This is a genomic window from Vibrio sp. YQ_11 (genome assembly GCF_043103065.1).
GTDB classification, from domain to species: Bacteria; Pseudomonadota; Gammaproteobacteria; order Enterobacterales; family Vibrionaceae; genus Vibrio; species Vibrio parahaemolyticus.
The window spans coordinates 288358-346028 of sequence record NZ_JBICJM010000048.1 but is presented as its reverse complement, the minus strand read 5'-3'; the positions used below and the strand labels follow the sequence as shown (position 1 = coordinate 346028).

The following is a 57671-nucleotide window of genomic DNA, read 5'->3' as shown; positions in this document are numbered from 1 at the left end:
GCTGTTTTTGGTGGGTTGCCAAACCGAGCTTTACACCAATGTAAGCCAAAAAGAAGGCAACGAAATGCTGTCGATCTTGTTATCGGAAGGCGTGGTGGCGACCAAAGAACCGGACAAAGACAACAAAGTAAAATTGATGGTCGATAGCTCGCAAATCGCGTTCGCCGTTGATGCATTAAAACGCAAAGGCTACCCACGAGAGCAGTTCTCGACGTTAAAAGAAGTGTTTCCAAAAGACGATTTAATCTCCTCGCCATTGGCGGAAAGAGCGCGTTTGGTTTACGCAAAATCGCAAGAGTTGTCATCAACGCTATCGCAAATTGATGGTGTGCTGGTGGCGCGAGTCCACGTGGTACTCGAAGATCAAGATCTTCGCCCAGGCGAGCGCCCGACTCCTGCTTCGGCATCGGTGTTTATTAAACATGCTGCCGATGTGGCATTGGACTCTTACGTGCCTCAAATCAAATTGTTGGTGAACAACAGTATTGAAGGGCTGAATTACGACCGCATTAGTGTCGTGATGGTGCCATCTTCGGAGGTGCGAGTGACGACTCAAAGCAACCAATTTAAAAGTATTTTGTCGGTGCAAGTTACCAAAGAAACGGCGAACCATCTCATCGGGATTTTAGTGTTTATGGTACTGCTACTGATTGGCTCGAATGTCGCGACGTTCACGTGGTGCCGCAGGAGCGCAAAGCGTGGTTAAACCTGAAACACCGATGGCTCAGGTGCTGCATCAGTTCAACTACTGCCCATGTCAGTACCTAGAGCAAAACTGGATCGTGCCAAAACAACCTTGGCTTCTTAATCTGGATGGCTGGCGAGATAACCCAAACTTCAACCTTTGGTGTTTAGAAGAGTGGGCGCTTGCGCCTGTTCCAGAAACGGCTTTTAACAAGCCACACCATAGCTTGGCTCTGCTTCCTCCTGATGCGCTCAGTACGTTAATGCTCACCATTGGCGGGGCGTTGCACAGTTTTGCGATGCGCCAAGTGGTACTTAAAAAGCCCAAGCAGTGTTTGAACAACGTGTTTGGTTTGGATGTCGCCCGTTTTCTTATTCAGCAAGGGCCGATGTTGTTGTCACAATGGCCGAAAGGTTGGCAAAAAGCGCTACCAGACATGATGAAAGAAGACGAAGTTGAACGTCACATGCTCAAACAGGGCTACGCATGGATGAAGTTCATCTTAGCGAGCTCTTCTCACGATATTTTGCTCCGTTGGCAGTTCAAGCTCGATCAATCACTTAGCCAAGTGAAAGAAAACACCTCTTGGCTCGTTGAAGAGCAGCGTGATCTCGCGTACCGACTCACCAAAAAAATCGCAAAACAGGTTATTCCCCAATGGTTTCATTTGTTGAAATAAAAACCGACAACTTGCAGTTAGCGCCAGGTTTAAAGGTGCTCAAAGCCAAGGATTACGTTAGTTATCTCGATTCGCAACATTTGGTTGAAGCGGCGAATTCGAAAGCCGACAGCATCATTGCTAAAGCGCAGCAAGCGTATGAAACCGAAAAGCAGCGCGGCTATCAAGATGGTTTGGAGCAGGCGAAAATAGAAAATGCGCAAGCGATGGTCGCTACTTTGGCTCGCTGCAATGAATATTACCTGCAAGTTGAGCACAAAATGACGAACGTCGTCTTAGACGCGGTGCGTAAAATCATCGACACATTTGATGACGTTGACACCACGATCAGCGTGGTCAGAGAAGCGCTGCAATTGGTGAGTAATCAAAAGCAAGTGATCTTACACGTTCATCCTGAGCAAGTGGTTGACGTGAGAGAGAAAGTTGCTGGCGTTTTGAGTGATTTTCCTGAAGTGGGTTATGTCGATGTGGTTGCCGATGCGCGCCTTAAAAACGGTGGCTGCATACTGGAAACCGAAGTCGGCATTATTGACGCTAGTATCGATGGACAGATTCAGGCGTTAAAGCAAGCGATGGTGAAACAACTCAGTGAGCGGAAAATGACGTCACCAGAGTAGAGCGTCACCGTCAAATCAATCGAACACAAAGCTCAGCACATTGCTGAGCTTTGTTGTTTTCAAACGTCTTAAAACGAAAAAAATCCGACCATCTTTAGCATATTAGTCGCGCCGAATGATGAAAAATAACAGCATCAAAACGGCCTGGGTCACTCTGTTTTCATGACTCGTCCGCCGAATTCGTAACAAGCACTATAGGATTATTCATTCAAATGGCTAATGGATTTATTACCGCTTTGATGACGGATTTTGCTCACCGTTGCCAAATAGAACAACTGGTTTTTGATGGCGACGATTGCTGTCATCTTTTGATTGACCAAGACACGGCAATCACTGTGCGTGCTGAGGATGATCGCCTGACGCTCATTGGCTTGATTTCTGGCGACAAACCAGAACATGACGTGATGCTGCAATACATGAAAGCGTCGCTCACTCAAGGCTCACCAGCCGTTTATTGGGACGAGGAAGTCGGTTTTGTTGGTTTTGTTCATCTAAGTCAGCAATGGCTGGATGCAGCGATTTTGGATGAATCTCTCGGCAATTTCATTGAATGGTTAAAAAGCACGACCAACTCAACAATCAGTGACGAGCCAAGTGCGCCAGTGATGGATGCTAACCAATTCTCTACATTAAGGGTGTAAATCATGATCAGTTTTGGAAATGTGAGTGCATTGCAAGCGGCGATGCCACAAGCTCGTAATGAGATTCTAAATGAAGGCAAACTCAGCATTGGTGGTAAGGAATATACGATCAATGCTGCTACTCAAGAGTTTACACGCGCAAACCCTACAAGTGGTGCAGTCGCGCGCTTCTTTGAAGCTACTGGGAAATTATTTCGTGAAGGCAGCACGCAGTCTGTGGCAAAAGCGATTACAAAAGCCGTGTTTGACAACGAACAGGGACAAGCTCAGCGTTTGCAAACATCGTCTTCTGTCGAGCATGGGCAGATGTTGTTTAAAGACGCGAACCTCAAAACGCCTTCAGATGTTCTGAATGCGTTTGCGAAGTTGGACAGCAAAATGGTGAAGTCTCACGCTGCTGAGCTGAGCCAACTTGCCGAACGAGCCATGACAGAAGTGATGCTAGAGACGGATTCTGGCAAGAAACTCAAAGCGCTGATTGGTGATGATGCCGTTAAGTCGCTCGCGGTGCGTGTGGTGAAAGATTACGGTGGTGGCGTGGCGGCTGCTCAGAAAAATCCAGAAGTACGCATCAACCAAATGCAAGCTGTCTTTGACATGGAGGTGATGCACCTAAAAGCAGCGCAGCGACATATTGAAGGGCTCGCAAGTACGGATTTAGACCAAGGTGTATATGCAGAAGGTCTTCCTGAAGACGCTTTCAATAAAGCTGGCGTGACGAACAATGTTGAACGCGCAGCGGCTTGGATCATCAACGCTTCAAACTCAAAAGGGAACGATGCGGAAAACATCACGTCATTATTGAAAGAGTACGCGACCAACGGTAAAGACTTGCTGAATATGGACAACCTAAAAGAGTTGCATGCTCGTTTGGTACCAAATGTAGAACGCGATTACCGTGGGCCAAATATCTCTGGCGGCACATTACCATCAAGCATTGGTGGGGAAGGCATGTTGAAGCAACACATTGAAGGCTTTTTGAAAGAGAATCCAGTTGCGGACAAAGACCTCGGTAAACATTTGTTTGCTGGTGTGATTGGTTATCACGGCTTTACCGATGGCAACGGACGCATGGGGCGCATGCTTTATGCCATCGCTGAACTGCGTAATGACTCGTTCAATCCTCTGGCGATGAATGCCGAAAACAGTCTTCACGGCATTAAATAACTCAGCGATTTTTTGTGGTGGTATTTGTATGTTGGTAAGAGCGGCGAGTGCCGCTCTTTTGTTGCCTCTGTTTATGCGATTCAATCATATCAACTTTTAAAACGGCTAATAGCGCTAAAATTCAGACGTTTAAATAAAGTCTAACTTGGAAGCTCACCTTAAAATGTCCCTCATCGTTATGGGCCTATTTCAATAAGCCGTCATCAAATTTAACAGGACACAACATGGATACCGGAAAGATCAATATTCTTCTCGCAGAGCTAGGGGATTCACTCAACCTTGAGCGCGTTACCGAGTTTGAGCATCAAATGTGGTCGCTCTGTTTCAGCGAGGATAACGCGATCGATGTGCAATTTGTGCAAGAGAAGAACGAGGTGCTTGTCTCAAAAAGTCTAGTGGTAGAGAAAGATATTCTCACCGCCGACAAGCTCCAAGTGCTGCTGGAATACAACTTTTTGTATCGCGAAACGGGCGGAGTGCAGTTTTGCATCAACCCAACCACCAAAGACATTCTGCTTCAAATCGCCATCACGGCAGACACCGAGATCAGCCAATTAGCCAACGTCATCAGTCAGTTGAATGAGTTGAGTGACACTTGGGTGCAACTGTTCCAAAACAACACGGTTGTCGATTTTAGCCAACAAACTGGCTCACACCCGTTTATTCAAGTTTAAGGTTTTTTACATGGTTAATATCAATACGTCACACATGCAGTCGTTGAGCCAGCTGACGTCACATTTGGCGACACAGAATCAAGCGGACGATAAAGAGATTCGAGCACACAATGGCAAAGACATTTTCGTAAAAGAAGGTGCGCCAAAAAACAAAAGCGTGAGCGCTCGTATTAGCCATCAGAACAAAGCGAAAGACATCGTGGTGAATCTGCTCACCAAGCAGGGCATTCCAAAAGATGTGGCGAAGCAAATGCTACAAAACGTGCTCAATGGCGAAAATAAACTGACGCTCGGCAATTTGAAAAATCTTGAAAGATTGTCGTCTGGCCCAAGTTCGCATTGGCCTACCGCACAAACTGACACCTCGTCTTCCAAAACCAGCAAAGCCTCATCCAGCGTGGCGCTGATCAACGAGCACAAAGACAACCTTCAAAAACTGGGGGATTTTGCATGCACAGACTTAAATACGTTTGGTCAAAAAGGGTCGCAGTTTTATGAAACAAAAGGTGCGCCAAGGCTAAAAGCTCTTTACGCGAACCAAGCACGAATCGCGCAAGATCAAAGAGCGACCATGTCTGCCAGCGCAGTTCAAGCTGCCGCTCAAAGAGGCAATGCTCCGCAGCTAAGTACATTACAGAACATTGCTAAGTATGTACAAAATGCCAAGGCAGGTTGCTGTACCACATTTGCTTTCGCTGCCGCTGCTGAAATGATTCAAGGCATGTCGGGAACACCAGAAAACCAGCCAAAAGTAGAAGTTGTGGCGTTTAAAAAAGGCCATTCTGGCACGCACCTTTATGTATTGGTGGGGAGACAAGAAGGCAGCGACATTAAAGACCCATCGACATGGAATAAAGACGTAAAAATCGTCGATCCTTGGGCGGCGTCAGCGTTTGGTGCAACCATGTTCGGTGACGCCCAACGCCCGCCAGTATCGAACATGTTCCCACCAACAGAAGTGATTTTCGATAGCCACAAACTTGGTTAATCGAGGCTTGTACGTTGATTTGACATCGAACTTGAAAATCGAACCAGAAAGAAAAGAGTAGCTGAGTGTTGCTCTTTTTTTATTTATAAAACAAATGGTTAAATTGAGGTTGTATCTGAGGCCATCATCACAAAGAAACGGTGAAAGTGACAAAAATAAAACCATTAGCGACATCGTCAAAATGGGAATCGGTGTTCAATAGAGTGACGGAAACAAGAGGAAAGATTATGAACACGATTCAACCACTGCTCGATGAGTTTTGTCGTTTAAATGAATTACCACCGCTCATTTTAGAAGATGGAAATCGTTGTCAGCTTCTCGTTGATGATCGATTCGTGCTGTACTTCACCGCCACAGAAGATGACGCCTTAATGCTCTCTGTTACGTTTGGTGGCTTAGAAAAATCGGGAGAGTTGCGCGTAAGAGGCTTAGAGCTATTAGCCCGCGCAAATTACCAAAGAGTAGGCAGTGGCAACTTGGCGTTATCGCTCGCCCCGAATGGTCGACAACTTGTCTTAGCGGGTCGCCAACCTACCGAGCATCTTAACTCAGCCAATCTGACAGTTTGGTTCCACGAAATCATCGAACAGACCGAACTTTGGCAAGCGCGTTTTGCCATGTTGGATCAAGATCTTTCAGCCACTTCAAATCATGAACAAAGTCATGTTCAACCACTGCGTGTGTAGGAGGGAGTTATGGTGAATACAACGCAAAAAATCAGTCAAAGCCCAGTACCCGATTTGGAACAGTTTCGTGCCATTGCCGCGCAAAAAGATGACCGAGTAATCAGCAAAAGAGGCGAAGTCAAAGAGCCATCTACGTTCCATAAAGGCCACAAGTTTGCTTCTGTTAGCGAAGGCGTATTAAGAAAAAAATACACCAAGTTCTTCCAAGAAAACATCAAAACGCACCTCGACTTGAAGCAGGCACTGCTTAAGGAAGAAAAACCGGAAACCGCACTTTTGGCTTATTCATTAGTCAGTCCGTCAGGCTACCGAGGAGAACCGTTAACCGAACGAAAAATTTTGGAAGTGGTGAGCCTACTTGATGAAGTAAAAGTCGACGGTGACACCTATCAGCAGCTCAAAAATACGTTTGATTCGATCAGCAAAGATCCGCGTATGCAAGTCAGTTTGGAAAACCAGTATCCGAGGAAAATGGACGGTTTCGGCGCGCAGTTATTGGAAATGGGAAAAGAGAAGCTGAAAGGCTCGGGTGTTAACGCTGCCATCAATTTGGCGTTACCCGGCGTAGGCTTGCTCGTCGCCACAGGGCGTGAACTTCATAAAGCGTCCGTCAATGGCGATGCCGAAGCGTATCATCATCAACTCGAACAAATCTCGCAATTGCCGGGAAGAGATCAGCGCTTATCGATGCCAATGCAACAAACGTTAGCCATTGGTCACGCGATGTTGTCGGCTGAGGGCACAGTTGGTGCCACACTTGGTATGGCGACAGGCGGTTTGGGTACGTTTGGTGTAAGCTCTGTGGCGACGGCAGGGGTTACGCCGATAGCAAAAGAAGCCATTGGAACTGCTTTAGCCACTGGCATTATCAGCGGCGGGGGCTTTGTTGCTGGCCAAGCTGGAGCGTATGGCTTAAATAACGAAGTGCAAGACCGACTCAAACAAGGACCAATGTCTGGTGTGCTGCCACGTTTGGAAATTTCAAACGTGAAGGGCGATTTCACGTTTAGCATGCAGGAGCCGGCGGCAGTTCGCGCACTGATGGCGTATCTTGGCCCTAAAGAAGATACATCAATGAGCTCACCTCAAGCGCCAAAAGAAGCGCAAGAGATGGAAGCCGCACGTTTAACACTCAAGCAAATGCTTGGCTCAAGCCCGAGTGAACATCTCGTTCCAGATGTCGATCCACTGCTTAAACTGAGCGATGAAGATATGCCAAGTCAGACAGAGTCTACGGCGAACGGTGCATTTAAAAAGCTGTTAAGTGAAGATTGGGATTGGTTGATGCCTGCTGTCCGAGCAATGGATAAAGGTGAAGCGAGCAAAATCAACGAGAAGTTGACGTACAAGCTGCCTTTGGACGCCGCAAACGGACGTGTGTATCTCGATAAGAGCCCGAACTTAAGTGATGCCCAGCTTGACGCATTAGATAAACTCGGCTCACCAAGCCGGTTACGACTAATGTACTTAGCCGAAGGCTGGATTTAAAAGAAAAGGGAGCATTCGCTCCCTTTTTGCTGATTACATCGCAGCTGGAACAATGCCAGTTTAGCGTTCATAAAACTGTCCATTTGTTTTGTTGGCAATATGTTCGGACAGAGCGTCTGTATTTTCTGAGCGAGCGAAAACAACATATGCGTTGCACCGCCTTCAGCCTGTCCGCGAGGTGTTTAGTGGTCAGTAGCCTCAAACACATTGCGCTCCTTTAGACCATTTTCTTTGGCAAACTCTAGGCTTGGTAGAGGTAATTCATTGGCTCATAATTCACCGTTGCGAGCTTTTGCGATACGTAGCTCCGCTATTGCTCCTAATGTACCAGTATATTAAGAATTAGGTACGATCTGAGTTGCATTGAGGTCAGAGCGACGCACTTTGCCTTTTGAATAAAACTATCTTTGAGTACCATCAGATTCCAATGACGCCAGCCAACGGAGCACTTCTGCCGTGGCTTCAATTAATTCGCTTGGGATGTATTGGTCAACGTTGCCGTCGGCATAAAGCGCACGCGCCAATGGCACTTTTTGCATTACTGGCACGCCTTCTTCTTGTGCAATTGCAATCATGCGTTTAGCCATCGCATCGGTTTCCATCAGAGTGATCACAGGTAAAGGTGTTTCGCCTTTTTTGTAGTACAGACCAACCGCGATGTGAGTCGGGTTTGTTACTAATACGTTGGAGCGCTTAACGTTTTCGCGTTGATTAGAAGCTTGAAGTTCTTGATGAAGCTGACGGCGTTTACTTTTGATTTCCGGGCTGCCTTCCATCTCTTTGTACTCACGTTTCACTTCGTCCTTGCTCATTTTGAGCTTCTTCGTGTGGTCAAACTTCTGGTAGGCAAAATCTGCCGCAGCGATCACGACAAAACCAACCGATGAAATGATCATCAATTGTTTAATCATGACTCCCGTTACCGCAGGGACGCATTCTAATCCACAAGTTGGAATTTGCATTAAGGTGTTGATGTTGCCCCGCAACGTAACCCAAATGATGCAGGAAAGCAGAGACACCTTGAGTATCGACTTGATGAACTCAATGACGCTTTTTAGCGAGAAGATGCGCTTTGCGCCCTCGACAGGGTTTATTTTCTTAATGTCGGGCTTGATGGATTCGCCACTAAAAAGAAAACCAAACTGTCCCATGTTAGAAAAAATCGCGATAAGCGCTGCGACCAAAATAATTGGCGCGAGGAGGTAGGCCATCTCTTTGGCGATAGCGATGGCAACATCGATCAATGCGTCTTGAAAGCCTTGATATGCGAGTTCGCTTGGCAGCAAAAGTAGGGCAGAGATGTGCGACATGTAGTAATCGGCAAAGGCGAACAGCACGGCGATGAGTGCCAGAATTAACGCCGAAGAGACGATCTCTTGGCTCTTTGCGACTTGTCCCTTTTTGCGGGCGTCGCGGAGCTTTTTGGCGGTGGGTTGTTCGGTTTTTTCACCACTCATAGAACATCCTAACCTTTATTTCCAAATCGTGTTGAGCTGATCGCCAAAGCGAGTGATGCCATAAAATAGTGCTTCAAAGTGATCCATCATTAATCCGAGATAGACGATCAATAACACACTCGCGATGGCACTTTTGATGGGCATCGCCAAGAAGAAAACGTTGAGTTGCGGCGCAAAGCGGCTGATCAGCGCAAGGCCAAATTCGGCTAAGAACATCGCGAGCACAAGTGGCGCCGACATTAAGACACCAAGCCACATTAACTGTTGAAACTGATCATAGAAAAAGCTTACCCACGCGTCCGTGACCATCGGAAAAAAGCCGAGTATTGGCCAAGTGGTGTAGCTTTTAAACAGAGCGTAGATAAATGCAACAAAGCCACCGCCCGAGAAGAACAAGGTGATCAACGTTTGGGTGAGTAATACCGCCGTTGGGGTGGATTGAGAACCCAGCGTTGGGTTGAACATGCTCGCCATCGCCGCGCCGCGTTGGTTATCCACCAAAAAGCCAGTGGCTTCAATCGCCCAAAAAGGAATGGCTGCGACAAAGCCAATCAGCATACCCAGCAAGACTTCTTTGCCTAGAATCACAATCAACCAAAGGCCGTCAGTTTCGGCGGGCAATGCTTGCTCGTTTACGACGGGAAAAATAAACAACGCAAGTGAGCAAAGTACGCCGTTACGGATCATTGCACCGCCAAGCATCTGTTTGCTCAAAATAGGCAGAAAGATAAAGCACGCCATGAGCCTTGGCAGCGTCAAGCTATAAAGAAAAAAAGCTTGGTGTAAATCGTCGTAACTCATCGTATTTGTGGAATTTTATCCAGAGCGAGTGAGGCAAAAGCGTGCAGTTCTGCACCTAGCCACTGCGTTGTGATGAACAGGGTGATGATCACGGCAATGAGCTTCACGACAAACCCTAACGTTTGCTCTTGTACCTGAGTCAGTGCTTGGATCAGCGACACTAAGGTGCCGACTAATGCTGCGACTAAAATTGGTGGTAGCGACAAGAACAGAACCAAAGTGAGTGCTTGCGTTGTGAAATGGATGATTTCTGCAGGATTCATTCTCTTTCCTTCATCAACCGTAACTCAGCACTAAGCCGTGCGTGAGTTTTGTCCAGCCATCAAGCAAAACGAAAAGCAGTAACTTGAAGGGCAGAGAAATGGTCATTGGTGACACCATCATCATCCCCATTGCGAGCAGAATATTGGAAACAATCAAATCGATAGCGATAAACGGCAAGTAGAGTAGGAAGCCGATTTCAAAAGCCCGCGTTAACTCGCTGACCGTAAATGCAGGCAGCAACAGCAATAAGCTGTCGGATTCCAAACGGTCCACGTATTTTTGCGGCCACAGTGTGCGTGCTGCGTCGGTAAAAAATATCGCTTCGGTTTCACGAATGTGCTTTTTCAAAAACTCGCGATACGGCTGTAAACCACTTTCAATCAGGCCCTCAACGCTGGCAGAGTCTTCCAAAGAAATGTCGTGCTGTTTTACGTAATCGTACGTTTCAAAGCCAACCGGTGCCATGATGAAAATCGACAAAATGATCGCCAAGCCATACAGCGCCATATTCGGCGGAATCTGTTGTACGCCAAGCGCATTTCGCAGCAGCGAAAACACGACCGCGAGTTTCACAAATGAGGTCGCCATCATGGCGATAAACGGGATCAATGCCAGCAGCGCAAGGCTGACAATGAGGTTTAGCTCATCAGGTAACTGAATCATGCCGGCTCCTGAGTGCCGCCGAATAATTCAAGCACACGTACACCTAAATGATCGTTGACGTTTACCAGTTCACATTCACCAATGATTTTACCATTCGCGCGCAGTGTCACGGGCTTGGACACCGGTTGGTTGAGCTCGAAAACGTACCCAGGTTGCAGTTGGTTGAGTTGTTCCAGCGTGACGGTTTGGTGGCCGATGTCGAACGTGAGTTCCACAGGCAGTTGCTGGTGGTCTGTGAGTGTTTCGGATGTGTTTACGTCATTCATGTTGGTTTCTTTCTCAATGATGTAGAGGGTGTTGTCTTCAAGTTGACAACGCCACAGATTCTTATTGGATACCTGAACAATCGCTTGTTGCTGGGCGATGTAGCATTGGTCAAAAAAGATCACGTCTCCAAGCTCTAACGAATGAAATTGATTTAAGTCCAGGTGTGTTTTGCCAAGGCTTAGCCAGACAGGAAGGGCAATATGCTGAGTCAGTTGCGACGAGCATGGCGGCAGCGCATCAACTAAAACGCTTTGACCTTCACTTACCCACAAACAAAGTGATGCGCTTGGTTTGTTTAGCGTCAGCATTAAGGTATTGCGCTGCGTTTCGCTTTGTTCCAGCGGTTGTAATTTGCTGAGGATCGGTAACTGACCAAATAGGCGTTTGAACGCATCAGCATGAGGTTCAATCTGCGTACTGAGCAGAGCTAGCTGCAACGAGTTTGGGAGAGATTCAAACGCTGTCGCATTTAAAGTTGAGTGAAGCCATTGCTGCAGTTGCGCGGAACAAAAATCGACTTGAATGGTTTGTCCACCAACTAGAGTGGTCAAGCGGTAGCCAGAAAATTCCGGTTTTTGCGATGCGGTTATTGAGATGCTGTGCTCGTCACGCCCTTGAAAGTGGCATTGTTTAGCGCAGAGCTGATTGGTCAGCGCAATGCTCTCGGCATCGACTGTTGGGATGGTTAATTTCATTGATCCGCCTCGGGTTGCCATTCTTCATAAACGCTACGTTGTTGGCGTGATTGTTGTTGATCTTGCTGTGTGTGACCGTGTTGCGACGTCTGCTCGCTGATCGATACGCGCAACGGCTGTTCAAAACCCATGCGGTTTAAACGTTCTGCCAGATCTTGCCTTGCTTGTTGATTGATGATGGAAAGCGCATGCTCTTGTCGAATCGTCACGCTATAACCTTGCGAATCTAACTTGATGTGGATTTCGCCACCTTTGAGTTGACCCTCGCTTAGAAACAATCGTACTTCTTTCTCATTCGATGCCGTTGGTAGCGCCACGTACACTTTATCCACCAATTGTTGAATCAGTTGGTTGACTTCACGAGTTGGTTGAGTAGGTTGTGGGGTCGAGATGCCTTTCAAAATCACATCGCCTTGAGTAATCGGTGTCGTGACTGGTTGATGCGTCGGCTTGTCATTGCTTTTTTCTGAATCCAACATGGCTTTATCTAGCAATGTGCGCTCAGCCTTGTTCGCTTTGGGATGTTCATCATTCGGGAGTGGTGTTTTCAAATTGTGCGAATTAAAGCCAAGTGATGAGTCACCCTCATGCTTGTTTACTTCAGTTTTAGTTGCAGTTTTGTGCACAGCTGAAGTGACAGGATGAGAGGCGAGTGACGCAGAAGCCGCAGACGCAACGGTTGTTGATGCTACTGTTGACGCTAAAGCGTCGGATACCGTTTCCACTGTGTTCGGCTTCGTTCCTGCAGTAGGAATGTGCTTAGTATCTTTCGGCGACTGTGTCGATTCGTGTGGCTCTGCTGTTTTAGCAGTCGCAAGTTCGGTTTTAGAATCATCATGATCTTCGACTAAGCGTTCAAATGCGTCTTGCTCGTCAGCGTTTTTCTCACGCTCACTCGTAGATACCGTTGGTAGTTTCTTATCACCGGTAGTAGGAATTCGAATGTCAGATTTCATGTGTGCCTCCATATCGCTTGGCGTTTTGTCTTGGGTGTTCATAGCGATAGGTGACGACGTATCTGATTCGTTGTTTTTATTCTCTGTGACGGCGTCACAACTTTGAGCAAAAGCAGATTTCTCAGCAGTCTTACGCTGGTTGCTACCTGTCGAATGCAGTGACGCAAGAGAGCGCTCGGAGTAATTTTCAGTAAACGGTTTTTTAGCTTCTAAAGCCGCTTGATTATTGGTTTCATTTGGCTGTGGTTTGGTTTGGTCTGGGTTTTCCTTGAGCGCACGCTCAAAACGCGATTGAAGCATAGCATGATCGTCAATCGGCATTGGAGATTGTGGTGAATGAGGCTGCGTACTTGGGGTATCCGTACTTGGTTTAATGCGCATGATGAACCTTTAGATAATATCGACAGTGCGAAACTCTTCTTGCTCGAGTTCTTCTTGGTACTGTTGTTGGCGCGATTGTTCCGCGATTTCTTGTTGTTGCAACTGAACGAATTTTTCTTTGGTTTTATGGGCTTGAAGGGCCTCTTGTTGTTTTTGTTTTAGCAGAGTGCGCTCTTGTTCTAACGTCACTTTTACTTCTGCTACGCGCTGCTTGAGCTCGGCTTCCCGTTCTCTAAGTAGGGCGATTTCTTGTCTTAGCGTTTCCAGCTCTTTAAGAAGCACGGTTTGCTGTTTGGCTTTCGCGAAGCGGCGTTCTTCTTCTTCCTGACGCCAAACGTGATAGTCCGCTACCGAGCGTTCTGCTTTTTGCAGCTCTGCCGCCACGTTGGCAACTCGGTATTCTTGGCGTTGAACGGCTTTATCGGCGCGGTCTGCACGAATTTTCTTAATTTCTAATAATCGTTCGATCATTGACCTGCGATGCCTTTCAGTTGAGCGATAGCACCTTCAAGGTTGCTTGGCTCATGGGTACCTTGACGTAAAAAGGCGCGAATATCGTCACTTTGCGCGATTGCCAGATCGGCTCGCGGGTCAGCGCCATGTTGGTACTCGCCGATTTTGATAAGCAGCTCGACTTCTTCATATTTCGCCAACATTTCACGCAGATGTGCGGCAGAGGCTTGATGATTCGGCTCGACAATCTGGTTCATCACTCGGCTTGCAGAGCGGAGCACATCGATGGCCGGGTAGTGGTTCATCGCTGCCAATTTCCGCGAAAGGATAATGTGCCCATCCAGAATGGAGCGCGTTTCATCTGCGACAGGCTCGGTCATGTCGTCACCTTCGACCAATACGGTGTAGAGGGCAGTGATAGAGCCTTTGTCCGATTGGCCTGCGCGCTCCATTAGTTTTGGCAGCGCGGCAAAAACAGAAGGCGGATAACCGCGTCGAGTTGGTGGCTCACCAGCGGCAAGGCCAATTTCACGTTGGGCGCGCGCAAAACGCGTGACGGAGTCCATCAGCAGCAAAACGCGCTTGCCTTGATCTCGGAAATATTCGGCGATAGAAGTCGCAACGAACGCCGCTTTTGCGCGCTCCATGGCTGGTCTGTCGGATGTCGCTACGACCAGAACTGAACGCGCCATGCCTTCTTCGCCGAGGTCGTGTTCGATGAACTCGCGTACTTCTCGTCCACGTTCGCCAATCAGAGCCAGAACGGTTACGTCCACGTCCGCAGAGCGAATCAGCTTCGCCAGTAAGGTACTTTTACCGCCGCCAGCCGCAGCGAAAATGCCCATACGTTGGCCTTCACCACAAGTGAGCAAACCATCGATGGAGCGAACGCCAAGCGAAATCGGTTGTTCGATCAATTTACGCTGCATCGGTGGCGGGGCATCGCGATAAACGGGATACCAAGCACTTGGCTCTTGGCTTTGTGCACCATCGAAAGGGCGGCCCAGTCCGTCGAGGATTTTTCCCAGCAAGTGATCGCCGACACCGACTTCGTGCATTTTCCCCATCGGGCTCACCTCGGTATTAGATGAAATGCCAAACATGTTGCCAAGTGGGGTAAGCAGCGCGTGATGTTGTTGAAATCCGACGACTTCAGCCAGCAACGATAAGGTTTGATCGGGATTGCGCAGCTCACACAACTCTCCAACGCGTACGCCCGGCACCACAGCCTTGATGATGGTGCCGGTTACTTGTGTAACGCGTCCGCGAATTTGGATCAAACGCGTTTGTTTGATCGCAGATTGCTGAATATCGGTGATGTATGAGAAATCGTTCAATGTAAAAAATATGCGCAATGATTGATGCTGGGAGAATAGAAAGGATGGGGTGGTATTTATAGTGAATATTGGTCGGGAGTTTTTAGAAAACTGAAAACGCCCTAAAAAAACACGTCTGATTTTGACAGCCTGATAAAAACGCACTTCATATAATTCGCTTGTATTGTACGAAAGGAGTGCAAGTGAATGAGCATTATCAATAGTCAGATAGCAACCAACACCAAGTTTGATGCGTCGGTCCGAAATGGATTGGAATCGTCTCGTGTAGATAGCGCCGTAAAAGGCAGTTATCGAGGTGAGACCGTGCGCGTGCACAACGCCACTCAATCGCTTTTTGACGCGATGGAAGAGCTCACATCACTTGGCTCCGAAAAAGCAGAAAAAGATCTCACCAAACGCAAAATAAAAGACGGTGGCGTTCGTGTTAACGAAGCGCATGAGCTGGTTTCTGATTACCTCAGAAAGGTACCTGATCTAGAGAAAAACCAAAAAATCAAAGATCTTGCGGCCAAAATGGCGGGTGGCAACATTTCGACCATCGCTCAGCTTCAAGCGTATTTGAACGGGTTTTCGGAAGAGAAAAGCCACCAATACTTAGCTCTAAAAGCGGTGAAGAAATACTTATCGGCCAATCCGGAAAGCAAGCACTTATTGGCGCTGATTGACCAAGCGATCTTGAAAATCGAGCAAAACCCGGATTCTTGGTCGCAAATCGACACCGAAATCCGTGTTTCTCATTTCGCTGATGAGTTTAGCAAAGAGCAAGAGTTCAGCTCTCTGCACCAATTGCGCGGCTTTTACCGCGATACGGTACACAGCTATCAAGGGCTTGGCTCTGCATATCAGGATGTTGTCGAGCGTTTTGGTGAGCAAGAAGTCTCAACTGCGGTGGATTTCATGCTGCAAGGCATGAGCGCCGACCTTAGCGTTCAAGGCAGCAACATTGACTCCGTCAAATTGCAGCTGCTGATGTCCGACATGCAAAAACTCAAAACGTTAAACACCTTGCAAGATCAGGTAGGGCGGCTATTTCAAATGTTCAAACCAGAAAGGATGAGTCATGGCTTATCAGGCTTCTGATTTGATGGCAGACGTAATTGCTCTGGTCGAGCAACGTTGGGTTAGCAGTGAAGAGATTTGGAAGATCGCAACATCAATGGAGTTGGTGGCAATAGAACAGAAAATCGATTTTTTTCGAGAGCTGCACAAGTTGATACGACACATCCCCGTTGATGTATTTGCTGACGACGAACAGAGACAAAACCTAATACAAGCCGCACAAAAGGCGCTAGACGAAGCCATTGATTTAGAAGAAGAGGAAGCGTGGGACGATGAGTTGGATTGATGCATCAGTCGATGAGTTTTGCCGAGGAATGGGCTTAGATGCGGTGGATTTTTCTACCGCAGGACGTGTGCAGCTGAGCTTTGAGCAAAGCGGCATATTGCACATAGAAAAACATCATGATCGACTTTTCCTTATGTTGGCGCGTGCGTTGTCGTGGCATCAGTCGAGCGAGCGTATTCAGCATGCGCTGCGTTTGTGCCATGCCGAACAGGGTTGGCCATTTGAAATGAAAACCGGTTTGCTCGACGACGAAACCTTGGTGTTTTCCGCCAAAATTGAAGGCGATGAAGTGACGCTGCCGACACTCGAACAAGCGTTCGCGCTTTTAGTGCGTCTTCACGATGAAGTGGCAAGTTGATGACTCGAGTTAGTACGTTAAATGTCGGCATTGAAGCCTTTACTCACGTTTCCCATGGTGAAGTCGAAACGGATTTCCCCAAACGATTTCAGTTACTGCCGGATGGGCAAGCCGTCGCGACTCATTTGGAAAAACTGTATGACCTAAGACCGTCCGATCAATATTTGTTGGCGTTAGCGAAGCCAAAACTGAACCATTGTGAACTGCTTCGTCCAGAAAAGTACCGTCAGCAATTCGACAATACTTTAGCTCGTGTTCAGCAACTCGCACAGGAATCAGGCTCAGCGAACCTTGCTAAAGCCGCCGAAACGCTACAAAGCACACAACTGGACCAGCGTTACCTCACCATGGCGCTCAATCTTCTTATTCAGGTTTAACCCACATGCTAAGCACCAAAGATATTGAGCTGCTGCTGGTTCACGCTGCGCTTCAAGTTCAATACCAACAACCCGATCAAGCCATCGCGATACTAGACGCCGTTTTAGAACTCGAACCAGAACGCGAAGATGCGTTACACACGCTCGCGGTCGCGTGTTTGCAAACTGGCCGTTACACCCGCGCTGTTGCGATATGTGAAGGCTTACTGAAGTCGCAATCGCAGTCTGTGCAAGCGGCGGGAATTTGGTTTTGCTTGAGCCAAGCGCGCTGGAAACAAAATGACGTCGAGGGCGCACGCCAAGCGCATCGACGCTATCTGCAATCTTTACATAGTGAATCTCATGAATAAGTTGATCGATATTCTAAACAAGGTAGGGCAACGCAAAGACATCATGCTCGCAGTGATGTTGCTGGCGATCGTCTTTATGATGATTTTGCCTTTGCCAACCGCACTAGTGGATGTGCTGATCGGCGCAAACATGAGTATTGCTGTCGTGCTGCTGATGTTGGCGATTTACATCACTACGCCACTGGAGTTTTCGGCGTTTCCGGCAGTATTGCTGATCACGACGCTATTTCGTTTGTCGCTGTCTATCACCACGACACGTTTGATCCTGCTTCAAGGCGATGCGGGTCAAATCGTTTACACCTTTGGTAACTTCGTCGTTGGCGGCAACCTTGTCGTTGGTATCGTGGTCTTCCTGATCATCACTATTGTACAGTTTATGGTGATCACCAAAGGTTCGGAGCGTGTTGCTGAAGTTAGTGCTCGATTCTCTCTTGACGCCATGCCGGGCAAACAGATGAGTATTGACGGTGACATGCGCGCTGGAGTTATCGATGTTCACGAGGCGCGTCATCGCCGTTCTCTGATCGAGAAAGAGAGTCAAATGTACGGCTCGATGGACGGCGCAATGAAGTTCGTAAAAGGCGACTCCATTGCGGGCTTGGTGATCATCATCGTGAACATCTTGGGTGGCGTCACCATTGGCGTCACGCAAAAAGGCATGAGCGCGTCAGAGGCGCTTGAGCTGTTTGCGATTTTGACCGTAGGCGATGGCTTGGTATCACAGATTCCTGCGCTATTTATCGCGATCACCGCTGGTATTATCGTTACGCGTGTTTCCCACGAAGACTCGGCCGACTTGGGCTCCGACATTGGCGGGCAAGTCACGGCTCAGCCTCGTGCACTGCTGATTGGTGGTGTGCTGCTGGTCTTGTTCGCTCTGATCCCTGGTTTTCCGAAGATTACATTCCTAGTGCTGGCTTTGGTGGTCGGTGGCGGCGGTTTTTACCTCTTCTATCAACAGAAAAAGCAAACAGAATCTGAAAGCAGCGATCTGCCGAGCTTTGTCGCGCAGGGAGCGGGTTCTCCTGCCGCAAAACCCAATAAACCAACGTCGTCTCGTGGTAGCAAAGGCAAATTGGGCGAGCAAGAAGAGTTCGCGATGACAGTGCCACTGCTTATCGATCTGGATTCAAGCTTACAAGAAAGCCTAGAAGCCGTCGCACTGAACGACGAACTCGCCAGAGTAAGACGCGCGTTGTATCTCGACCTTGGCGTACCGTTTCCGGGAATTCACCTGCGTTTTAACGACGGGATGAAAAACGGCGAATACTTGATTCAGTTGCAAGAAGTGCCCGTTGCACGTGGTCGTATTGAGAAAGACAAATTGCTGGTCACAGAAGGAAGCGACCAGATTGAGTTGCTTGGTGTGCCGTTTGAGCAAGATGACGACTTCCTCCCGGGAGTCTCGAGTCTTTGGGTCGCACAAAGCTATCAAGAGAAGTTGACTGCGAGCCATGTCGGCTTCCTTACACCAGACCGTATTTTGACGTTCCATCTATCACACGTATTGAAAGAGTACGCGCAAGATTTTATTGGGATTCAAGAAACTCGCTACCTACTTGAGCAAATGGAAGGCAGTTATTCTGAATTGGTGAAAGAGGCGCAGCGCATCGTCCCGCTACAAAAAATGACGGAGATTTTGCAGCGTTTGGTGTCTGAGGACATTTCGATTCGTAACCTTCGCGTCATTTTAGAGGCCATGGTCGAGTGGGGACAAAAGGAAAAAGATGTTGTTCAGTTGACGGAATACATTCGTTCAAGCTTAAAGCGTTACATCTGTTACAAGTATGCGAGCGGTCAGAACATGTTGCCGGCGTACCTTCTGGACCAGAGCCTTGAAGACACGATTCGCAGCGGTATTCGACAAACCTCGGCGGGCAGCTACTTAGCGCTTGACCCTTCGGTTACGCAGCAATTTGTTAGCGATGTAAAACAGACCGTAGGCGATTTAAGCCGTATGCCGAACAAGCCTGTTCTGGTGGTTTCAATGGATGTACGTCGTTATGTTCGAAAGCTGATTGAATCCGAATATTACGATTTGCCCGTTCTGTCTTTTCAAGAACTCACTCAGCAGATCAACATTCAGCCACTTGGACGGGTAGGGATGTAATGAACGCAGCACTTGTACAATCGTTTGAACAAACGGGGATCGAAGTGACGCCGTACTTTTGGCAAAAAAGTGCGATTCAACTTGGTTATCGCATTGAAGTTGATGGCATGGAGCTGGTATTTCGTGTCGAACAAGGGGAAATCATTATTGTACTCCTCAAACGTGTGAGTCCGAATTTGGGGTTAAGTAACCCCTTTTCTTGCCTATTTCTTTTGGCTGAGCACGCCATCCCTCTTTTTCCTTCTGATTGGGTTATCCGCGGTAACGTTGATGTGTTGCGTGGTAGCAACATGAGTAGCCAACGCCTGGCTCAATTCTACTTACGCGCCTGTGGCGCTAGCCACGATCAACAAGCCGACTGGTATTTTTTGCGGCTTGCAGACTATCGCCCACTGAAAAAGAGAAAAATGTAAAAACTCTCGACTGTTACTGACAGCGCCAATGAGAAGACACGCTTTAAGATAGGAATCAATATGAAGCAACCCTTTACCCAAGCTATTGAAAATGCAGAGTTAGCCATTCGAAATGCGGATGAAAGAAATGACATTTTTAGTGAGTTATTAGAAGGACTCGGTGTTGGCCCCGTAGCCGGCGAAGTTCTGCTTGGTGGTTTAAACGCCTCGCCGAAGTTAATGCAACACGCCGAGCAAGAACTCATCGAAGAAGTTCAGCGCCGCAGGCAGCAACAGCATCAGTTGCAAGGCGTGCAGGGTAAAAGACGAAAGCGACCAACCATGATGCGCGGTATGGTGATCTAGAGGTTTGGATATGACGAATATGACAACAACGGGCTCAGCAACCGGAGCGGCAACCGCCGCCGCAAGCAGTACGCCACTGCCAACGTTTGGACAAAGCCTAACAGAGCAATTGACCCCAATTTTAGGTGATGCGGAAACTCAGCAGCTTGCTTCACTGATCGCACATTTACCAACCATTAAAGGTCAAACTGACGAACAGAGCATCGCACTTTACGTCGATACGCTGACTCAACTGAAAGAGAAAAACAGTGCATTTTCGGGTGCTGCGCTCAGCGAAAGCGCATCTATTTGGATGAGGTCGCTACAAGGCGCGAGTTCAAACGGTGAAGTGGACGCCGCCGAGCTTACGACGCAGATGAACAATGCATTGGCAAGTCAGTTCCAAACTTGGTTTGCCGACCAGCTTACGGACAAAGTGGATTCGTCATTGCCGACTCAGTTTGTGAGTCAATTTCAGCTTGGAAACGAAAGTACGCAAGCGCAGCAGATTGCAAAGTTAAGCGCTGAAGAGCTGAAATCAGCGACTGGGGATATTGCCTCATTTGTTGATGATTTGGCGCGTCAAATGAGTTCTAGCGTGGTTCGTGAGAGCGCATCTTCGTTCCTTCGCAATGCGTTTGCTCATTTGCCATCGGTGAACCTGGCCCAGCTCAAAGCATCTGATTTTCTGTTAACCGAAGCGAATTTTGTTACGAACGTCTCGACGCAATTGCAGAACGCTTTTAACCAGATTGGTATCACTTTAACTAAAGATGACGCGGACCAATTAGCGAAAAGAATCACGTGGACGCCAGGCATTTCTAAACAGCAGCTTAGTGAAGCGTTAAGCGAAATGGCGACGCAAGTGAAAGGTCAGTTTACTGCGGCTTACGGTGAAACCGCTGGGACTGAAAATTTACGAAAAGCGTTAGATGCCATCATCAAAAGCTCGGATTCTTTGACGCTTTCAAGCTTGTTTGCGAATTTTGCTGTAAGTCTGATTCACACCGAAATCGATGCTTTTTACAACGATAAAGCGATTGTCGATATCCAAAAAACGCAAATCTCTGCGGATCAGGTTGAGCTGATAAAAAACAATACAGAAAGAGACATCCGTTTCCAGTTTGAAAAAATGCTGAAGGGTGAGTCGACAGGCGCCTCGTTTATCGAACGTTACGAAACATTACGCAAGAACTTAGGTGCGTTGAAAGATCGTCTACTCAATATCACCGAGCAAGAGAAAAAGGATCTTGAGGTTCGCGCAGAGCACTCTTTGACGGCTCGCGATTTGTTGGCTGTTGTTGAGTCCAGTATTGGTGATCGTTTTGATGAGCAAGTGCTGTTTGCATTAAACGAGCGTCGCGTGAATCGCTTAGAAAAACGCGATCAGCAAAAGGTAGAGTTAGAAGAGCTTACCACGAGGCTAAAAATATTTGGTCAAGTTCAGTCTTTTATGAGCACTAAATTAAGTGAAGAAGTTGATTCTGGTATTTCGTTAGTAGGCGGAACTGTTTCGTCAGGAGGCGAAACATGGCATACGGGACATTATCGTCCACAAGATGTCAGGTTTACGTATAAAGATTTTGGTTATGATGATCAAAGTTCTTTTGAGAATGGTAAAGAATTTAAATACTTAGAGGCCCACTTAAGCCCTAATATTGATCCAAAATCGGGTGAAAAATTTTTCACACACAAACAATTCATAGTAGACGAAGGTATTGCGGTTACAAACGACTCTTATTGGAAAGATGACGACCTTGATCGTTTAGGAAACTTTGCTACTTCAGTATCAGATAAGTCGAAGCTTCTCAATGATGATGTCCAGTTAAAAACCACCGAGCTAAACGACACCAGCTCGCAATACAACTCGACCGTTGAAGCGATGAACAAGTTTGTTCAGAAGTACCACAGTATTTTACAAGAAATCCTACGAGCCATTTAAGGATAACCAACCATGACTAAAACAAACGCGACCGATCCATCTCAAATGCAAGCAGAAGAGCTGCTGTCTTTTCTGGAAGAGGGAGGCACGCTGAAAATGTTGCACGATGTATCGGCAGATACCATCGAACACATTTACGCGGTCGGCTACAACTTCTTCCAATCAGGAAAGATTGAACAAGCCGCCAAAGTTTTCCAACTGCTTAGCATGCTGGATCATTATCAGGCGCGATTTTTCATTGGCCTTGGTGCTGCTCGTCAGGAACTGGGTGAGTATCTGCAGGCGATTGATGCCTACAGCTACGCAGCGCTCGTGGACATTAACGATCCACGCCCACCTTTTCACTCTGCAGAATGTCACCTGAAATTGGAACAACTGACGGAAGCAGAGAGTGGGTTTTACAGCGCGAAGGAGATGTCTGCCGGTAAATCACAATATGCAGACTTGCATCAACGTGCAGGCATCATGTTAGAAGCGGTGAGAAACAAAAGGAGTAATTAGACTATGAGTTCTATTGCACTTGACCGCACTCAGACGCAGGTTTACATCCCTGAGTCTGGCCAAACTACGTTAGAGAACGTACAGAAAACGGCGTCTACTGCGACGTCTTCTGTAACGGTTGAAAACGTAAAGAGTAGAGATGCTGAAACTCTGAACACAGGTAGAGTGAAAGTTCAGCTAGATGCCCCAAATGCTACCGTGAGCGATAAAGTGACAGACTTGACGCTAAAAGCCATGGCTCAACTGCAAAAGATCGTCGATACCATCGCCAAAGCGCTACATGCTGTTGCCGATCAGACGGGTTCGATCGCAGTTAAAATCATCGCAGGTTCTGCAGACGATTTTGAAGTGGAGCTTGCGGCGATTACAGACAAACTGAAAAGTGCTCAGAACGAGCTGAAAATTCAGGAAGTGAAAGTCGCAAAAGCCAAACATGAACAAGAAATGGCAGAGAACCAAGAGAAAATCAAGGAATCAGAAGCCGCTGCGAAAGAGGCTCAGAAATCGGGCTTAGCGGCGAAGATCTTTGGTTGGATCAGCGCGGTTGTCTCCATTGTGGTAGGTGCCATCATGGTTGCTACTGGCGTTGGCGCGGTAGCTGGCGCGCTTATGATCGCCGGTGGTGTCATGGGTGCAGTCAGCATGGCACTGCAAGAACCAGCCGTTCAAGACGCGCTAAAAGAAGCGGGTGTGAATGTCGATGTGTTGAACAAAGTGGTGATGGCATTAGAAATTGCTGTCGCTGTCATCGGTGCAATCGTGACCTTTGGTGGCGCGGCGGCTGGTGGTATCGCGAAACTTGCCGCGAAAAGTGCCAGCAAAATTGCGCAGAAAGTGACAGATATTGCCACTAAAGCTGCAGCCAATATGGCAAAAGTTGCGGACATGGGTTCTAAAGCTGCAACAACCACAGCCAAAGCGATTCGCTACGGCGCTGAAACGGTTGACCTTACGGTTAACATAGGTAAGGGCGCAACGGACAGCGTTCACGCTGCCAACAATGCGAACGTTACGGAAATACAAGCCGATATCACGGATCTCCGCGCCAAAATGACGTTGAGTCAGGCGGTCATCGACAAGCTAAAAGAAGAAATTGGCAAGTTGATGGAAGATTTCCAAGAGCTGATGAGCATCATCATGCAAATGATTCAAGCGAAAAGTGAAACCATGCAAACGGTGTTAAGCCGTCCTGCAACGGTTTAAGGAGCGGAAGTATGTTGGATAAAATTGGTGGAACGGGTCGCGGTGAACTGTATGGTTTGGGCGACACTATCAAAACAACCAAAGCAGAAAAAACACCAGAAACCAAATTGGAAGCGGGTGCAGTAAAAAGCAACGGTGAGTCAAACGTTTCTGGTGCAGGTCGCTATCAATTAGATGGGCCGAAAGCTCCTGCGATCAGTAATCAAGCACAAGTGGTTGCGAACCTGATGGGTGAGCTTGCACCAACGATTGATCTACTGATGAGCACTACCGCGAAAGTGCTGAACGGTGAAGAAGTGATCAAATCACCTTCGGAAGCGGTTTCTCAATCGCTGTCTTTGTTGACGCTGCTTTACCAAGTGTCGAAGCTAAGCCGTGAACAGCAAGTGCTTCAACGTGAAATTGCGGTTGAAGCCAACGTTGCGAGTTTGCAAAGCCAAGCGGCAGAGCTGAACAACTCTGCTAGCGCGATGATCGCGATGGCGGTTGTATCTGGTGTGTTAGCGGGTGCTACAGCAATTATCGGTGCGCTTGGTTCGTTCAAAGCGGGTAAAGAAATTAAGACCGAGATGGCAAGCAACACCGTGCTGAAAACGCAAAAGGCGGGCTTCGATCAAGTTGAAGAGTTGATGAACAACGGTAACTTCTCAAAAACTCAACAAGATCAAGTAAAACGCGCACATTCGCTAGCGAAAGACAGCATTGCAGACACCACGGCTCAATTGACTAGCGGCGGTCGCAAGTTCGATAAACTGATGAGCTCAAACCAAGCGAAGAACGCGATTCTTCAAGCTCTTGGACAGATGGCAAACTCAGCATCGAACGTTGAACAAACTAAAGCGCAAGCTCGCAGCAAGGACGATGAAGTGCAAGCGACGCGTGCTCAAGCAGCGAAGCAAAAAGCAGATGAGAACATCGGCTTCCAAGAAGGGTTGCTTAAAGAGTTGCGTGAGCTGTTCCGTTCTATCTCTGATAGTCAGAACCAAGCGTGGCGCGCATCTATCCCGACAGTGTAATTGCGGTTTCATTTTAGTACTGACAAAGCGTTGTTTATACAACGCTTTTTTTGTGTTTAAAACGATAGAATAAAAAATACTCTTTATATATCAGATTATTATGTGGTTTTGTAAATCATTCTCTAATCGGGTGTGAGAAGTAAAGTTCAAGGATGAGAACTCAAACGTTATCAAATTGTTAACGCTTGCTATACTTAAACCGTCATAAACAAAGGAAAAGGACGTTCAATGTTTAAGTTTAAGCACATCGCGCTAGCTGCGTCACTTGCAGCGTTGACTGCCGGCTATTCTGTTGCCGCCGAAGAGACTTTCGTCACCATAGGTACGGGTGGTGTCACAGGTGTTTACTATCCCACGGGTGGGGCTATCTGTCGCTTGGTGAATAAATCTCGAGCAGAGCACGGCATTCGTTGTTCGGTCGAAAGTACGGGCGGTTCGATATACAACATCAACACCATTCGCGCAGGCGAGTTAGATTTGGGTATTGCGCAATCAGATTGGCAATATCACGCGTATAACGGCACCAGTCAGTTTGCTGAAAATGGTCCGTTTAAAGAGCTGCGCGCGGTATTTTCTGTTCACCCAGAACCGTTTACGGTGGTTGCTCGTCAAGATTCAAATATCAAAACGTTTGATGATTTAAAGGGTAAAAGAGTCAACATTGGTAATCCTGGCTCTGGTCAGCGAGGCACTATGGAAGTGTTGATGAAGGAATATGGTTGGAGCAACGATGATTTCAAACTGGTTTCGGAATTGAAAGCGGCAGAACAATCGAAAGCGCTTTGTGATAATAAAATCGACGCAATGGTTTACACCGTTGGTCACCCAAGTGGTGCGATTAAAGAAGCAACCACATCGTGCGACAGTAACATCGTGACAGTCGCTGGCCCAAAAGTGGATAAGCTTATCGCCGACAACAGTTTTTACCGTGTTGCTACCGTGCCTGGCGGCATGTATCGCGGCTCGGATAACGATGTGATGACATTCGGTGTTGGTGCGACGTTTGTTTCATCTACTGCCGTACCTGAAGAGGTGGTGTATAACGTCGTGAAGGCTGTGTTTGAAAACTTCGATGATTTCCGTCGTCTTCATCCTGCGTTTGCGAATTTGAAGAAAGAAGAAATGGTAAAAGATGGTTTGTCTGCGCCACTTCATCCCGGTGCACTTAAATACTACAAAGAAGTTGGATTGATTAAGTAAGTGGTACTCCGTCTTAAAACGGTTTTCTAAACTCACTTTTTCACGTTATTTACTAAACTTCTTTTTAGAAACCTTTATCGAGAGCCGCAAAAGCGCCATTAAGTTGATGGCGCTTTTCTGTTTGGGTTAGGCGTAAACGTCAATAAAAAAGTAAATGGTGATGATAATCGAAGAGAGAGCGACAAAGCCTTTAACGTGGCTCGGATTAAGCTGGCGAGACACACGCGCGGCGAGGTAGCCGCCAACTAATGTCCCGACCATTACCACGCTGCCTTTACTCCAATCGATAGAGCCGTTCGCAACAAAAATGGCGATTGCGATGAGAGACACACACGTTGAAACCAGAAGTTTAAGCCCATTCATCAAGTTGATGTCTTGATGGCCCGCCACAACGAGGTAACTCAGAACAATCACACCTAATCCGGCATTAAAAAATCCGCCGTATGCAGAAACACCGACCAACAACAAACACAATGCGATTAAGCCTAACACGCCAGCGTGTTTATGTTCTCTGGTGATGGATTTGATGATCATTGTTAACCGCGAACCTGTAAGAAACAGCACCGTAGCAAACAAAAGTAGCCAAGGAATGGCTTCCAAAAACAGTGACTCTGGCGTATTGAGAAGAAGATACGCGCCAACCGCGCCACCGACTAAGCTGAACGAAACGGTGAATAGCAGTTCTTGTTTGTTTTTCAAAATTTCTTCACGAAAACCCACGGCACCGCTTATGTATCCCGCGCACGCGGCGTATGTGTTGGTGGCGTTAGCCATGATGGGCGGCACGCCAACCGCCATTAGGGCGGGGAAGGTGATAAAACTCCCACCTCCTGCTATCGAATTCATGATTCCACCTACCACGCCTGCAGCAAACAACAGAGCCAATTCCAGCAGCATAAACAATCCTTGTTATGTTCTTATTGGTTATTAGAGTCTTAGATTTTGAGAACGCATGTTCTAACGTTTTTATGAGATTTACTTTACATGCTCCAAAACGAAATTGTTTAGTTCCGTTGCGGTTTTGATAACGTGAACCTCTTTCTAGCGAAATTTTTTTCTTCGCCGTGATATTAATTCATCGTAGCTATATCAAAGAAAGATCGAAGAAAGAAAAAGCCACCGCGAGGGTGGCTTTTAGGGGCTATCAAGAAGGAGGAATCGACGATTATTGCTCAACTTTTACAGGTTGCGCTTTAAGCTTTTGAAACAGCTTCACAAACAGCGGGCTACCCAGCACTAATACTGCCAGCACAGTAAACGTCAACGTAATCGGACGCTCCCACAAGAAGCTCAACTCACCGTCAGAAATCATCAACGCTCGGCGCAAGTTTTCTTCCATCAAGCCGCCGAGGATGAAGCCAAGCAGCAATGGTGCGAGCGGGAAGTTTGCCAGTCTAAGTGCAATAGCAGCCATCGCCACAAGTAGCATCACAAACACATCCATCGTATTGAACGAGACTAAGTACACACCTGTAATTGAGAAGAACAAAATCATAGGTAGAAGCACTGTTCTTGGAACGGCCAGTAGTTTCGAGATGTAAGGAATCAACGGTAAGTTAAGGATCACAAGCACGATGTTACCAAAGTACATTGAGATGATGACTGACCAGAAGACATCCGGGTGTTCAACAAACAGGCGAGGGCCAGGTTGAATGCCGTAGGCGATTAACGCACCAAGCATAATAGCGGTGGTGCCTGAGCCTGGAATACCCAGCGTTAACAATGGAACGAATGAGCCACTTGATGCGGCGTTGTTCGCTGATTCTGGCGCAACTAGACCACGAATGCTGCCTTTTCCGAACTCTTCTTTTTTCTCTTTTGGAGCCAAGTTGCGCTCTAAGCCGTAACTTAGGAATGCCGCGATTGTTGCGCCTGCGCCCGGAAGTACGCCAGTAAAGAAACCTAGGATAGAAGAGCGGATCGATACCGGAGCGACTTCTTTAATTTCCTCTTTGGTGACTTTCATCGAGCCGATGTTGCTCAATTTGTCTTGCTCTTCATCACGAGTATCGTTTGAAGGTTTGAGAATCCCCATTAAGGTTTCGCCCAAAGCAAACGTCGCCATTGCAAGAAGAAGGAAGCTAAAGCCGTCCATCAAATCGGTTAAACCAAAGGTGAAACGCTCGACACCAACGCCTTTATCGATACCGACTGTCGACAGCATCAAGCCAAGAATGGTCATCATCCACGCTTTAATGACCTGACCTTTACCAGCAAAAGCCGCAACGGCAGACAAGCCGAGCAACATCAACGCAAAGTAATCAGAAGATTGAAAGCTTAATGACACGTTAGCCAAGGCTGGCGCAGCCACGAGCAGCATGATGGCCGAAAGTGTGCCGCCAGTAAAAGATGAGTAAGCGGCTAATGCTAGCGCTTTACCCGCTTGACCTTTTTGCGCCATTGGGTAACCGTCAAACGCGGTTACGACCGTTGAAGAACAACCCGGTGCGTTGATCAAAATTGAAGAAGTTGAACCACCAAATACGGCGCCGTAGTAAACACCCGCCATCAAGATGAGGCCCGATGAAGGCTCTAAACCATAAGTAATCGGGATCATCAACGCGATGGCCGAAATTGGGCCAAGACCCGGCAGCATGCCGATAAATGTACCGACGAAGCAGCCAACAATCACCATCATGATGTTCATTGGCATCACCGCGGTGGATAAACCTTGTAGAATTCCATCTAACATAATTCAGTCCTTTCTTTGGCTACCAGATGGTGAAAATCAAACCCGGTTCGAGATAGATATCCAAACCTTGAGTGAGCAATAAATAAAAGGCGATCACGAATGGGAAAGAGGCGCCAAACAAAACGGGTTTGCGTCTTTCTCCAAGCAGATAGAAACCCGCAAGCAAAAAGAAACCTGTCGCGAGTACAAAGCCCAAGTAGGTTAGGCCCAAGCCGTAAAAGGCCATCAGCACTAAGAACGAGATCAGTAACTTCCAGTTGAAGGTTAAAACGGCGCCGCTCTTTTTGTCTGGTTGGCCAGTCACAAGAAGCAAGAGAGAAAGCCCGATGCCGATATAAGTCAGAATGGTTGGCAAGGTGCGCGCAGTAAACGGTTCATACTCATCGCCCGGAAACAGTGCGATTTGAGACGTTTGATAACCGTAGCAAAGGCAGAAGAGCAGGAAAATCATGGCGCCAACACGGTCGCGACAGAGTAGATATTCTTTGGTAAAAACGTTGGTTGAACGAGACATATTCAACTCCTAACAAGAATAAAAAAGACCGTATATGAACGTTAATGTGCAAAGTAATCCATTAACAAGTAAGCATTTCGCTGCTAGTCGATATGCTTAACAATCAATAAACAAAGGAGTGTGTATGCCGAGTGTCGACAATGTCCATATACGGTGAAACTTAGAGTGCAAATGCCGTTGGGGCGAATAGCAACTCAGGTTTTACGCTAAGTTGCTATCGGAGGGAGCCCCGGAATAACGGTTATTTCAGGAAGCCTAGCTCACGCATCAGGTCACCCATTTGCTTCTCTTGATCTTCAAGGAACGCGAAGAACGCTTTGTCCGCTTTGTAGTTGTCTATCCAACCATTGCGGTCACGAACGACTTGCCACTCGTCTGTGTTGTACATCTTAGTGAATGCGGCATTCCATTCGTCGATTTTCTTTTGGCTAACGCCCGGTGCAGCAAAGAATCCACGCCAGTTCGCAAATACCGTTTCGTTGCCGTATTCCGTTAAAGTTGGAATGTTCGGCGCGGCTTCTAAGCGTTTTGGCGCGGTGATAGCAAGTACTTTCACTTGGCCAGATTTGGACATTTCCAGTACTTCACCTAAACCTGTTGAAAGCAATTGAGTTTCGCCAGAAAGCAGGGCTGCCATTGCTTTGCCGCCCGCATCATAGCCAATGTAACGGACTTTACGCGCATCAAAGCCTTCGCCTTTAAATGCCGCCGCTATGACAAGGTGATCCATAGAGCCACGCGCTGAGCCACCAGCAATCTTCACTTTGCGAGGATCGGCTTCAAACGCTTTTACAGCATCTTCCCATGTGTTGTATGGCGAGTCCGCAGAGGCAACAATCGCGCCGTAGTCTGCAACTGTTGCAGCAACAGGCGTTAGGTCACGGAAGGATTGAGGAAAAATACCGCTAAGAGAACGCACAACGATTGGTGTTGAGTTCACCATGAGCGTGTCTTCTTGGCGATCTGCCGTTTCAATTAAGTGAGCGATGGCTTTACCACCGCCGCCACCTGATAGGTTTTGAAACGACACGTTTTCTACGATGTCTGATTTTACTAACACATCACCCGTACCACGGGCGGTCATATCCCAACCGCCGCCAGCGCCACCTGGGATCAAGAAGTGCATTTTTTCAATATCCGCAGCAAAAGCGTTGAATGAGAATGAAGCTGCGATGATTGAAGCGGCGAGCGTTGGTTTGATTACCTTTAACATGTTCACGTTCCTTATGTTGGCGACTCTATTTTTTGATGAGCCTTATTATTTTGCTCCGTCTTAATGCCGTGTAAGCGTTAAGGCTGAATTTTGTGTAAAGGTTAATTAACTGTTAAATGTCTGTCTTTAAAACGGAGATAAAGAGAATATTGAGCATTGCGGCTATTTTGTTCATAAAGTTCACGACGAGAAACAGGGGATAGGTCACGCGGATTTGCTTATCGGTAGGCCATAATAGGGCGACAACAAATGAATAAGGAAAGAGGAATGAAAGGAACATGTTTGTGCGGCGCAATTGAAGTTATCGCAGAACCCAAGAATGAAGTGAGTCTGTGTCACTGCTCAATGTGTCGAAAATGGTCGAGTGGGGCACTTCATGCTGTGCATTGTGGCCCAGAAGTCACATTTAAAGGTGCAGAGCCAAAACGTTATCAGTCTTCAGATTGGGCTGTACGAGGTTTTTGCGGCGAGTGTGGGACGAACTTGTTTTACCATCTCTTGCCAACCAACGAATACATCCTTTCTGCTGGCTTATTCGATAATCCTGATTTTAAGTTGACGCTAGAAATCTTTACTGATGAAAAGCCGGGTTACTACGAGCTCAATCCTCATTCTAAAAAGATGACAGCGCAGGAAGTCTACGACCAATTTGTGCCAAAAGAGTAGCGGTTCTCGATTTTTTGCTCGGCAATTATACGTCTTTCTTTAATTATCAATATATTAGAGTGTTTATAGTTGTCGACAATTGTTTCTTTCTATTACAAAAAACCTCTGTAACTCATTAAATCTTCCCAAATTCGTCCATTTCAAACTACGACCTTAGTCTAAATTGTCGACAATTTACTTGATTGTCGACACTTTGATCGTCTATTTTAAATCCAGGTTAAGAAATTGTAGACACTTTGATGTCAATTAAGTGAGTGCCTGAATATGAACTCTGAGTTGAAAGCTCGTTACAAAGTACTGGGTTCTGAGAAAGAACACACCAAGTCCGAAACGCTGACAGAAACATTGATCGAAGTGATCGTAAATGGTGATGTGGAACCGGGTAGCAAAATCTCGGAGCCTGAGCTAGCAAGGAAATACCAAGTCAGCCGTGGTCCGCTACGCGAAGCATTAATGCGTTTGGAAGGGCTTGGGTTGATTGAGCGTATTCCTCATGTTGGTGCAAGAGTCACGACCTTCTCTCCAGCCAAGCTGATTGAACTGTATTCGGTGCGCGAAGCTCTGGAAGGCATGGCAGCACGACTTGCAGCACGACACATTACGCAAGAAGAGTTATTAAGCTTGGAAATGCTGTTGTCGACACATTCAAAGCACATCGATCAAGTGGAAGGCGCCTCTTACTTCCATCAGCATGGTGATTTTGATTTTCACTATCGCATCATCCAAGCAAGCCGAAACAGCAAGCTGATTTCTCTGTTGTGTGACGAGCTTTACCACTTGCTGCGCATGTACCGCTATCAGTCACCGCGCGCGCAATCTCGTCCAAATGAAGCGCTGACTGAACATAAATTCATTCTGGAAGCCATTCGCAATCGCGATGAAGAACTTGCAGAAATGTTGATGAGACGACACATCTCAGGAAGTCGAAAGCTCATCCAATCGCAAATTATACATACAGAAAGTTTAGACAAAGACTAGAAGGAATTCGTCATGAGCTTAACACCGGGGGCGAAGTTCAGACTCGCCGTAGAACAAAATAATCCGCTGCAAATTGTCGGCACCATTAACCCGTACTGCGCCATGATGGCGAAGAACTTGGGGCATCAAGCGATTTACTTGTCTGGTGGCGGTATTGCTAACGCTTCATACGGATTGCCTGATCTAGGCATTACAACATTGAACGATGTACTGGTTGACGTTGACCGCATCACCAACGCGTGTGATTTGCCGCTCTTGGTTGACATCGACACCGGTTTTGGCGGCGCATTCAACATTGCTCGTACCATTAAGCAAATGGAAAAAGCGGGCGCGGCAGCGGTGCACATGGAAGACCAAGTTGCGCAAAAACGTTGTGGTCATCGTCCGAACAAAGCGATTGTGAGCCAGCAAGAGATGGTTGACCGCGTGAAAGCGGCGGTGGATGCGCGTAATGACGAAAGTTTCGTGATTATGGCACGCACAGATGCTCTTGCCGTAGAGGGCATGGACAGTGCGATTGAACGTGCCATTGCGTGTGTGGAAGCTGGCGCAGACATGATCTTCCCAGAAGCGATGAACAAGTTGGATCAGTACCTTCAGTTCTCAAATGCGCTAGAGCAAGCGACTGGAAGACACGTTCCGATTCTGGCCAACATTACTGAATTTGGCGCAACACCACTGTATGGCTGTGACGAATTAGCAAAAGCGAAAGTGGACATGGTGCTTTACCCATTAAGTGCGTTCCGTGCCATGAACAAGGCCGCTGAAACGGTTTACAAACACTTACTCGAAGTGGGTAATCAGGAAGCGCTGGTTGATTCGATGCAAACACGCAAAGAGCTGTATCAACACCTGAACTACCACGACTACGAAGACAAACTTGACCAGCTATTCTCTGAAGGGAAATAGCGGGGAAAAGAAAAGATAGACGGAAGCCCAAGAAAAGATAATCGGAATTTATCTAATCCAATAACGTGAAATTCGTCTGGCTAAAAACGCTCCAACAGAGGGCAAAGCCAGACAGAAAAGGAGTTCAAACAATGCCTCAAACTGTAGCAAAGAAAGCAGAGTTAGGTGGCGCTGGCCTGCGTGGTCAAAGCGCTGGAAGCACAGCTTTATGTACTGTCGGTAAAACGGGGACCGGTCTGACTTATCGCGGTTACGATATTACTGACCTTGCCAATAATGCTCAATTTGAAGAAGTTGCACATCTTCTGTTACGCGGTCACTTGCCGAACCAACAAGAACTTGATGCGTACAAGACACACCTACTGAGCCTTCGCGGTTTGCCGACCGAGCTAAAGCAAGCTTTAGAACTGATCCCAGCAAGCGCGCACCCAATGGACGTAATGCGTACGGGTTGTTCTGTATTGGGTAACTTAGAGCAGGAAATGAGCTTTGATGAGCAACTGCAAGCAACAGAGCGCATGTTAGCCTTGTTCCCAGCCATCATCTGTTACTGGTACCGTTTTAGTCACGATGGCGTTCGTATCGACACAGAAGATCAAACCGAAGACTGCATCGGCGGTTATTTCTTGCGATTACTTACAGATAAAGAGCCATCAGCGCTACACAAGCAAGTGATGCACTGTTCATTAATTCTTTACGCAGAGCATGAGTTTAACGCATCAACCTTCGCAGCACGCGTTTGTGCATCAACATTGTCCGACATTCATTCTTGTATCACGGCGGCAATCGGTACGCTTCGTGGCCCTCTTCACGGCGGTGCAAACGAAGCAGCGATGGAGATGATTGAAGACTGGCAGACGCCGGATGAAGCCGAAGCTAACATCATGCAAATGCTGGCGAATAAAGACAAGATCATGGGCTTTGGTCATGCGATTTATCGAGAAAGCGACCCTCGCAACGCACTGATCAAACGTTGGTCTGAAGAATTGTCGAAGCATGTGGGTGACACGCATTTATACGCAGTATCAGAGCGTGTGGAATCGGTCATGAAGCGTGAGAAAGGCTTGTTCTGTAATGCTGACTTCTTCCATGCATCGGCGTACCACTTCATGGACATTCCGACCAAACTGTTCACACCGATTTTCGTGATGAGCCGTTTAACTGGTTGGGCTGCACACGTGTACGAGCAACGCGCGAACAACCGCATTATTCGCCCAAGCGCAGATTACACAGGTCCAGATCATCAAGAGTGGGTGCCTATTGAGAATCGCTAGCGCGAAAGCCAGTCAAAGTCATTACATGCTTTGATTGGTTTATCTCCTCCTTCTTCTGTTTTCACTCTCTCTTGGCAGAAGAAGGAGGACTTCTCGTCACAAACATTACTAGAGCGACTACATCTCAAAAAGTTCTCCAATCAAGTTCTCCAAACTGCTTTGCTAGAGTAGCGTTTCTAGAGTGATGGGGAGAAGGCCAAGATGTACAGATTGAATGGAAGCAAACCATGAGCACAACTATTAATACCCAATTCCGTAAGTCGCTTCCGGGGACTCAACTTGATTACTTTGATGCCCGCGAAGCCGTAAACTCTATCTCTCCTGGAGCCTATGAAACGCTCCCTTACACCTCACGCGTTCTTGCCGAGCAGCTTGTACGCCGTTGCGATCCAAGCGTATTAACAGACAGCCTGAAGCAGCTCATCGAACGCAAACGTGATCTTGATTTTCCATGGTATCCAGCACGTGTTGTTTGTCATGACATTCTAGGTCAGACAGCGCTTGTTGACTTAGCCGGTTTACGTGATGCGATTGCCGATCAGGGCGGTGACCCGTCTAAAGTGAATCCAGTGGTTGAAACCCAGCTTATCGTTGACCACTCGCTTGCGGTAGAACACGCCGGTTTTGATCCCGAAGCATTCGAGAAAAACCGCGCGATAGAAGAGCGCCGCAACGAAGACCGATTCCACTTTATTGAATGGTGTAAAACGGCTTTTGAAAACGTCAGCGTAATTCCTGCAGGTAACGGCATCATGCACCAAATCAACCTGGAGAAAATGTCTCCGGTTGTACAGGCGAAGCAGGGCATTGCTTACCCAGATACCTGTGTCGGTACCGATAGTCATACACCTCATGTTGATGCACTTGGTGTTATCGCGATTGGTGTTGGTGGCCTAGAAGCTGAAACTGTGATGCTTGGCCGCCCGTCAATGATGCGTCTGCCAGACATCGTGGGTGTGAAACTGACTGGTAAACGTCAGCCGGGTATTACCGCAACGGATATTGTTTTGGCGATTACCGAGTTTTTACGTAATGAGCGTGTTGTCTCTTCTTATCTTGAATTCTTTGGTGAAGGTGCTCGCGACCTAACAATTGGTGACCGTGCAACCATCTCCAACATGACGCCAGAATACGGTGCAACAGCGGGTATGTTCTACATCGATGAGCAGACCATCAACTACCTGAAACTAACCGGTCGTGACGAACAGCAAGTTGACTTAGTTGAGAAATACGCAAAACAAACCGGACTTTGGGCAGACGATCTTGATACTGCGGTTTACGAGCGCGTACTTGAATTCGATTTGTCATCTGTCAGCCGTAACATGGCTGGTCCTTCAAACCCGCACCGCCGTTTGCCAACTTCTGAACTGGCGCAACGTGGCATTTCTGGTACATGGGAAGAGAAAGAGGGCGAGTTGCCAGATGGCGCGGTGATCATCGCTGCTATCACATCCTGTACGAACACCAGTAACCCAAGGAACGTGGTTGCTGCTGGCCTCGTCGCGAAGAAAGCCAATGAGCTCGGCCTTGTGCGTAAGCCTTGGGTGAAGTCATCATTTGCTCCGGGTTCTAAAGTTGCGCGTCTTTACCTGGAAGAAGCAGGCCTACTACCAGAGCTAGAGAAGCTTGGCTTTGGTATTGTCGGTTACGCATGTACGACTTGTAACGGTATGAGTGGCGCGTTGGATCCGAAAATCCAACAAGAGATCATTGACCGCGATCTTTACGCAACAGCCGTACTGTCTGGTAACCGTAACTTTGATGGTCGAATTCATCCTTACGCAAAGCAAGCTTTCTTGGCTTCACCACCATTGGTTGTCGCTTATGCGCTAGCGGGTACGATTCGTTTTGATATCGAGCGTGATGCACTTGGCACTGACCAAAACGGTAAACCAATTTACCTAAATGATTTGTGGCCAAGCGATGAAGAGATTGATGCCGTTGTAGGCAAACACGTTAAACCAGAGCAGTTTAACCAAGTTTATATCCAGATGTTTAAGCTCGATGATGCAGAGAAAAGCGCCAACCCGCTTTACGACTGGCGTCCGATGAGTACCTACATTCGCCGTCCTCCTTACTGGGAGGGAGCGCTTGCAGGTGAAAGAACCCTGTCTGGTATGCGTCCATTAGCGGTTCTTGGTGACAACATCACAACAGACCACTTATCACCATCCAACGCGATCATGGCGAGCAGTGCGGCGGGTGAATACCTTGCCAAAATGGGTGTACCGGAAGAGGACTTCAACTCTTACGCGACTCACCGTGGCGATCACTTAACGGCGCAACGTGCGACCTTTGCTAACCCGAAACTATTTAACGAAATGGTGAAAGAGAACGGTGAAGTGGTTCAGGGTTCTCTGGCGCGAATCGAGCCAGAAGGTCAGGTTGTACGCATGTGGGAAGCGATTGAAACCTACATGAACCGCAAACAGCCACTGATCGTAGTCGCTGGTGCTGATTATGGTCAGGGTTCATCTCGTGACTGGGCAGCAAAAGGCGTTCGATTAGCTGGTGTAGAAGCTATCGTTGCAGAAGGCTTTGAGCGTATTCACCGTACCAACTTGGTTGGCATGGGCGTGTTACCACTGCAATTTAAGCCGGGTGTTAACCGCAATACATTAGAACTGGATGGTACAGAACTGTATGACGTGGTTGGTGAAATCAAGCCGGGTGCAGATCTAGCCTTGGTTATTACACGTAGCAACGGTGAGAAAGTCGACGTTCCGGTTACTTGTCGCTTAGATACCGCTGACGAAGTGCACGTGTATAACGCAGGTGGCGTACTGCAGCGTTTCGCACAAGATTTCTTGGCGCAATAAGGAGTAATTATGGAAAACAATACTCCGAATCAAATGAGCCAAATCAAAGTGCCTGCGACGTACATGCGTGGCGGCACGAGTAAAGGTGTCTTTTTCAACCTTGAAGATTTGCCAACAGAGGCGCAAGTCGCAGGTGAAGCGCGTGACAAACTGTTGTTGCGAGTTATCGGCAGCCCGGATCCTTACGCTAAACAAATCGACGGAATGGGCGGCGCCACTTCTAGCACCAGTAAAACGGTAATTGTTTCGCGCAGCAGCCGAGACGACCACGATGTCGACTACCTGTTCGGACAAGTGTCGATAGATAAGCCATTCGTCGATTGGAGTGGGAACTGCGGGAACTTGTCTGCCGCAATTGGGCCTTTTGCGATTCATGCTGGTCTGATCCCGCAAGATCGTATTCCAGAAAATGGCATTGTGACTGTGCGTGTTTGGCAGGTGAACATCAGCAAAACTATCTTGGTTCACGTGCCGATTGTGAACGGATTCGTGCAAGAGACCGGAGAGTTTGAACTTGATGGTGTGACATTTCCAGCCGCTGAGATTCAGGTCGATTTCGTCGATCCGGCAGCTGGGGAAGGCAGCATGTTCCCAACTGGCAACTTGGTCGATGATTTGGTGGTGCCTGATGTGGGTACGTTTAACGCTACCTTCATCAACGCGGGTATTCCAACCATCTTTATTGATGCTGAATCGATAGGATATCAGGGCTCGGAGCTGCAAGATCAAATTAACAACGACGACGCAGCGTTGGCGATGTTTGAATCCATCCGTGCGCATGGTGCGTTGAAGATGGGGTTGATTTCTGAACTTGAAGAAGCTCAGACACGCCAGCACACACCAAAGGTCGCGTTTGTATCCAAGCCGAAAAGTTACCAGTCCTCAAGTGGTAAAGAGGTCAATGAGTCGGAAATTGATGTGCTGGTACGTGCGTTGTCGATGGGCAAACTTCACCATGCAATGATGGGAACAGCAGCCGTTGCGATTGCTTCGGCGGCGTGTGTACCGGGAACATTAGTCAATCTGGCTGCTGGTGGAGGCGAAAAAGAGTCAGTGACTTTTGGTCATCCGTCAGGGACGTTAAAAGTCGGTGCAAAAGCGAAGCAAACCGAACAAGGCTGGGTGGTACAAAAAGCCATCATGAGCCGAAGTGCGAGAATACTAATGGAGGGATTTGTGCGTGTACCCTCTGATGTCTTTGAGTGAAAAGAACGGTCTTTGAATAGAACGAGAGCAATGTCAGGACATACTGGAGGAAGCAATATGTCTTCATACGAAAAAGAATATTTATGGGCGAAAAACGAACCGGAGAGTTTTTGGCGCGCTCAAGCGGAGAATATCGACTGGTTTGAATCTCCTAAAACCATCTTGAAATCTGATGAGAACGGCATCGAACGTTGGTTCCCAGATGGGGTGATGAATACGTCTTGGTTGGCACTGGATTACCATTGCGAACAAGGACGTGGTGATAATACTGCGCTAATTTATGACTCACCAGTAACGGGAAATAAAAAGACTTACACTTACCGAGAGCTACGCGATCAAGTTGCGAAAATTGCCGGTATGCTTTCTGCCCAAGGCGTTGAAAAAGGCGACCGAGTTGTTGTTTACATGCCGATGATCCCAGAAGCGGCAATGGCAATGCTTGCTTGTGCGCGTTTGGGTGCGATTCACTCAGTTGTGTTTGGTGGTTTTGCGCCTAATGAGCTGGCGGTACGTATTGAAGATGCAGAGCCAAAAGTCATTATGACGGCATCGTGTGGCATTGAAATCAGCAAAATCATTCCGTACAAACCTTTGGTTGACAAAGCGATCATGGACAGTCGTTGGAAGCCAGAGAAAGTGTTTGTTTTCCAGCGTCCAGAATGTGAAGCCGAGCTAAACCAAGAGAGAGATCTGGACTGGCAGCAAGAGTACAGCCAAGCACTTCCACATGCTTGTGTACCAGTACTGGCGACAGATCCGCTATATATCCTTTACACCTCGGGTACGACAGGTAAACCAAAAGGCGTAGTGCGTGATAACGGTGGTCATGCCGTGGCACTGAAGTACTCAATGAGCGCAATCTACAACATCCCGCAAGGTGGTGTGTTCTGGGCGGCATCCGACGTGGGCTGGGTAGTGGGTCACTCGTATATTGTTTACGCGCCATTAATTCACGGTTGCACCACAATACTGTTTGAAGGTAAGCCAGTCAGAACACCAAATCCGGGCGCATTCTGGCGTGTTTGTGACGAGTATAAAGTGGATGCGTTGTTCTCTGCGCCTACCGCTTTCCGCGCGATTAAGAAAGAAGATCCAGAAGGCGAGTTCTTAAAGCAGTATGATCTGTCAAACCTGAAAACTATCTTTATGGCTGGTGAGCGTTTAGATCCTCCTACGCTGGAATGGGTACAAAGTAAAACGGACAAACCGGTTATCGATCACTGGTGGCAAACAGAGACAGGTTGGGCTATTGCGGGGAACCCAACGGGCATTGAAATGATGCCAGTAAAAGCGGGCTCTTCAACTAAGCCTATTCCGGGTTATCAAGTAGAAATCCTCGATGAGCTGGGTGAACCAGTAAAACCTAATCAACAAGGTTTCGTTGCGCTAAAACGTCCGTTACCGCCAAGCTGCTTACCAACCGTGTGGCGAAACCATGATCGTTTTGAGACAGGCTACCTAAGCCAATTCCCGGGTTACTATGTGTCTGGCGATGGCGGCTACCTTGATGAAGATGGTTACTTGTTCATCATGGGACGAATCGATGACGTGATTAACGTGGCTGGCCACCGTCTGTCTACTGGTGAAATGGAAGAAATTGTTGGTGGTCACCCAGCCATCGCAGAATGTGCAGTAGTTGGCATTCACGATGATCTTAAAGGGCAGCTACCACTTGGTTTCGTTGTGCTGAAAGATGGCGTGAAGGTTGATGAGTTAGCGCTAGAAGGTGAACTTGTGGGCAAGGTGAGAAATGAGATTGGCGCGGTTGCATGCTTCAAACACGCACTGGTTGTCGATCGCTTACCGAAAACACGCTCGGGTAAAATTCTGCGTCGAACCATCCGCCAAATTGCTGATGGTGAACAATACACCGTGCCATCGACGATTGATGATCCAACGAGCCTAAACGAAATAGAGCGAGTATTACGACGCTAACAATTTATCGTCGTACTCAAATGAAACCCTGATCCTCGAACTCCGTAGTTTGGTTCTGCCTCTGTATGCCGATTTGTACAGGGGCTTTTTTGCGTTGGTGCTCCAGAAAACAATCGTGAGTAGGCGCTTTTGTGGCTTGCCAAGCCTGCGTTTTCGCAACACACTATACGGACTCAAATTTTGGTAACCCTTAGTATGTCTGCATTTGTAATCAAAGCTGCGAGTTTTGATGATTTAGAAGTGCTCAACGATCTTATGTTCGATTTGCACGATGAGCACCATGTTCAATCCCCTGAATTGTTTAAAACTGCCGAAGAAATCGAGCAAGAGAAAAGCATTGCTCGTTACATCGATAATCCCGAGTGTTTGGTATATGTAGCGAAAGTCGGTGATGAAGTTATTGGTTTTGTCTCTGGTCACTTTTGTGAGTTAACTTCCGTTGTCAGCCAACCTGTGATGATGGGCAGTGTGGATGAGTTGTATGTGATGCCGGAATATCGAAAGCAAGGAACGGCTCAAGCTTTGCTCGATAAGATAGAGACTACCTTTATCGATTACGGCGCAACCCAGATGTTTGTTGAGGTTTGGAGTTTTAACCGCCAAGCACTCGCATTGTATGAAAAACAAGGGTTTGGGCATCATATTCACTGTTTGCGAAAGCCCTTAAATCCATCGTAATTAATACGTCTCGTTGACGGTAATTCAGTGACAGAAACCATGTGGCATTGAAATCATTCAGTTCATCAATAGACTTTTGCGTTTAAGTGGCTCGCAAGCTATGAATTTGCTACTCAACTTACATTGGTAACATTGAATTTGTCTGCTTGTTTTATGAGTAGCACGAGGATCGTGCTTAAAAAAAACAAGAGGATAATACTTTGAAACTATCAAAATCGTTACTTGCTTTGGCAGTCTTGCCAATGTTTGCAAGTGCTGATGATTTATCACAGACGCAAAACCACATCATTCAACCGAAAATCGTGGGCGGCATTACCGCCGATCCAACTGAATGGAAGTTCTACACACAAATTGTAAGTCGCTACAGCAATCGCTCCTATTGCGGTGCCAGTTACATTGGCAATGGCTATGTATTGACGGCGGCTCACTGTGTGGAGGGCGATTCACCGAGTCAAATCGCCGTGAAAATTGGTGGCGTCGTGTACAACGGCACCGATGGAGTAAGAGCGAATGTGAGTGAAATCCACATGCATCCGTCTTATCGCCGCGCCACGCTTTCTTATGATATTGCGGTTCTAAAGCTAGATTCTGTCCCTCAAGGTGTATCCGCAGTTGAAATTGCTGACGGCAGCTTGGCGCAGTACGCCAGTATTGGAGATTGGTTGACAGTTGCAGGTTTAGGTCGAACGTCAGAAGGCGGAAGTTCGCCAACAAGATTGCAAGAAGTCGATGTTCCACTCGTGTCGGATGCCACTTGTCGTCAGGCGGGTGGAAACTACACCACCGTTGGGGAAGTGGCATTCTGTGCAGGCATTCCGCAAGGTGGGATAGATTCATGTCAGGGTGACAGCGGTGGCCCGATCGTTATTAATCGCGGCGGTGCGATTACCCAACTTGGTGTGGTTAGCTGGGGAATAGGGTGTGCACGTCCGGGTATGTACGGCGTGTACAGTGATATTGCTGCATTGCGCAGTTTTGTGGATGGCGTCATCGGCACTTCAACGCCTCCGAAAGATAACGTTTCTGTTGTTTACACTGCTAATCAAACGTTGCCAGCGTTTAATGTTGGCGAACTCAAGCAGCATGGATTTGTGATTAGTAATTCGGGAAATACTGCATTCACTGTCGAAAATGTACGCATTGGCGGCTCAGGAGTGACTGATGCAGCACTGATTGCCAACGATCAATGTTCTCAAACAACGTTAGCTGCCAATACGAGCTGTCGTGTGGATGTGGAGTTCGGCGCATCACAAGCAGGTGAAGCTAGAGTGACGTTGAACTTTGGCGTTGATAAAACCAGTACGTTATATCAAGCGGTTGTGTCTGCAACAGCCAAATCGGTAACGTCGCCACCAACAGGAAGCTGTGCAAACGAATGGCAAGCCTCATCTGTTTACAATAAAGGCGATACGGTCACGTGGAATGGAAAAGTGTGGCAAGCGCAATGGTGGACTCAAGGCGATAATCCAGCAGAATCGGGTTCCTGGGGCGTTTGGCAAGCAGTGAGCGATGCAAACTGTACGTCACATCAAGATCAGGTCATCCCGCCGACTGAGTCGCCAGTTGTGTCTGTTCCTTCAATTAACATCTATCAAGCTGGAGCTCAATACCTCGCTGGCGATGTTGTGACTAATCAGGGCTCGTCTTATCAATGTTTACCGTGGCCAAATAGTCTTTGGTGTGGTTCGACGCCAAGCGCTTATGAGCCGGGCGTAGGTTCTGCATGGACTCATGCGTGGATAAAGCTATAAAGTCATACTAATCATAAATGGGGTTTATTGTTTTCGAATAATAAGCCCATTTTTGTTGTTTTAAATATGAGAACCCACAAAATACCTATGACTTTATCCTGACAGTTTGCTTATATAACTGGCAGAATTGCGATCAATATTTCACGTTTTGTCTGATTTTTGTCAGATTTACATTAAGAATTTTCTCCGATGACTTTTTTGACTTGTGCATCATATGCATAACTCGTTACTTAATTTATGTCGAAAAATATTGGTAATACTGCCATCATGCATTGGTCATTATTCTCTTCATTAAAGGTTTATCTTGTGCTGAGACAGTTGTTTTTTCTCACTCTCTTTTTTGCTTTGCTTTCTACGTCTTCAGTGACAATGGCAAAATCGGTATCCGGTGCGTCATTGAATGGAATTAAAGGCGCGCTCTGTGTTGTTCGAGCCGACGACAAGCTTGTACTGGTTCATGAAATTCTCACCAACAAAATCTCCTTGCCGGGAGGTACTATTATTGAAGGTGAATCTCCAGAAATTGCCGCGCAACGAGAAACGTGGGAAGAAACGGGGCTTGCAGTAACTGTCGGTAATGAGTTGGGTAGAACCTCAACTGCGATCTTGTTCGACTGCGTATCTGATTCTGAAGTTATCGCCTTTTCTATGAATAACTCATTGGGTGGAAACGAGCTGCCTTCTTGGTTTGCGCCTCATTACGGTGTGGAAGTGGCTTCTGCCATGCTGCTTAACCCAAGTGAACTTACGGCATCTCAATATCGCTATCCGGCTCAATGGCCAGAAGTTGTTAACCTTTTTGCTAATGCAACAAACCAGCCGGTTTCTTACGTTACACAGCTAATTGAGTCTGCACCTACATTTCGTCAGGTCGAGCTCTCTTGGGTGATGGAACTGCAAGGTTGGATTGGTGAGCTTTCAGACAACAGTTACAAAGCCGCGTACGACTTTGCAAGCGTAGTGATGGAGCTGACGACGCCGACTATTTTGCTGTTTTTATTCCCGTTCGTCATGATGCGCTTTGATAGTCGCTTTGTGTACCGACTGTTCTTCGCCATTACCGCGACATCTTTAATGGTTTTGGTGGCACAGCAGGGATTTTCTCTACCAAGGCCGCATGTGTACGTGCCTATGGCGGAACTTCCAAACAGTTACGGCTTTAGTTTTCCAAGCTTGCCTATTGCGGTTTGGTTCTGTGTGTTGACATTTTTGTTCCAAAGAACGCACAGCTTTGGATTTAACAGCACCACAGTGTTGATGGCCGCTATCACGCTAATAGTCATGCTGTGCAAGTTCTTCCTAGGTTCTGCGTTTATTCTTGATATGTTACTGGGCGCCTTGTTGGGCATCTTGGTTGCTTGGCACGTATTACGTTTGGAAACGAATCCAGAGGTCAATGTTGATCAACTCCTCAGCTCAAAAGGAGTGTGGTTTACGTTGACTGCTGTGACAGCCGTTATTTCGGTGATTTGGCCGTTACCTGTGTTTGGCAACTGGTTAGCGATGTTGATCACGGCTTCTGCACTCGTGCTTACGTTTAAGGAGTCTCAGGTGAGATTAAACAGTAAGCAGATGATTTTTGTCACTTTGGCGTTGATATTGACTCAGCAGGTGTATTTGTTTGCAGCGACGAGCGTCTCTTCCAGCGGTTTTTGGTCATTGGTGTTTATGACGTTCCACTATCCGATATTGATGCTGTTGTTCATCTTTATGGCTAGAAGATTGACTCATCAAAATCAGTACCAAGAAGAGCTCAATCTGTCAGAATAATAAGTTCTTCGGTATCAAGTAAAAAGCCTCGCAATTCGCGAGGCTTTTTGTGTTTTAGGTGCTTAATTCTGTAAAGCTACTTTTATAAAGCGAGATCTAAGCGTTAAGAACAAATTTCTCAATTGCTTTCGCTACGCCGTGGTCGTCGTTACTTTCAGTGATGTAATCTGCGATTTTCTTGGTTTCTTCCATCGCATTTGCCATCGCGATACCAAGACCTGCGTACTTCAGCATGTGGTGGTCATTTTCAGCATCACCCATACAGATCACTTCTTCTGGTTGAATTCCTAAGAACTCAGCAATCGCCGCAACTCCGATGCCTTTGTTACTCGCTGGGTTAAGAAACTCTAGGAAGAATGGGGCACTTTGAACAACAGTAAACTCTTCACGCATTTCAGGCGGAAGCCCAGCGATGACCTCAGTGAGTTTACTTGGCTCGGCAACCATCATTGCTTTGATGATTGGATGATCATCTTCTAGCGATTCAAAATTCATCTCTGTCACATCTAAGCCATTAATGTTGGCTTCGATGTCAGTGTATGGGTTGTTCTCATTAGTGATCAAGCCGTGCACTTGGCTGAATGCGTGCACATAAGCGCCTAATTCTTTCGCTTTACGAGCGACTAATTTAGCAGCTTTACCATCAATGATTTGCTGGTGGATAATTTCGTTTGTACCTACGTTTTTAACCATAGAACCATTGTAGAAAAGGACAAAATCTTTATCGGAATGAATATTCAGCTCATCCAATTTTGCCTGCATGCCTTCAAGTGGGCGGCCAGAAGCCAAAACGACAGTAACGCCAGCTTCACGAGCTTTCGCGATAGCGTGTTTGTTTTCTTCTGAAATCGCTTTGTCACTGTTTAATAACGTGCCGTCCATGTCTAGGGCGATCAGTTTGTACATCTTTACTTACCTTAAAATAATGGGAACCTGAGTATGAAACTACAAAATGGGCTATTTTAACAATTAATTTTTGGTTTGAATTGACCTAGACACGCCTCTCCATTAAGGTCTTCGCCTCGAAGTTTTATGAGTTAAGTGAGTTCTGCGTTGTATAAGCTAAATGAGATGTTTGAAACCATCCAAGGGGAAGGGATCTTTACTGGTGTTCCTGCCGTTTTCGTTCGCTTGCAAGAGTGCCCAGTCGGGTGCAGTTGGTGTGATACAAAACAAACGTGGGATGCCGAAGAAAAAGATCAGCGTCCTATCGGTGATATTTTGGTGAAGACGGAAGATTCTCCGACTTGGTGCACGGCATCGGCTGAAGACATCGTAGAACAATACAAACAGCAAGGCTTCAATGCGAAGCATATTGTTATCACTGGTGGTGAACCGTGCATTTACGATTTGCGTCCGTTGAGCAAAGCGTTTGAAGATATGGGCTGTCAGTGCCAGATTGAAACCAGTGGGACATCAGAAGTCGTCACGTCTGAAAAAACGTGGGTGACAGTGTCACCAAAAGTGGCGATGAAAGGTAAATTGCCCGTACTGAAAAGTGCTTTAGAGCGTGCTAATGAAATCAAGCACCCAGTCGGTACGCAAAAAGACATCGATCATCTTGATGAACTACTTGCAAACGCTGATATAAAGACAGAAACGGTGATCGCTTTACAACCAATCAGCCAGAAGCCTCGCGCAACTCAGTTGTGTATCGAAACGTGCATCTCGCGCAATTGGCGTCTATCTATTCAAACTCATAAATACCTAAGTATTGCTTAAGCTCGGAGAGTAAAATGAAAAAAGCTGTTGTTGTTTTCAGTGGCGGGCAAGACTCGACAACCTGTCTCGTGCAAGCCCTTAAAGAGTTTGATGAAGTGCATGCAATCACTTTTGATTATGGCCAACGTCATAAACTGGAGATCGAAGTTGCGCAAAAGATCGCCAAAGACCTTGGTGTAAAAGCGCATAAAGTGATGGATGTCGGTTTACTGAATGAACTTGCTATCAGCTCTCTGACGCGTGATGACATCCCTGTTTCTCACGAATTACAAGAGAATGGCTTGCCGAATTCGTTTGTGCCTGGCCGTAATATTTTGTTCTTAACTCTTGCTGGCATTTATGCTTACCAAATCGGTGCCGATACGGTGATTACGGGCGTGTGTGAAACGGACTTTAGTGGCTACCCAGATTGCCGAGATGATTTTGTGAAATCAATGAACACGGCGTTGGTGAAAGGTATGGATCGAGCTTTGACGATCAAAACACCGCTGATGTGGCTCAATAAGGCAGAAACATGGGCGTTAGCGGATCAATACAATGCGTTGCAACTGGTTCGTGAAAACACGCTAACTTGCTACAACGGCATCATCGGTGATGGTTGTGGCGATTGCCCATCGTGTGATTTACGCAAAGCCGGGCTCGATGATTACTTGAATAACAAAGATGCAGTTATGAAATCTTTGGTTCAAAAGCAGGAATCAGAAGGTCTGTAAACAGACCTTCACGAATTTGCAAATTCTGAACTCAGGTTAATTGGCTCATTGTACGCATCAACAACCGCGTTTTTGCCATTTCTCTTCGCCTGATACAAAGCTTGGTCTAATATCGAGTACAGCTCATCGAAGTTGGTGAGTGGCATTGATGTCGATAGATAGGCCAAGCTTGCCGTTACACGAAGGTCTTCATTTCTTTCCGTTTTGATTTGCTTTTCCGAAATGGTTTTATGCAAGCTTTGAACTCGGAAAGGTACATCAATTTCATCAACGTTTTTGAGTAAAAGAACAAATTCCTCTCCACCTAAACGCCCGATGTATTCACCTTTGTTGAGTTTTACGCGGATGCTTTGACAAACGTGTTTCAAAACCAAATCGCCTGTAGGGTGGCCGTAGGTATCATTGATGGCTTTAAAGTTATCTAAGTCAATTAAAGCCAGAACATATCGCATCTCTTGATGAGTTTTCGAGGTTTGACTTTTGATGGTTTCAATGATCGCGGTTCTGTTTAAGGCGCACGTTAAACTGTCTATCCGTGCTTTGTTTCGAGTTTGTCGCTGAGCCATTATTGCCAACACCAAAAGAAGTACTAAGCAGGCAACCACAAAATTGTACGCGCGTTTTTGATCTGCAAGCTTTTCAAACTCGCTCTGCTTTAAATTCCGCTCGTTCGCAAGTTTGATCAGTTGCAGTTCGTATTCGTATTCATTTTTGGTGAGGTCGAGAGCTTCCATTGCCTTGATGTTACTGGTGTCTCGGTTATCTAGTTCTAATGTAGCATACGCTTCATAGTGACTTAGCGCCGCTTTGTAATCCCCAAGTTTTTGGTAAGCATTGGACAGCAACAGTTGTGCTCTCGCTTGTAGCAATGGCCTTGAGTTTTCCATTGCTAGTGTGAACGCTTCTTTACCGTGCTCGATCGCCTTTTCTGGCGCGTCATTTTTCAGATAAGCAAAACCAGCGGCTAAATGCCCCTCGGTTTGTAAATGGTTGTTTTCGTATCGCTCGCCCAAACCGAGTGCTTTGTTAATGTATTTGACGGCTTGTTCAAGGTTGCCAATTTCAGCAATAGCGGAAGCAAGACCCAAATACGCCAAGCCTTGTCCATACGGATAGTGGAGCTCTTCCAAGATTTTCAATGAGTTCTGGTAGTGGTTAATGGCCTTATCGAAATCTTTCGATTTGTTATACATCCGAGCTAAGCTGTGTTCGACTTGCGCCACTTTGAGTGGGGCCTCCTCAAGTTGACGCGCAAGCAAGGATTGGATGAGGTATTGCTCCGATTGCTCAAACTGTCCTAATTCGGCCAGTAAATTGCCGACATCGTTATAAATACCAGATGGGTCGCTTTGATAAGACATATTGGCAAGCAGGCGGCGGTACAAGCTCAGAGCTTTTTCGTAGTCGCCGCGATAATTGTAGTTGTTCGCTACGACTCGCAACGCCAAGTCTGCAGGGAAGACTTCTGCGTGCTTATCGTCTAAATGGCTTTCGAGAGATGAGCAAAAGAAGTTTGCCTTGTGGTAACGGCCTTGCTGGTTTAGCGTGTAGCAAAGTTGGTAATTCATCAACGCTTTACCTTCCACGTCACCATTTTGTTTCATCTTTTGCCTTAACGAGCTGAAACTGGCAACAGAAGCGTCATAACTGCCATGTTTACGTTCGTTTAAAGCGAGAATGTACTCAGATTCTAACTTCGCGAAATCATTGTTTAAGATTTGGCTACTTCCGTAATAAGGCTGCTTGATGTTAGCCATATACTCATAAATCAACCCACTGACGTAAAGTCTTTCGCTGTCAGAGACGGAAGTATGATAACGGTCTTGAAGCATGCTAAGAGCAGAAGCCGCATCGTTGTGTAACGTTGTTTGATAGACAGCGTGCCATTGCGTAAAGTTTTGGGTGTGTTCAATCTCGGTAGAGTCACTTGCGTATATTTGACTGCAAAAAAGCAGTGACGCAAGCAAAGGAGACAGCGCGCGCATAAGGAAGTAGCCTTGTGTTTTTCTTATATAATCTTTTCAGTATGTTATACCCATTATCTTATAGGCGATGTGACCACGTGAAGTGAATAAACAATACTGAATGGAAAAACTATGAAGTGGGTCGATATTTGTGTTGAGAATTAGGGGAGGGAATAGAAACCCCGGCACAAGTGCCGAGGTCAACGCGATTAGTCTACGTATAGCTTCGCTAGATCTTGAGGCTCCATTTCTTTGCCTTCTAGCTGATCATTCCAGTTTGTACCAACAAGAACGCCGTCTTCAGCAAGAGTCAGAAGCCAATCTTCTACAAAGATATCTAGTGGAATTTCAAGAACAGTAAAATCTGCCCACTCTTCAACGTTATGCGCTTCAGCATCTTCTTTTGAAGACCAGAAAGGCATTACTTCGCTATTTTCGAACTCAGTTGAATCGCAAGACAACCAACCTTCTTCATTGCGTAGACCCCAAACGAGTTGGCTTTCTTTCGTTTCTGCTACGAAAAGATCAAGGTTTGCTTGGATATCTGATGTAAGTTTGCTCATTTCAAAACTCTCATTGTTATGACGCCGCTAGATTACCACTAAAGCGCCGATTCCTAAAGCATAATACGGCTTCAAGCCACTATGAAAAGAAAAGGAGCCGAAGCTCCTTTTGTCAAATCTGAGTGCGATGTGAGAGTGTAAAAGTTTAGATTAGCTTTCTGCTTGAGGAAGCGTCGTAAAGATCGTCCACTCTTTTTTAACTTTACCTTTGTAACCAACAACAGATGCGGTCACTCGGCGGTTAAGTGCGTGGCTTACCTGATCGGTGCCTTGCTCTGCTAGATGTGTGTCACCAAAACCAATGATGCGAACACGATTTGGTTCAATACCGTAACTTAGTAGCGCGTCACGCACGTTTTTCGCTCGTCGTTCAGAGAGATCTTGATTGTGTTTTGAACCACCTGTTTTACTCGCGTAACCTTGTAGTTCAATCGAGGTCGTTGGGTAATCCTTCAAGAAGTCAGACAACTCACGAATTTGACGACGAAATACCGGATTGATCTCATCAGAATCGTTGGCAAATAGCACACGAACCTGCATTTTCTCAGATGCTTTGATGTATTCGCCACAGCCATCATTGTCAACTTCAGAGCCAGCTGGCGTCCCCGGACATAGGTCGCGAGCGTTAATCACACCGTCGTTATCTTCGTCTTGTAAGTCAGCAATTTGCTCTGCGGTAGGGAATGCACGGTAATCGTACTCATCTTCAGCGATTGCTTGTTGCGTAACGGCGATAATGCTTAATGCCAATAGCAGTTTCATCGGTTTCATGATTAGTACTCCACCTTCTGGTTCCATTCTGTTGGTACATCAACACGCAAGGCATTCAACAGTTGACCCGTAGCATTCATCACTCGGTACTTCGCGTATTGTTCCGCGTATTTAGCGTCTAAATAGTTCTTTCTTGCTTCGAACAGTTCGTTTTCAGTGTTTAAAAGGTCAAGTAGAGTACGCTTACCAATGCGATATTGCTTTTCGTAAGCAATGACCGTTTCAGAAGCTGAGTCTACGTGGTCAGCTAAGAACTCTTTTTGTTGCAGAGTTAAATCTAACGCACTCCAAGACAAGCGAAGTCCTTCTTCGACATTTCGGTATGCACGCTCTCGTAGATCTTTCGCTTTGTTTAACTGATATGCAAAGCTTTCTGCGTTCGCAACATCACTACCACCGTTGAACAAGTTGTAACGCATTCGAAGCATTGCTGTCGTTTCATCGCTGCTGCCTTCAATACCGCCGGCATCGTTGCGCCATGTTTGTGCTGCTTCTACAGAAATGGTCGGGTAGTAAGTTCCTTTCGATTGTTTGTACTGGAACTTCGCAGAATCCACATCTGCAACCGAGATTTTGATGACAGGGTGAGATTCAAATGCCAAGTCAATCGCTTCATCGATTGTGTATGGGATGAAGTTTTGATCCGCGCGTGGGAAGATCAATCCTTGTGGCGATTGTCCGACAAGACGCGTAAACATCGTTTGGTTATCAAACAGGTTATTTTGAGCCGCAACTAAGTTACCGTGCGCTTTTGCTAAACGCGCCTCAACTTGAGTCAGGTCTGCGGTCGAGCCGATACCTGAGTTGACACGTTTTTTAATGTCTTCATAAATTTTCTTATGAACTTTCAGGTTGTTCTCTGAAAGAGAAAGAATTTCATACGCTTTAACGGAATCTAAGTACACCTTAGTCACTTCCAACGCAGTGTCTTGCGCATCCGCAAGTAGTTGGTATCGCACAGATTCTGCATCTGCAGCAGTACGGTCCATATCATTAAGAGTGGCAGAGCCATCCCAAATCAATTGCGTTAAAGTGATAGTGGCTTCTTTACGAGTCAGATCGGTTGAGTCTCGTCCTGATTCTGCAGGATTTATACCTTCGTAACCGATACCTGCGTCAAGATCGACGGAAGGGAGGTAAGCACCGCCAGATGCTTCATTCACATACTGCTTGCTAACGAATTCATTGAACGCGCTTTTAATATCGGGATTTGTTTTTAGCGTATTTTCTACGGCTTGCTCTAGTGTTTGCCCAAAAGCATGACTAGCGGCGAATACACCAATACAAAAGGCGTTGGCACGAGTCCACTTCACTGTGATTCTCCTAGATGGTTATGTAATTTCTCGAGGCGAGAGGGCTTATAAGTGGAATACCTATAAGGGCGTCAATAATTTAGCGCACAATACCACTAATAATCGACGATGTAACCAATCGCTTTGTTTAGAATGTGTTTCAAAAGTGATACGAAAATACGCCTAACTGGGGCTTAACTTCGAACTAATATCACCTTTATTTGGTTTTGTTACATTTTATAGTTGCTTATACAAAGATCTCAATCACCCACCAACTGAAAATCGACAATATGGAAAAATTGTGACTTATAAGTTGAAAATAGGCATCAAATTACTGTTATTGCAGTATATATTCGGGCAATATATAGCAAATTAGTATCATTAGTCAAAAAGTTGACAGTAATTTGGGGTGAAGTTTTATATGGATCGTACAGCGTTAGTTTCACTCGGCAATCAAGTCGTTGTAATAGGATTAGATGGGAAGCTGAGAGTACTAACGGAGGGACAACAGCCACTACCAGGAGAAGTGGTTGTGACATCAACAGATGTTGGCCCTCTGGATTTAAACGTGCAATTGACTCAAGAGCAGGGTTCTAAAGATGTCACTGATGATGTTTTACAAATTATTAGTGCAATCGAACAAGGACAAGACCCTTCTGCTGTAGATGAAGAGTTTGCGCCAGCAGCTGGTGAGAACGGCGGCTCTAGTCTGCAAACCAGTGCGACAATTGTTCGCGATGGTACTGAACTCTTGGCATCCACCAGTTTTGAAACCATTGGTATTGAGTCTCTAGGACTATCGCAAACACAAGTTCTAGCACTGAACGATCTATTCCGAAGTAATCTTCAAACGAGTGCTGACAGCACTGATAAACCTTTGGCAACAACGCCAGTTACTCTAGATGCGATTGAAGAGGATGGTGGTTCAATCATCATTACGACGGAAGAGTTACTGTCAAATGTTGATGATGAAGACAAAGACACATTATCTGTTGAGAACCTCATTATCGATAAAGGGAATGGCACTCTTGTCGACAATGGTGATGGAACGTGGACTTTCACTCCTCAAATCGATGACGACACAGAAGTCTCTTTCACTTTCGACATTATTGATGACGAAGACCAAGTGGTATCTGGTTCTGCAAATCTCGATATTCTGCCTATCAATGATGCGCCAAACGCAGAAAACGATGTAATTACGACAGAAGAAGACACCTCTGTTACGATTGATGTTTTAGTCAATGATAGTGATGTTGAAGGTGACGCACTCAGCATTCAATCAGCATCAGTTCCTTCAGAGCAAGGCTCAGTTGACATTGTCGACGGCAAACTGGTGTTCACGCCAGCTGAGAACTTCAATGGTGAAGCGACCATCACTTACATCGTAACTGATGGCGATTTGACGGACGAAGCGAAAGTAACTGTTACGGTTACGCCTGTAAATGACAGTCCTGTTGCCGTTGATGACACCACATCTATACAAGAAGACACCGCAGTTACCATTGATGTACTGACTAACGACACTGACGTGGATGGCGATAAGCTGAGTATTGAATCAGCCTCTGTTCCTAAAGAGCAGGGTACGGTTGAAGTGGTGGATGGCAAACTTGTTTTCACACCGGCAGAAAACTTCAATGGTGATGCTGAAATTACTTACACTGTAACGGACGGTGAATTGACCGACGAAGCGAAAGTAACTGTTACAGTAAATCCAGTGAACGATGCACCAACCATCAAGGTTGAAGCCGTAGAAAGCATCACTGAAGATGCAGTGAGCACTGATACGGTAGTCGCAACCTTAACGGTTCGCGATACTGACACGCCTGAAGACCAATTAACCGTATCTTTAGAAAATAACTCAAACGGCTACTTCGTGTTGGTTGGCAATGAAGTCAAGTTGACTCAAGCGGGTGTTGACGCGGTTAACAACGACGAACTCAACCTTAAAGGCCTGACTATTAGCGCGTCAGTATCGGATGGTGTTAATCCAACGGCGAGCGACAGTGATAGTTTGATTGTGAATCGTGTTAACGATGCACCGACTGTTGAAAATGCCATTGAAGATCAAGAGTTATCGGAAGATTTCGATGCATACACGATCGACTTGAATGAAGTATTCAAAGATTCTGATTCCTCGCTAGAATTCTCAGTTTCTGGCAATAACAGCATCCAAATCTCTATTGTGAGTGGCGTTGCTACCATCACTCCGACTGCGGATTGGAATGGCAAAGAGACAATTACGTTCTCAGCTAAAGACCCAAGCGGCGAGAGCGTTAGCCAAACGGTGAACTTCACGGTAACGCCTGTGGCAGACATTGAGGCAGACAAAACGACGGTTGTTGAAGATACGCCAACCATCATCAAGGTCTTAGGTAACGACACGTTTGAAGGCAAAGATAAAGTGGTGTCTCTGGACGCTGAGAATGGTCCTAAAAATGGTACCGTCATCGTAAACAACGATGGTACGGTGACCTACACACCAAATGATAACTACGTCGGTAAAGATACTTTCACCTACATCGTCACCTCTGGCGGTGTGTCTGAATCCACTACCGTTGAAGTCAATGTGACACCGGTCAACGATGCGCCAGTGGCGAAAGATGACATCGCTACGACACAAGAAGACACCGCAGTTACTATCGATGTTCTGCCAAACGATACTGATGTGGATGGCGATAAATTGTCGATCCAATCTGCGTCTGTTCCTGAAGCACAAGGTAAAGTCGAGATCGTTGATGGCAAACTGGTGTTCACACCGGCAGAAAACTTCAATGGCCACGCTGAAATCATCTACACCGTAACGGACGGTCAATTGACCGACGAAGCGAAAGTAACTGTTACAGTAAATCCAGTAAACGATGCGCCAACCATCAAGGTTGATGCAGTAGAGAGCATCACTGAAGATGCAGTGAGCACTGATACGGTAGTCGCAACCTTAACGGTTCGTGATACTGACACGCCTGAAGACCAATTAACCGTTTCTTTAGAAAATAACTCAAACGGCTACTTCGTGTTGGTTGGCAATGAGGTCAAGCTGACTCAAGCGGGTGTTGACGCGGTTAACAACGACGAACTCAACCTTAAAGACCTATCTATTAGCGCGTCAGTATCGGATGGTGTTAATCCAACAGCTAACGACAGTGACAGTTTGATTGTGAATCGTGTTAACGATGCACCGACTGTTGAAAATGCCATTGCAGATCAAGAGTTATCGGAAGACTTTGCGACCTACACGATTGATTTAAACGACGCATTTAAAGATAGCGACTCAGCGCTAAACTTCTCAGTGTCTGGCAATAGCAACGTGTTGGTTTCGATTGAAAATGGCATCGCGACCATTTCACCAACAGCAGACTGGAACGGCTCAGAAACCCTAACGTTTACTGCTACTGATCCAAGCGGTGAAAGCATTAGCCAAACGGTGGACTTTACGGTTGCGCCTGTGGCGGACATTGTGGCAGACAAAACGACGGTCGTGGAAGACACTCCAACCATCATTAAGGTTTTAGGTAACGATACGTTCGAAGGCGACGATAAAGTGGTGTCGCTAGATACCAATAACGGCCCGGCCAACGGTACGGTCTCGGTCAACCCTGATGGCAGCGTAACTTACACGCCAAACGACAACTACCACGGTACAGACAGCTTCACCTACATTGTCACGTCAGGCGGGGTATCGGAATCCAATACCGTTGAAGTCAATGTAACATCGGTTAACGATGCGCCTGTGGCGAAAAGTGACATCGCTATGACACAAGAAGACACCGCGGTTACGATTGATGTCCTGCCAAACGATACTGATGTGGATGGCGATAAGTTGTCGATCCAATCTGCGTCCGTACCTGAAGCACAAGGTAAAGTCGAGATTGTTGAAGGCAAACTGGTGTTCACTCCAGCAGAAAACTTCAATGGTGACGCCGAAATCACTTATACCGTAACGGACGGTGAATTGACCGACGAAGCGAAAGTAACTGTTACAGTAAATCCAGTGAACGATGCACCAACCATCAAGGTTGAAGCCGTAGAAAGTATCACTGAAGATGCAGTGAACACTGATACAGTAGTCGCAACCTTAACGGTTCGCGATACTGAAACGCCTGAAGACCAATTAGCCGTTTCTTTAGAAAATAACTCAAACGGTTACTTCGTGTTGGTTGGCAATGAAGTCAAGTTGACTCAAGCAGGCGTCGATGCAGTTAACAATGATGAACTTAACCTTAAAGATCTGACTGTCAGCGCGTCAGTGTCGGATGGTGTAAATCCAACGGCTAGTGACAGTGATAGTTTGATTGTGAATCGTGTTAACGATGCACCGACTGTTGAAAATGCCATTGCAGACCAAGTGTTATCGGAAGATTTCGATGCATACACGATCGACTTGAATGAAGTATTCAAAGATTCTGATTCCTCGCTAGAATTCTCAGTGTCTGGCAACAGCAACGTGTTGGTTTCGATTGAAAATGGCATCGTGACCATTAGCCCAACGGCAGACTGGAACGGCTCAGAAATCCTAACGTTTAAAGCTACCGATCCAAGCGGCGAAAGCATTAGCCAAACCGTAAACTTCACGGTTGCGCCTGTGGCGGACATCGTGGCAGACAAAGCGACGGTTGTGGAAGACACGCCGACCATCATCAAGGTCTTAGGTAACGATACGTTCGAAGGCGACGATAAAGTGGTATCGCTGGATACCAATAACGGTCCAGCTAACGGCACGGTCTCGGTCAACCCTGATGGCAGTGTAACTTACACGCCAAACGACAACTACCACGGTGCAGACAGCTTCACCTACATCGTCACTTCCGGTGGCGTTAGTGAGTCCACCACGGTGAACGTCGAAGTGACACCAGTGAATGATGCGCCAATGGCGAAAGATGACATCGCTACGACACAAGAAGACACTGCAGTTACTATTGATGTTCTGCCAAACGATTCTGATGTGGATGGCGATAAGTTGTCGATCCAATCTGCGTCTGCTCCTGAAGCACAAGGTAAAGTCGAGATCGTTGATGGCAAATTGGTGTTCACACCGGCAGAGAACTTCAATGGCGACGCCGAAATCACTTACACCGTGACTGATGGTGCACTGACTGACCAAGCAACGGTCAAAGTCACCGTGAATGCCGTGAACGACACGCCAATCATCAAGGTTGATGCCGTAGAAAGCATCACTGAAGATGCAGTGAACACTGATACAGTAGTCGCAACCTTAACGGTTCGCGATACTGACACGCCTGAAGACCAATTAGCCGTTTCTTTAGAAAATAACTCAAACGGTTACTTCGTGTTGGTTGGCAATGAAGTCAAGTTGACTCAAGCAGGCGTCGATGCAGTTAACAATGATGAACTTAACCTTAAAGATCTGACTGTCAGCGCGTCAGTGTCGGATGGTGTAAATCCAACGGCTAGCGATAGTGACAGTTTGGTTGTGAATCGTGTTAACGATGCACCGACTGTTGAAAATGCCATTGCAGACCAAGTGTTATCGGAAGATTTCGATGCATACACGATCGACTTGAATGAAGTATTCAAAGATAGTGACTCCGCGCTGAACTTCTCAGTTTCTGGCAACGACAGCATCCAAATCTCTATTGTGAGTGGCGTTGCTACCATCACTCCGACTGCGGATTGGAATGGCAAAGAGACAATTACGTTCACAGCTAAAGACCCAAGCGGTGAAAGCGTTAACCAAACGGTGGACTTTACGGTTGCACCAGTAGTCGACATCGAGGCTGATAGCGCGGATGTAGTCGAAGACACACCAACCATCATTAACGTCTTAGGTAACGACACGTTTGAAAGCACTGATAAAGTGGTGTCACTGGACGCTGAGAATGGTCCTAAAAATGGCACCGTCATCGTAAACAACGATGGTACGGTGACCTACACACCAGATGACAACTACGTCGGTGAAGATACTTTCACCTACATCGTCACGTCAGGCGGGGTATCGGAATCCACCACGGTGAGCGTTGATGTGACGCCAGAGAATGATGCACCAGTGGCAAAAGATGACACGGCGATTACTGACGAAGACACACCAGTGACGATTGATGTCCTGCCAAACGATACTGATGTGGATGGCGACAAGCTGAGTATTGAATCAGCCTCTGTTCCTAAAGAGCAGGGTACGGTTGAAGTGGTGAATGGCAAACTTGTTTTCACTCCGGCCGAGAACTTCCATGGCGACGCTGAGATCACTT

At 46.8% G+C, this 57671-nt stretch carries 52 protein-coding genes (2 of these 52 only partly in view); 35 read left to right on the top strand and 17 right to left on the bottom strand.

The window, feature by feature from the left end:
- From vscJ to vopQ, 9 genes are all read left to right on the top strand, one after another.
- Positions 1 to 706: the 3' portion of a SctJ family type III secretion inner membrane ring lipoprotein Vsc gene (gene vscJ, locus ACF8EG_RS19975; RefSeq protein WP_005500485.1), read on the top strand. The gene continues 41 nt to the left of window position 1, outside the view; 706 of the gene's 747 nt are visible here — the last part of the coding sequence; its start codon lies beyond the left edge, outside the window; its stop codon occupies positions 704 to 706.
- On the top strand, positions 699 to 1364 hold the full coding sequence (gene vscK, locus ACF8EG_RS19970; protein WP_025532555.1) for a SctK family type III secretion system sorting platform protein VscK: 666 nt from the start codon (positions 699 to 701) through the stop codon (positions 1362 to 1364). The genes vscJ and vscK overlap by 8 nt, the downstream gene beginning before the upstream one ends.
- Positions 1343 to 1981 carry a SctL family type III secretion system stator protein VscL gene (vscL, locus tag ACF8EG_RS19965; RefSeq protein WP_005464499.1) on the top strand — a complete coding sequence of 213 codons (639 nt, stop codon included), beginning with the start codon at positions 1343 to 1345 and terminating at the stop codon, positions 1979 to 1981. Before vscK ends, vscL begins: the two co-directional genes overlap by 22 nt.
- Before the next feature lie 212 nt (positions 1982 to 2193).
- Positions 2194 to 2622, top strand: a complete 429-nt coding sequence (locus ACF8EG_RS19960; RefSeq protein WP_021822432.1) for a CesT family type III secretion system chaperone — start codon at positions 2194 to 2196, stop codon at positions 2620 to 2622.
- Between the two features lie 3 nt (positions 2623 to 2625).
- The gene (gene vopS, locus ACF8EG_RS19955; RefSeq protein WP_020840565.1) at positions 2626 to 3789 is read left to right on the top strand and encodes a T3SS effector adenosine monophosphate-protein transferase VopS; all 1164 of its coding nucleotides are present in this window, start codon (positions 2626 to 2628) and stop codon (positions 3787 to 3789) included.
- A gap of 224 nt (positions 3790 to 4013) precedes the next feature.
- Positions 4014 to 4463, top strand: coding sequence for a type III secretion system chaperone (locus ACF8EG_RS19950; RefSeq protein WP_005464342.1), 450 nt, complete (start codon positions 4014 to 4016; stop codon positions 4461 to 4463).
- A gap of 10 nt (positions 4464 to 4473) precedes the next feature.
- On the top strand, positions 4474 to 5451 hold the full coding sequence (gene vopR / locus ACF8EG_RS19945) for a type III secretion system effector VopR (protein ID WP_021486550.1): 978 nt from the start codon (positions 4474 to 4476) through the stop codon (positions 5449 to 5451).
- Positions 5452 to 5678: 227 nt separating this feature from the next.
- Complete coding sequence (gene vecA, locus ACF8EG_RS19940) at positions 5679 to 6137, top strand: CesT family type III secretion system chaperone VecA (protein ID WP_025506149.1); 459 nt, start codon at positions 5679 to 5681, stop codon at positions 6135 to 6137.
- Positions 6138 to 6146: 9 nt separating this feature from the next.
- Entirely contained in the window at positions 6147 to 7625 is a 1479-nt protein-coding gene (gene vopQ, locus ACF8EG_RS19935) for a type III secretion system effector VopQ (RefSeq protein WP_069505406.1), read from the top strand.
- A 401-nt stretch (positions 7626 to 8026) separates the two neighbouring features.
- Here the strand turns inward: vopQ and vscU are convergent, their stop codons facing one another.
- From vscU to vscN, 8 genes are read right to left on the bottom strand one after another with little or no spacing between them, the layout of a single operon-like run.
- Positions 8027 to 9082, bottom strand: a complete 1056-nt coding sequence (gene vscU / locus ACF8EG_RS19930) for a SctU family type III secretion system export apparatus subunit VscU (protein ID WP_069505408.1) — start codon at positions 9080 to 9082, stop codon at positions 8027 to 8029.
- Positions 9083 to 9097: 15 nt separating this feature from the next.
- Positions 9098 to 9883 carry a SctT family type III secretion system export apparatus subunit VscT gene (vscT, locus tag ACF8EG_RS19925; RefSeq protein ID WP_053047298.1) on the bottom strand — a complete coding sequence of 262 codons (786 nt, stop codon included), beginning with the start codon at positions 9881 to 9883 and terminating at the stop codon, positions 9098 to 9100.
- Positions 9880 to 10146: a SctS family type III secretion system export apparatus subunit VscS gene (gene vscS, locus ACF8EG_RS19920; RefSeq protein WP_005464497.1), complete on the bottom strand. Its 267-nt coding sequence runs from the start codon at positions 10144 to 10146 to the stop codon at positions 9880 to 9882. The genes vscT and vscS overlap by 4 nt, the downstream gene beginning before the upstream one ends.
- Before the next feature lie 13 nt (positions 10147 to 10159).
- On the bottom strand, positions 10160 to 10810 hold the full coding sequence (vscR, locus tag ACF8EG_RS19915; RefSeq protein ID WP_005377232.1) for a SctR family type III secretion system export apparatus subunit VscR: 651 nt from the start codon (positions 10808 to 10810) through the stop codon (positions 10160 to 10162).
- Entirely contained in the window at positions 10807 to 11793 is a 987-nt protein-coding gene (vscQ, locus tag ACF8EG_RS19910) for a SctQ family type III secretion system cytoplasmic ring protein VscQ (RefSeq protein WP_011105899.1), read from the bottom strand. Before vscQ ends, vscR begins: the two co-directional genes overlap by 4 nt.
- Positions 11769 to 13109, bottom strand: a complete 1341-nt coding sequence (locus tag ACF8EG_RS19905) for a type III secretion system needle length determinant (RefSeq protein WP_069505410.1) — start codon at positions 13107 to 13109, stop codon at positions 11769 to 11771. The genes vscQ and ACF8EG_RS19905 overlap by 25 nt, the downstream gene beginning before the upstream one ends.
- 9 nt (positions 13110 to 13118) lie before the next feature.
- Complete coding sequence (vscO, locus tag ACF8EG_RS19900; RefSeq protein WP_005464592.1) at positions 13119 to 13580, bottom strand: type III secretion system central stalk protein VscO; 462 nt, start codon at positions 13578 to 13580, stop codon at positions 13119 to 13121.
- A complete protein-coding gene (vscN, locus tag ACF8EG_RS19895; protein WP_069505411.1) occupies positions 13577 to 14899 on the bottom strand; it encodes a SctN family type III secretion system ATPase VscN in 1323 nt (440 codons plus the stop codon). The genes vscO and vscN overlap by 4 nt, the downstream gene beginning before the upstream one ends.
- Positions 14900 to 15085: 186 nt before the next feature.
- On the opposite strand from vscN, the gene vopN reads away from it, so the two are divergent.
- The 13 genes from vopN (at position 15086) to ACF8EG_RS19830 (ending at position 26038) form a co-directional block, all read left to right on the top strand.
- Positions 15086 to 15979 (top strand): SctW family type III secretion system gatekeeper subunit VopN, encoded by an 894-nt coding sequence (vopN, locus tag ACF8EG_RS19890; RefSeq protein ID WP_025527160.1) that lies wholly within the window; start codon positions 15086 to 15088, stop codon positions 15977 to 15979.
- The gene (locus ACF8EG_RS19885) at positions 15960 to 16244 is read left to right on the top strand and encodes a TyeA family type III secretion system gatekeeper subunit (protein WP_005464474.1); all 285 of its coding nucleotides are present in this window, start codon (positions 15960 to 15962) and stop codon (positions 16242 to 16244) included. The genes vopN and ACF8EG_RS19885 overlap by 20 nt, the downstream gene beginning before the upstream one ends.
- The gene (gene sycN, locus ACF8EG_RS19880) at positions 16231 to 16602 is read left to right on the top strand and encodes a type III secretion chaperone SycN (RefSeq protein ID WP_069505413.1); all 372 of its coding nucleotides are present in this window, start codon (positions 16231 to 16233) and stop codon (positions 16600 to 16602) included. The genes ACF8EG_RS19885 and sycN overlap by 14 nt, the downstream gene beginning before the upstream one ends.
- Positions 16602 to 16979: a type III secretion system protein VscX gene (vscX, locus tag ACF8EG_RS19875; RefSeq protein ID WP_005500522.1), complete on the top strand. Its 378-nt coding sequence runs from the start codon at positions 16602 to 16604 to the stop codon at positions 16977 to 16979. The genes sycN and vscX overlap by 1 nt, the downstream gene beginning before the upstream one ends.
- A gap of 5 nt (positions 16980 to 16984) precedes the next feature.
- Positions 16985 to 17329: a type III secretion system chaperone VscY gene (gene vscY / locus ACF8EG_RS19870; protein ID WP_021822202.1), complete on the top strand. Its 345-nt coding sequence runs from the start codon at positions 16985 to 16987 to the stop codon at positions 17327 to 17329.
- Positions 17313 to 19439, top strand: coding sequence for a SctV family type III secretion system export apparatus subunit VcrD (gene vcrD, locus ACF8EG_RS19865; RefSeq protein ID WP_079858866.1), 2127 nt, complete (start codon positions 17313 to 17315; stop codon positions 19437 to 19439). The genes vscY and vcrD overlap by 17 nt, the downstream gene beginning before the upstream one ends.
- Entirely contained in the window at positions 19439 to 19852 is a 414-nt protein-coding gene (gene vcrR, locus ACF8EG_RS19860; protein ID WP_024703743.1) for an LcrR family type III secretion system chaperone VcrR, read from the top strand. The genes vcrD and vcrR overlap by 1 nt, the downstream gene beginning before the upstream one ends.
- A gap of 60 nt (positions 19853 to 19912) precedes the next feature.
- Complete coding sequence (vcrG, locus tag ACF8EG_RS19855; RefSeq protein ID WP_005464408.1) at positions 19913 to 20197, top strand: LcrG family type III secretion system chaperone VcrG; 285 nt, start codon at positions 19913 to 19915, stop codon at positions 20195 to 20197.
- Between the two features lie 4 nt (positions 20198 to 20201).
- Positions 20202 to 22118 carry a virulence-associated V antigen gene (locus ACF8EG_RS19850; RefSeq protein WP_079858867.1) on the top strand — a complete coding sequence of 639 codons (1917 nt, stop codon included), beginning with the start codon at positions 20202 to 20204 and terminating at the stop codon, positions 22116 to 22118.
- A gap of 12 nt (positions 22119 to 22130) precedes the next feature.
- Positions 22131 to 22619, top strand: coding sequence for a SycD/LcrH family type III secretion system chaperone VcrH (gene vcrH, locus ACF8EG_RS19845; protein WP_005464462.1), 489 nt, complete (start codon positions 22131 to 22133; stop codon positions 22617 to 22619).
- Between the two features lie 3 nt (positions 22620 to 22622).
- Entirely contained in the window at positions 22623 to 23822 is a 1200-nt protein-coding gene (vopB, locus tag ACF8EG_RS19840) for a type III secretion system translocon subunit VopB (RefSeq protein WP_069505419.1), read from the top strand.
- An 11-nt stretch (positions 23823 to 23833) separates the two neighbouring features.
- On the top strand, positions 23834 to 24838 hold the full coding sequence (gene vopD / locus ACF8EG_RS19835; protein ID WP_069505421.1) for a type III secretion system translocon subunit VopD: 1005 nt from the start codon (positions 23834 to 23836) through the stop codon (positions 24836 to 24838).
- A gap of 228 nt (positions 24839 to 25066) precedes the next feature.
- Complete coding sequence (locus tag ACF8EG_RS19830; protein WP_005464586.1) at positions 25067 to 26038, top strand: TAXI family TRAP transporter solute-binding subunit; 972 nt, start codon at positions 25067 to 25069, stop codon at positions 26036 to 26038.
- Positions 26039 to 26164: 126 nt separating this feature from the next.
- On the opposite strand, the gene ACF8EG_RS19825 is transcribed toward ACF8EG_RS19830, so the two are convergent.
- From ACF8EG_RS19825 to ACF8EG_RS19810, 4 genes are all read right to left on the bottom strand, one after another.
- Entirely contained in the window at positions 26165 to 26935 is a 771-nt protein-coding gene (locus ACF8EG_RS19825; protein WP_069505423.1) for a sulfite exporter TauE/SafE family protein, read from the bottom strand.
- A 268-nt stretch (positions 26936 to 27203) separates the two neighbouring features.
- Entirely contained in the window at positions 27204 to 28730 is a 1527-nt protein-coding gene (locus ACF8EG_RS19820) for a tripartite tricarboxylate transporter permease (protein ID WP_005464542.1), read from the bottom strand.
- A gap of 19 nt (positions 28731 to 28749) precedes the next feature.
- The gene (locus ACF8EG_RS19815; protein ID WP_025787319.1) at positions 28750 to 29244 is read right to left on the bottom strand and encodes a tripartite tricarboxylate transporter TctB family protein; all 495 of its coding nucleotides are present in this window, start codon (positions 29242 to 29244) and stop codon (positions 28750 to 28752) included.
- 241 nt (positions 29245 to 29485) lie between these two features.
- On the bottom strand, positions 29486 to 30457 hold the full coding sequence (locus ACF8EG_RS19810) for a tripartite tricarboxylate transporter substrate binding protein (protein ID WP_005464323.1): 972 nt from the start codon (positions 30455 to 30457) through the stop codon (positions 29486 to 29488).
- 267 nt (positions 30458 to 30724) lie between these two features.
- Between ACF8EG_RS19810 and ACF8EG_RS19805 the strand changes: the two genes are divergently transcribed.
- The 10 genes from ACF8EG_RS19805 to ACF8EG_RS19760 all read left to right on the top strand — a co-directional run bounded on the left by ACF8EG_RS19805 (position 30725) and on the right by ACF8EG_RS19760 (position 44443).
- Positions 30725 to 31123 (top strand): GFA family protein, encoded by a 399-nt coding sequence (locus tag ACF8EG_RS19805; protein ID WP_005477765.1) that lies wholly within the window; start codon positions 30725 to 30727, stop codon positions 31121 to 31123.
- 264 nt (positions 31124 to 31387) lie between these two features.
- Entirely contained in the window at positions 31388 to 32101 is a 714-nt protein-coding gene (locus tag ACF8EG_RS19800) for a GntR family transcriptional regulator (RefSeq protein ID WP_005464619.1), read from the top strand.
- A 12-nt stretch (positions 32102 to 32113) separates the two neighbouring features.
- Positions 32114 to 33010, top strand: a complete 897-nt coding sequence (gene prpB / locus ACF8EG_RS19795) for a methylisocitrate lyase (RefSeq protein ID WP_021454354.1) — start codon at positions 32114 to 32116, stop codon at positions 33008 to 33010.
- A gap of 131 nt (positions 33011 to 33141) precedes the next feature.
- Complete coding sequence (prpC, locus tag ACF8EG_RS19790) at positions 33142 to 34284, top strand: 2-methylcitrate synthase (RefSeq protein WP_005500536.1); 1143 nt, start codon at positions 33142 to 33144, stop codon at positions 34282 to 34284.
- Between the two features lie 227 nt (positions 34285 to 34511).
- Positions 34512 to 37103: a Fe/S-dependent 2-methylisocitrate dehydratase AcnD gene (gene acnD, locus ACF8EG_RS19785; protein ID WP_015296784.1), complete on the top strand. Its 2592-nt coding sequence runs from the start codon at positions 34512 to 34514 to the stop codon at positions 37101 to 37103.
- Between the two features lie 9 nt (positions 37104 to 37112).
- Positions 37113 to 38309, top strand: a complete 1197-nt coding sequence (gene prpF, locus ACF8EG_RS19780) for a 2-methylaconitate cis-trans isomerase PrpF (protein WP_025787318.1) — start codon at positions 37113 to 37115, stop codon at positions 38307 to 38309.
- 57 nt (positions 38310 to 38366) lie between these two features.
- Positions 38367 to 40244 (top strand): propionyl-CoA synthetase, encoded by a 1878-nt coding sequence (locus ACF8EG_RS19775; protein WP_021447393.1) that lies wholly within the window; start codon positions 38367 to 38369, stop codon positions 40242 to 40244.
- Positions 40245 to 40439: 195 nt separating this feature from the next.
- The gene (locus ACF8EG_RS19770) at positions 40440 to 40922 is read left to right on the top strand and encodes a GNAT family N-acetyltransferase (RefSeq protein WP_015296781.1); all 483 of its coding nucleotides are present in this window, start codon (positions 40440 to 40442) and stop codon (positions 40920 to 40922) included.
- Between the two features lie 200 nt (positions 40923 to 41122).
- On the top strand, positions 41123 to 42673 hold the full coding sequence (locus tag ACF8EG_RS19765; protein ID WP_031501515.1) for a trypsin-like serine protease: 1551 nt from the start codon (positions 41123 to 41125) through the stop codon (positions 42671 to 42673).
- A 369-nt stretch (positions 42674 to 43042) separates the two neighbouring features.
- On the top strand, positions 43043 to 44443 hold the full coding sequence (locus ACF8EG_RS19760) for a bifunctional NUDIX hydrolase/phosphatase PAP2 family protein (RefSeq protein ID WP_228521610.1): 1401 nt from the start codon (positions 43043 to 43045) through the stop codon (positions 44441 to 44443).
- A 96-nt stretch (positions 44444 to 44539) separates the two neighbouring features.
- Here the strand turns inward: ACF8EG_RS19760 and ACF8EG_RS19755 are convergent, their stop codons facing one another.
- Entirely contained in the window at positions 44540 to 45349 is an 810-nt protein-coding gene (locus tag ACF8EG_RS19755; protein WP_031501513.1) for a Cof-type HAD-IIB family hydrolase, read from the bottom strand.
- A gap of 165 nt (positions 45350 to 45514) precedes the next feature.
- Between ACF8EG_RS19755 and queE the strand changes: the two genes are divergently transcribed.
- Together queE and queC are read left to right on the top strand one after the other, a co-directional pair.
- Positions 45515 to 46165, top strand: a complete 651-nt coding sequence (gene queE / locus ACF8EG_RS19750; RefSeq protein WP_021447510.1) for a 7-carboxy-7-deazaguanine synthase QueE — start codon at positions 45515 to 45517, stop codon at positions 46163 to 46165.
- Between the two features lie 14 nt (positions 46166 to 46179).
- Positions 46180 to 46878, top strand: a complete 699-nt coding sequence (queC, locus tag ACF8EG_RS19745) for a 7-cyano-7-deazaguanine synthase QueC (protein WP_017448988.1) — start codon at positions 46180 to 46182, stop codon at positions 46876 to 46878.
- An 8-nt stretch (positions 46879 to 46886) separates the two neighbouring features.
- Here the strand turns inward: queC and ACF8EG_RS19740 are convergent, their stop codons facing one another.
- The 4 genes from ACF8EG_RS19740 to ACF8EG_RS19725 form a co-directional block, all read right to left on the bottom strand.
- Entirely contained in the window at positions 46887 to 48863 is a 1977-nt protein-coding gene (locus ACF8EG_RS19740; RefSeq protein ID WP_025787312.1) for a tetratricopeptide repeat-containing diguanylate cyclase, read from the bottom strand.
- 188 nt (positions 48864 to 49051) lie between these two features.
- The gene (locus ACF8EG_RS19735) at positions 49052 to 49405 is read right to left on the bottom strand and encodes a DUF2750 domain-containing protein (protein ID WP_020840594.1); all 354 of its coding nucleotides are present in this window, start codon (positions 49403 to 49405) and stop codon (positions 49052 to 49054) included.
- Positions 49406 to 49555: 150 nt separating this feature from the next.
- The gene (locus tag ACF8EG_RS19730) at positions 49556 to 50176 is read right to left on the bottom strand and encodes an OmpA family protein (protein ID WP_025631288.1); all 621 of its coding nucleotides are present in this window, start codon (positions 50174 to 50176) and stop codon (positions 49556 to 49558) included.
- 2 nt (positions 50177 to 50178) lie between these two features.
- Entirely contained in the window at positions 50179 to 51489 is a 1311-nt protein-coding gene (locus tag ACF8EG_RS19725) for a TolC family outer membrane protein (RefSeq protein WP_069505437.1), read from the bottom strand.
- A gap of 511 nt (positions 51490 to 52000) precedes the next feature.
- Between ACF8EG_RS19725 and ACF8EG_RS19720 the strand changes: the two genes are divergently transcribed.
- Positions 52001 to 57671, top strand: the 5' portion of a protein-coding gene (locus ACF8EG_RS19720; RefSeq protein ID WP_392419699.1) for a tandem-95 repeat protein. The gene runs 4751 nt beyond the window's last position; the window shows 5671 of its 10422 coding nt (coding positions 1-5671); it begins with the start codon at positions 52001 to 52003; its stop codon lies beyond the right edge, outside the window.

Bases quoted from the DNA above. Each gene is read 5' to 3' on its own strand.
- ACF8EG_RS19960 (WP_021822432.1), top strand. From the start codon at position 2,194: ATGGCTAATGGATTTATTACCGCTTTGATGACGGATTTTGCTCACCGT.
- ACF8EG_RS19775 (WP_021447393.1), top strand. From the start codon at position 38,367: ATGTCTTCATACGAAAAAGAATATTTATGGGCGAAAAACGAACCGGAG.
- ACF8EG_RS19905 (WP_069505410.1), bottom strand. From the start codon at position 13,109: ATGCGCATTAAACCAAGTACGGATACCCCAAGTACGCAGCCTCATTCA.
- vopS (WP_020840565.1), top strand. From the start codon at position 2,626: ATGATCAGTTTTGGAAATGTGAGTGCATTGCAAGCGGCGATGCCACAA.
- vscY (WP_021822202.1), top strand. From the start codon at position 16,985: ATGCTAAGCACCAAAGATATTGAGCTGCTGCTGGTTCACGCTGCGCTT.
- ACF8EG_RS19950 (WP_005464342.1), top strand. From the start codon at position 4,014: ATGGATACCGGAAAGATCAATATTCTTCTCGCAGAGCTAGGGGATTCA.
- vscR (WP_005377232.1), bottom strand. From the start codon at position 10,810: ATGATTCAGTTACCTGATGAGCTAAACCTCATTGTCAGCCTTGCGCTG.
- vopB (WP_069505419.1), top strand. From the start codon at position 22,623: ATGAGTTCTATTGCACTTGACCGCACTCAGACGCAGGTTTACATCCCT.
- ACF8EG_RS19755 (WP_031501513.1), bottom strand. From the start codon at position 45,349: ATGTACAAACTGATCGCCCTAGACATGGACGGCACGTTATTAAACAGT.
- vscS (WP_005464497.1), bottom strand. From the start codon at position 10,146: ATGAATCCTGCAGAAATCATCCATTTCACAACGCAAGCACTCACTTTG.
- ACF8EG_RS19885 (WP_005464474.1), top strand. From the start codon at position 15,960: ATGGCTTATCAGGCTTCTGATTTGATGGCAGACGTAATTGCTCTGGTC.
- acnD (WP_015296784.1), top strand. From the start codon at position 34,512: ATGAGCACAACTATTAATACCCAATTCCGTAAGTCGCTTCCGGGGACT.
- vscL (WP_005464499.1), top strand. From the start codon at position 1,343: ATGGTTTCATTTGTTGAAATAAAAACCGACAACTTGCAGTTAGCGCCA.
- prpB (WP_021454354.1), top strand. From the start codon at position 32,114: ATGAGCTTAACACCGGGGGCGAAGTTCAGACTCGCCGTAGAACAAAAT.
- vscQ (WP_011105899.1), bottom strand. From the start codon at position 11,793: ATGGCAACCCGAGGCGGATCAATGAAATTAACCATCCCAACAGTCGAT.
- prpF (WP_025787318.1), top strand. From the start codon at position 37,113: ATGGAAAACAATACTCCGAATCAAATGAGCCAAATCAAAGTGCCTGCG.
- vopN (WP_025527160.1), top strand. From the start codon at position 15,086: ATGAGCATTATCAATAGTCAGATAGCAACCAACACCAAGTTTGATGCG.
- vcrG (WP_005464408.1), top strand. From the start codon at position 19,913: ATGAAGCAACCCTTTACCCAAGCTATTGAAAATGCAGAGTTAGCCATT.
- ACF8EG_RS19825 (WP_069505423.1), bottom strand. From the start codon at position 26,935: ATGCTGCTGGAATTGGCTCTGTTGTTTGCTGCAGGCGTGGTAGGTGGA.
- sycN (WP_069505413.1), top strand. From the start codon at position 16,231: ATGAGTTGGATTGATGCATCAGTCGATGAGTTTTGCCGAGGAATGGGC.
- queE (WP_021447510.1), top strand. From the start codon at position 45,515: ATGTTTGAAACCATCCAAGGGGAAGGGATCTTTACTGGTGTTCCTGCC.
- ACF8EG_RS19740 (WP_025787312.1), bottom strand. From the start codon at position 48,863: ATGCGCGCGCTGTCTCCTTTGCTTGCGTCACTGCTTTTTTGCAGTCAA.
- ACF8EG_RS19810 (WP_005464323.1), bottom strand. From the start codon at position 30,457: ATGTTAAAGGTAATCAAACCAACGCTCGCCGCTTCAATCATCGCAGCT.
- ACF8EG_RS19735 (WP_020840594.1), bottom strand. From the start codon at position 49,405: ATGAGCAAACTTACATCAGATATCCAAGCAAACCTTGATCTTTTCGTA.
- vopQ (WP_069505406.1), top strand. From the start codon at position 6,147: ATGGTGAATACAACGCAAAAAATCAGTCAAAGCCCAGTACCCGATTTG.
- ACF8EG_RS19800 (WP_005464619.1), top strand. From the start codon at position 31,388: ATGAACTCTGAGTTGAAAGCTCGTTACAAAGTACTGGGTTCTGAGAAA.
- queC (WP_017448988.1), top strand. From the start codon at position 46,180: ATGAAAAAAGCTGTTGTTGTTTTCAGTGGCGGGCAAGACTCGACAACC.
- vopR (WP_021486550.1), top strand. From the start codon at position 4,474: ATGGTTAATATCAATACGTCACACATGCAGTCGTTGAGCCAGCTGACG.
- ACF8EG_RS19770 (WP_015296781.1), top strand. From the start codon at position 40,440: ATGTCTGCATTTGTAATCAAAGCTGCGAGTTTTGATGATTTAGAAGTG.
- vscX (WP_005500522.1), top strand. From the start codon at position 16,602: ATGACTCGAGTTAGTACGTTAAATGTCGGCATTGAAGCCTTTACTCAC.
- ACF8EG_RS19730 (WP_025631288.1), bottom strand. From the start codon at position 50,176: ATGAAACCGATGAAACTGCTATTGGCATTAAGCATTATCGCCGTTACG.
- vscT (WP_053047298.1), bottom strand. From the start codon at position 9,883: ATGAGTTACGACGATTTACACCAAGCTTTTTTTCTTTATAGCTTGACG.
- vecA (WP_025506149.1), top strand. From the start codon at position 5,679: ATGAACACGATTCAACCACTGCTCGATGAGTTTTGTCGTTTAAATGAA.
- ACF8EG_RS19815 (WP_025787319.1), bottom strand. From the start codon at position 29,244: ATGTCTCGTTCAACCAACGTTTTTACCAAAGAATATCTACTCTGTCGC.
- prpC (WP_005500536.1), top strand. From the start codon at position 33,142: ATGCCTCAAACTGTAGCAAAGAAAGCAGAGTTAGGTGGCGCTGGCCTG.
- ACF8EG_RS19760 (WP_228521610.1), top strand. From the start codon at position 43,043: ATGGCAAAATCGGTATCCGGTGCGTCATTGAATGGAATTAAAGGCGCG.
- vscO (WP_005464592.1), bottom strand. From the start codon at position 13,580: ATGATCGAACGATTATTAGAAATTAAGAAAATTCGTGCAGACCGCGCC.
- vopD (WP_069505421.1), top strand. From the start codon at position 23,834: ATGTTGGATAAAATTGGTGGAACGGGTCGCGGTGAACTGTATGGTTTG.
- ACF8EG_RS19820 (WP_005464542.1), bottom strand. From the start codon at position 28,730: ATGTTAGATGGAATTCTACAAGGTTTATCCACCGCGGTGATGCCAATG.
- vscU (WP_069505408.1), bottom strand. From the start codon at position 9,082: ATGAGTGGTGAAAAAACCGAACAACCCACCGCCAAAAAGCTCCGCGAC.
- ACF8EG_RS19830 (WP_005464586.1), top strand. From the start codon at position 25,067: ATGTTTAAGTTTAAGCACATCGCGCTAGCTGCGTCACTTGCAGCGTTG.
- ACF8EG_RS19805 (WP_005477765.1), top strand. From the start codon at position 30,725: ATGAAAGGAACATGTTTGTGCGGCGCAATTGAAGTTATCGCAGAACCC.
- vcrH (WP_005464462.1), top strand. From the start codon at position 22,131: ATGACTAAAACAAACGCGACCGATCCATCTCAAATGCAAGCAGAAGAG.
- vcrR (WP_024703743.1), top strand. From the start codon at position 19,439: ATGAACGCAGCACTTGTACAATCGTTTGAACAAACGGGGATCGAAGTG.